This is a genomic window from Bacillus sp. FSL K6-2944, assembly GCF_038005385.1.
GTDB lineage: Bacteria > Bacillota > Bacilli > Bacillales > Bacillaceae_G > Bacillus_A > Bacillus_A cereus.
The window spans coordinates 2,015,869-2,073,539 of record NZ_JBBOTE010000001.1; the positions used below are offsets into that span (position 1 = coordinate 2,015,869).

Sequence of the window (57,671 nt, forward strand, 5' to 3'; positions counted from 1 at the left end):
ACAAACAAATCGCCGAAGATAAAATCGCTGAAATTAAAGAGCATAAAAAACAAGTAGAAGATAAAGTTGCTGAAGTAAAAGAGCATAAACAAAATATCGATAACAAAGTGAATGAGATTAAAGAACATAAACAAACTGTCGATGAAAAAGTGAATGAAATGAAGCAACATAAAGAGAACATTGATCAAAAGGTTAATGAACTTAAGGAAGTTAAAAAACAAGTAGATGAAAAATTAGCTGAGTTAAAGAAAGCGAAACAAACTGCTGAAGACAAACTCGCTGAACTAAAAGAAAACAAGCCGAATACTGGTAACACGTTAGAGGAACTTAAGAAAATTAAAGGCAATTTAGACAGTCTTTCCGCTAACTTAGAACTAGCTAAACAAGATGTAAAAAACAAACTAGCTGAATTACAAAAGGCTAGAGAAGATTTACTAAATAAAATTAACGAAATTAAACAATCGAAACAAACTGTTTCAGACGATTTAACAAAGAAAAAACAAGACTTAGATATTAAAATCAACGACTTTAAGCATACTGAGAAAAAAATTGACGACAAATTAGCTGAGTTACATACAACGAAGCAAAATGTTGATAACAAGATTAATGAAGTATCACAGTCTAAACAAACGCAAGCAGATAATGGTACTAAAAACAATAACGCTAAAGAACTTCCTAACGCTGGTAGCGAGCAATCAAACAATATGGCTCTAGGAATGCTATCTGTATTAGGCGGGATTTTATTAATAACACGCAATAAAATTAAAACGTTATTCTCAAAATAAAGCCATTATACTTATTAAAAACAATGATACAAAGGCCAACCGCATATACGGTTGGCCTTTTTCTTTATATTAACTGTCCATCTCGAAGCGTCAATATACGATCACATACATCAAGCATTCTTTCATCATGTGTAATCATAATTGCTGCTTTTTGGCTCTCTTTCACTTCACGTTTCATCATTTCAACAACTTCACGTGCGCGTTTTGAGTCTAAGCTTGCCGTTGGCTCATCCGCTAATATTAAATCTGGGTTGTTCATGAACGCACGAGCAATTGCTACCCTTTGTTTTTCCCCACCAGATAGTTGATTTGGATAATGATTTTTTCTTTCTCCTAATCCAAATGCCGCTAATAAATGATCCGCACGCTTTTCTGATTCTTGTTTACTTTCTTTTTTTAACTTAGCAATGTAAAGTAATTGTTCTTTCACATTTAAATATGGAACAAGGTTTGCAAACTGGAAAATGAAACCGATTTTTTTCAAACGAATATCTGTCATTTCCTTTTCTGATAACTGTGTAATATTTTGCTCACGAATGTAAATATCTCCTTTTGACGGTGATAATAAAGCACCCGCGATCGATAATAACGTACTTTTCCCTGATCCAGAAGGACCGACGATTCCGATAAATTCTCCAGCTTTCACATCAAGTGATATCGGATGAAGGGCTGTTACTTCCGTATTTCCTTCTCCGTACACTTTACTTACTTTGTCTAATTTTAATAATGAAGTCATTACATCCCGCCTCCAATTGCTTCTAATGCATCAACTTTTAATACTTGGTATAACGAAATAAGTGTTCCTAAAATACTAATTACGATAAAGATTGCTGTGTATTGTGCAATCATCGGTGTTGTTAATAAGAACGGCATACCTGCTGGTAAAATTTGTTCTAATCCTTGTACAAGAACGATACTAATTACCATCGCAACGACTGATAAGAATAACGCCTGTACGACTAAACTATTTGCTAAATACGAGTTCTTCGTACCAATTGCTTTTAATACACCTAATTGCTGTGTTTTTTGCAGTGTAATGACGTAGAAGAATACACCAATTAGTAATGCAGCGATTACAAGTAAGAACGCAATAATCATCGTTAACGTTCCTTGCTCTTCTTTAAATCCTGGAATACTTTGTAGCACTTCTTTTTTGTCAATTACGTGTGCATTTTTTACTTCTTTATCTGTATTAAGTGCAATTGCACTATAATCTTTTTGGTTTGGTTGTGAAATAGATCCCCATACGTCTTCATTTACATAAACGACTGGTGTATGGCTAAACATTTGATCTTTCGTAAATCCGACGATTGTAAATTCTTTCTTTGAAACAGGATCGATAATTGTATCTCCAATATCGATTCCCTTCTCTTTAATCGATTCATCAGCAACCATCTCGTTGTTTGCTGTACCTAATTTCTCCCCTTTTACAATGTTCGGTTCTAAAAATGAATCTCGTTCGCTTGAGAAAATAGCGATATCAACCTTTTTCGAGCTATCTTTCTTTTCATACGTTGAAACTTTCACCCGAAACGGAACTGCCTCTTTCTCGCCTACTTGACTTACTACGTTATCTACATCGTCTTTCTTAATTTGTGAACGAAGTAATTTATTTTCCGCATCATCTGCTAAAACGAACTTATTTGCCTCCATATTTTGAATCGATGAAGCATTATCATATGATAATCCATTTGCTAATCCTGAAATAACAAGGACTAAAAATGATAATAACACCATAATCAATCCGATTAATCCGTATCTTAATTTTGATTGTTTTAATTCACGCAGAGCTAAAAACATTTCGCTCGCTCCTTCCTCTTTCTTTCTATGCACTTATCATAAAAAAGAAATATGAACGGAATATGAACAGAAGATTACAGAGATTAAGATTTAATTTTCAGAAAGTATTGAAAATAATTGAAATCCTTGATACAATTCAGTCAAATAATCTTGACCGAGTAATTTCATTTAAGGAGTTGATCATTTTGAAGCCCGTATTAACACTAACTACTTATAGCCAACTAAAAGCATTAAGCGATCCACTACGTTCCGAAATGATGATACGTCTATGCGAACGTCCTTATACTGGACAATTACTATCTGAGAAATTCGGCATTTCAAGGGCGAAAATTCATTATCATTTAAAAGAATTAGAAAAGAATGGTCTTATAGAGATCGTTTATACAGAAGAAAAGAATGGGATTGTTCAAAAGTTTTATCAATCTGTCGCTAAAGGCTTCACCCCTGCTGCAGATCTATTACCTCATTTAGAAATATTAAGCGAATCAGGTCGCCAAATCTTTTTACAAATGATAGAAAGAACGAAAAGCCAAATTCTCGCTGCACCAGAAGAAGCTTTTACATTACGAAATGCAAGTGAAGATCCAGCTAAGTGGAATTACGTTTCATCCTGCTGGGAATTTGATGCTACGCCAGAACAATTTCAAGTGTGGGTGAAAAAGTTTCATCAATTGATGGCTGAATTAAACGAAATTACAAAAGGTGCAGATAAAGATCCGAATAGTAAACCTTATTATATTTCTACTACTGCACTTCAAATCGCTGAGAGAACAATGCAGCAATTTATTAAAGAAGAAGAAAAATCGTAATACGATTTTTTTTACTGATACGGTCAAATTTATTTTACCGAATAAATTTATTATAAAGGAGTAGATAAAGTGGACATATTAAAAAACCGGAATTTCCTCTTATTATTTTTAGGGAGAATTTTTACAAACATAGGAGATAGTTTGTATTATGTAGCCGCGATGTGGCTCGTATATAAGCTAAGTGGTAATCCTTTTTATTCTGGATTAGCTGGTTTTCTTACATTATTACCTTCTGCACTTCAATTTCTTACTGGTCCATTCGTTGATAGATGGTCCATTAAAAACACCCTCGTCATTACACAAGTTCTGCAATGCATTCTTATTTTAATCATTCCTATTACACACTACTTCGATCTATTAACAGTCCAACTACTACTCATCATTATGCCTATCGTAGCCTTTATTGAACAATTCGCCTATCCCGCACAATCGAAAGCTTTACCACTTCTACTGCATAAAACACAATTATTAAAAGGAAACTCTCTCTTCTCATTTGCGTATCAAGGCATTGATTTAATTTGTACGACGCTTTCTGGAATATTAGTAGCACTATTTGGCGCGATCACTTTATATGTAATTGACTCTTTCACATTCGCGATTACTGCCCTTTTGTTCTTTTCATTGAAAATACCAAAGCAAACCGAAACGGGCACATCACTTTCAACTAAACAATATTTCTCTGATTTAAAAGAAGGTTTTTCAATTGTCTTCCGTTCCTTAATGGGCGTATTCTTAATCGGTTCCGTTGTCGCTAATTTTTCAATCGGTATGACGATGGCAATACTCCCTTCTTTCGCTGATTCTTTAGGCGGTGTAAAATTATATGGTTTCTTTTTAGCCGCTATATCCGCCGGTTGTTTAATTGGAGCACTATTCAGTTCATGGGTTGGTAAACATAATGTTGGCCGTGTCTCCATTATTAGCTTTGCAACTGGCGCTTTCTTTTGGTTTCTCTCTACAGTTGTACCGTTTCAATGGTTATCCATTTTTTTATTCGGCTTAGCTTGGATACCAATTGGTGCGACCAACATATTATTTGCGACTATTGGTCAAATTGTAATTCCAAATCAATATCTTGGGCGTATCAATTCAGTCACACGAAGCATGGGCACAATTGCTATGCCACTCGGCTCTTTAATTGGCGGATACACTGCGAATGTATATAGTAGCCAACTTATTTTCGCGCTTGCTAGCATTGGGATTTTATTCATTTCCCTCGTATGGCTACTTCATCCGAAATTACGGGCTTTTCCAAAAGCTGATGAAATTACAGCGGATACTTTTGAGCTTCGGTTTAAGGAAGAACGCGGGAAAGGTGCGGCTTTATAGCAACCAAACATAACCCCGTTCTAAATTGGGGACGGGGTTAAAAATATAACAATAAAGTCGTTTGAATATCTAAAATTTATTCAACAATAGCACCAACTAAAAGGTGCCGTTAACGCTTTGATGGCCATGCCCCCTGCATTTTCCTTAATTGAATAATTTGGCCTGTATGATAAGCATCATGAAGCATGATGTCCAGTAATTTACCTTCAAGTGAATTTTGTTCAAGCTCTCTTTCAGAAATTGCACTTAATACCTGTCTTAAATTACGCTGAGCATTTTCAGAGCGTTCAACGACTTCCTTCCATTCCGTATCATTATTAGATTGCTTAGTAAGATAAAAGGTGTCATTACCGTCAAGATTATATGTCCATTCACGTCCTTCCAAGTTTGCAGCAAGTCTTTCTTTGTAATAAGTGAGATGATTAACATTCTCCCAAATGGTATTCGTTGTCTCTCCAGCTGGTTTCCACATAGCCTGTTCAGCTGTAAGTCCTTCTATAGCATGTTTAAACGGTGCATACCAACTCTCTTTATCGAATGTTGAATCTAGTTTATTTAATAACAAGTCAATTCGTTTCAAAGTAATTTCCTCCCTACACAGTTCAAGTTTTAATACACTTCCTCTAACTCTGTAGAGATTCTACATTTTTAAATAAACTTCCTCCTAATCCCACTCCATAAACTCATCCGATTATGCAATTAAAATGACTCATATTTTTTCATTTTACACGTATACTAGCGACAAAAAAAGAAGAGGCTGTTCCCAAACAGCCTCTTTCATCTATTTAGGAAGTTCAACCCGAACAGTCGTCCCTTCCCCTTTCGTGCTATATACCGAAACGGTCCCTTTATGCAGTTCAACAATCTTCTGCACGATTGATAACCCTAAACCGCTACCTTCTACGTTTCGTGCTCTCGCTGTATCCACCTTATAAAAACGATCAAAAATACGATCCATTTCTTCTTTTTCCATACCGATTCCGTTGTCTGATATAGAAATTATAACGCTAGACTCTAACTCTTCCACGAAAAACTCAATCGTTCCACCATCGTTTGAAAACTTAATGCTATTCGTGAAAATGTTACTCCATACTTGATGAAGTAAGTTTTCATCACCTTGAATTGTAATGTCTGGCACATCAAATTCAACGGCGATATCTTTTTCCCGCCATTTCCATTCAAGCATAAAAATGACGTCTTTAATTTGTTTTTGTAAGGAAAAGTCTTTTATTTGTAAAACCTTTTCCTCCTTATCTAATGAAGCGAGCGTAAGTAACTGTTTACATAAACTAGACATTCGCTTACTTTCGCCTTCAATAATTTGTAAGTAATGATTTCTTTCTTCCTCACTCATCTTTTCTGTTTGCAACGTTTTTGAAAAACCTTGTATGGAAGAAAGCGGCGACTGGAATTCATGTGAAACGTTCGAAACAAATTCTTGTCTCATTTCATCTAGTTCTTTAATGCTCTTCGTCATCTTTTGGAAGCTTGTAGATAACGTTCCTATTTCATCTTTTCGTTTTACGTCTAATTCAATTTCATATTCCCCACTCGCAATTTTTTGCGTAGCCTTCGTAAATTTACGAATTGGGCGAACGATGTAACCTGCTGCAATCACTATAAAGATAATGCTTAATAGTACGATAAACCCAAGTAATACCGCTAAGAAAATTCGCATCTCGCCAAATTGGTTCTGAATGTCGGGACGAATAAATAAAGCGTACTGTTTATCACCGTGCTTTACCGGTACACCGACACTATTTATTAATTCATTATCGAAAAAACCGGTAATAAAGAGACGCGTTGGATACGTAGAAACACCATTAAACGTTTCCCCTTGCAATACTTTATGAACAGTAGCATCGCTAATAGACGTCTTACGAAACGCATTGCCGATACGCTTTCCATTCTTTTGATCATCTACAATATAAATTTCATACCCTAACTTCGCAATAGATTGTAAGTATGCCTCTTGATTTTCTTCACTTTGCTTTTCATATAATGACTTAACTTCTTCCGCATACTTTAAAATCTTTTCACTATTATACGGTTTTAACTTCACTTGATAATATACGTTCGTTAATAAAAAGCCGATAATACTACTAAGTAGCATAATACCGACCGTCATAAATACAAATCTAGAATATAGTGATTTCATTTTATTTCAGCTCCAACTTATATCCGAGTCCGCGTACTGTCGTAATTTGAAAATCATCCGTTCGTTTTGAGAAACGATCTCGGAGCCTTTTCACATGAACATCAACTGTTCGTTCATCCCCTTCAAAATCCATTCCCCATACTAGTTCAATTAACTCTTCTCTTGAAAATGTTCTTCCAGGATAACTAGCAAGTTGTGATAATAGCTCAAATTCCTTTAAAGGAAGCAAAATTGTTTGACCGTTACACTTTACTTCCACACCTTTTCGATCAATTGTCGTTCCGTGCAACGTAATAATATCTGCACTCAGCATTTGATAACGACGTAATAAAGCTTTCATACGGAAAATGACTTCAGCTGGCTCAAATGGTTTTACGATATAATCGTCTGTACCAGAAATGAATCCTTTTTCTTTATCCACTAACTGGTCTTTCGCAGTTAATAAAATAACAGGAATATCATGATACTTCCGAATTTCTTCACATAACGTATAACCATCAACAAACGGCATCATAATGTCTACAATCGCAAGATGAATGTTTTCCTTCTCTAATACGTCTTGCGCTACCTTTCCATCTTCCGCCTCAAAAACTTTAAACCCCTCTTTTTGTAAATGATAATGCAATAACTCTCTAATATGTTTATCGTCATCAGCTAATAAAATATGTATCATCTTCATTAAACCCTCTCTCGTTCATCCTTCTACATCACTACATTAAGAAACAATTGGATTTTTTGCAAGAAAAAGAAAAAGAATCTATTTTGAAAAAAGATTATTCAAAATAGATTCTCACGTTTTAGTATTAAGATTATTTTAATCAAAAACAATTTTTAAGCCTTCGAAATATCAACGAATCCTTCTCCGAATACGTCACGAACATCGTGTATAGCGATGAAGGCAGCCGGATCCGTAGTTTGAACAATCCGCTTTAGCTTCACTACTTCTTGCTTATTAATAACAACATAAAGAATGTCCTTCGGAGTTTTCGTGTAATAGCCATGACCTGAATACACAGTAACCCCTCTACCCATTAAAGTCGTCACCTTCCCGGCAATTTCATCTGGTTTATCAGAAATAATTGTAATGGCCTTTTTCGGATTTAAGCCTTCAATTACAAATTCCATTACTTTCGTTCCTACATATAACATAATAATTGTCAGCATCAGTTTTTCTGCACCAATGATGAAATAAGATGAAAACGCAACGATTAAATCGAAGAACAGTAGACCATAGCTAATACTCCAGCCTAAGTATTTATGTGTCATCCTCGCTAAAATCGTAGTACCTGCAGTTGTTCCACCAACGCGAATGATAAGACCAATACCACACCCGATAAATATTCCACCGAAAATGGCATTTACGAGCATTTCATCAGAAGCAATCGTCCAGCCTTCTGTTAAATGAAGAAATAGCGAGTTAGTCACTACAGCGATAATCGTATAAATCGTTGTAATCTTATTTAAAAATTTATAGCCGACTATTAACAAAATCGCATTTAAAATTAAATTGACTAAACCTGGTGACCATTCAAATAAATAGTACGTAATAATCGTGATACCTGTTACCCCGCCCTCACCAAACTCGTTCGGAATAACAAATAAATTGACACCTAACGCAAAAAGAAATGCACCGATAATAATAAAAATAATGTCTGTCGTTCTTTTTTTCATACAGTACCTCACTTCTTATGTAAATATTTATTCTGCCATAAACTCTCACTATTATATCGTGGAATATTCAAATCGAACAGTGGTTTGTTTTTATTTTAATATAAGATAAAAAATCAACATTATTTATTATGTACTGCAAATAAAGTTTTAATTTCACCCGTAATTTACTCTTAAAAAGAAATGCTGAACATTGACTTGCACAAATTTCAAATAAAAAAGTACCCATCTAATTGTCATACGCAATGAGAATTAGATGGGTACTGCATGATACATTTAGTTTTTACATATATTGTTTGGAGAAAATTGCAAATAACGACCTATACTCGCCTTATTAAGACCAAATCCATACATCATCATTATTTTCAGTGTTCGTCTTTGCTTCATGAACTTTTTCAATATGGTCAACTGTGTTCCAGTTAATAGAACTTCCGCCCCACCCTACATACTTCATATCAATTTTCACTTTCTCACCCACATTAAATACTTGTCCCTTTGTTAAGAAAACATCAATAATATCTTTCTTCCCATTTAACGATGGATACTCAACTACAACATATTTAGTAGCACCATCTCCCTCATCTTCCATCGTTCCTACTTTTGATACTTCTCCAATTACATAATTAGGTGAGCCATCTTCTTTCATGTGCATACCTAACTTGTTTGTTGTATTTTCAACTGCAGTTGCAACCATATATTCTGTAAAATTACGCATCATAGATCCAGTAGCTTTTACTTCATCTCCTACTTTCACGTTTGAAAGTGAATCAATATACACACTAACAGGTTCCTCATATTGCTTAGATTTTACAACAATCACACCGTTATCTACTTCTACTACTCGTCCTTCTAACGTCGAGAAATTCGATTCAATAGAAGCTGCACTCGCTTTTGTTAGTTCTAATCCTGGTAAATTTGTTCCTGATAATGCTGCGATTCCTAAAGCACCTGCTAAAATTATTTTTTTCATACCCATATGTAACATCTCCATTCATGATGATTTTATTTTTTTGATTGGTATCGACCAACCTGTAATCATTATAGTTACAGGTTATAAAAATAACAACCGTTTTCCTCATGCAATGATGCATACTTTGATTTTCAAATATAAATCGGTTATTCCTATATTCAACACTAAGACTGAATTCTTGAATCCCAGCAGGTAAACGGATTGATGATGAAGAAACTAATGTCATACATCATGTTTTTCAATGATACAGTTTGTATAATCGTAGTCCATTACATTCTGTAGCAGCGGAGTTAACATGTTAATAAAACCAAAGAGGTTACAAGCAGGAGACACCGTGACAACAGTAAGTCCTTCATGGGGAGGCGCAGGTGATTCTGAGATAAGATAACGATATGACAGGGCTCAAATAAATAAAAACACTCCTATAAGATATGACTGTGAATTAGTACTTTTTAAATGATATGGAGATTACTTATCTAATGATAAAGGGGGATTTACGTGTATGGAAGTAACATTTACAGTAAGTAAATGGGATGAAAAACTAATTGATGATACTAGAAAAGATTTCCCTATTAATATTGCCCATGTTGAATATGATATTGATGGAGAATTAAAAGGAAAAGCTTTTGTTGAATACTTATTATATTATCTAGACTCAAATATAAATGATGGTCACTTGGCTACGGCTAAAATTTCTGGATTTTTACACTTTGAAGGAATTTATAAGGGGCAACAAGGGACATTCACAGCTATAGAGCAAGGAATATTTGATAAAGGAAATTTAGATTCCCCAGGAACAATTATTAAAGCTACCGGTAACTTAGAAAATCTGAGAGGGTCCTATAATTATCAGTTTACAGGTCAAACTAGTAAACTAATTTTAGAGTTTGAATTTTAGCAAAATACCTTACATTTTAGCAGAAAGGACATTTCTTGTAATACTCGGAATGTCCTTTTTGTTGACGAGCTAGTACGTTATAATCTCCGCCAATTTTTGTAGGTAGTGTTGATGTTAATAGGCCTTGTACAACAAATCTCCCCTGCTCATCTTTAGATACTTCTGTAAATAAAACAACATCCTCTCTCGTAAAAGTTCTTTCAAAGGTAATTTTTTCGCCTACTTGCAATTTCATCGATCCCCCTCCTCAAAAACACTTGTAAAATAAGAAAAACCGAAACTCAAATCATTTCGGTTTTTCAAAACTATAGAAGTCAATATTTACTTTAAAGAATGAACAAACAACCCACTACGCAGTTTCGGTTCAAACCACGTTGATTTTGGCGGCATGACTTCACCGGCATCTGCGATTGCTAATAAATCTTCCATAGATGTCGGATATAATGCGAATGCTGCTTTGTATTCGCCGCTGTTCACAAGGCGTTCTAGTTCTTCTAATCCGCGGATTCCTCCGACAAAATCGATACGTGAATCAGAACGCGGATCATGTATTTCAAGTACTTGGCTTAATAAATGATCTTGCAGGATAGATACATCTAAACCTCTAACAAGATCATTCGCATCAAACGTTTCTTCTTTCACAGTAAGCTTATACCACTTCTTATTTACATACATACCAAATGATTTGGGCTCATTTGGTTTATACGGAGAAACAGTTGCTTCTTCTACATAAAAGTACTGCGTAATTTGATTTAAAAACTGTTCCTCTGATAAGCCATTTAAATCTTTCACAACTCGGTTATAGTCCCAAATCGATAATTCATCATGAGGGAATAGAACCGATAAGAAGAAATTAAATTCCTCTTCTCCTGTGTAATTTGGATATTGTTCTCTTCGCATAAGTCCTACTTTTGCAGCTGATGCAGAACGGTGATGCCCATCTGCAATATAAAGATTAGGAATATCTTCAAATGCGTTTACTAAAGTCGTAATTACATCTTCATCTGCAATCTTCCACGCAACATGCTTAACACCGTCTTCTGCTGTAAATGTATAAATTGGCGCATGTTCTTCTTTCCAGCTTCTAATTAAATGCTTTACTTCATCTTTTGTACGGTACGTTAAAAAGATTGGGCCTGTATTGGCGTCACACACATCTACGTGGCGAATACGATCTAGCTCTTTTTCATGACGTGTTCTTTCATGTTTTTTAATTGTATCATCTTCATACTCATCAATAGATGTACAAACGACAAGGCCTGACTGCGTTCTTCCTTGCATCGTCAGTTCATAAATATATAGCGCTGGCTCTTCATCTTGTATGAACACTTCTTCTCGTATAAATTGCTTTAAATTGTCTCCCGCTTTTTCATACACGCGATCATCATACGGTGAAAGCGCCGGGTCTAAATCAATTTCTGCTTTATCAACATGCAAGAAAGAATATGGATTCCCTTTTACAACTTCCCTTGCCTCTTCACTATTTAATACGTCATACGGTAAAGCTGCCACTTGTGCCGCTTTTTCCTCTACTGGACGAATGGCCCGAAACGGTCGTATTTTTGCCACATTCCTCTCTCCTTTACACAATCATTCGAACGGCTACAACACCTGTAATTTTGCTTATATTTTCTACAATATTCTCTTTTATTATATCATCAATTCCGTTATCGATATCAATCATTGTGTATGCCCAAGAATGTTTACTACGATTAATCATATCGGCAATATTAATATGATGTTCCGCTAAGCATCCTGTAATTTGCCCTACCATATTCGGGACGTTTTGATGCATAATTGTAATTCGTTTCTTTCCGATATACGGCAATTCTACGTTTGGATAATTTACTGAATTACGAATATTTCCTGTCTCTAAATATTCACGTAATTGACGTGCTGCCATTACTGCACAATTTTCTTCTGATTCAGACGTAGATGCACCAAGGTGAGGCGTCGCTGTTACATTTTTCATCTTTATTACATTTTCATTCGGGAAGTCCGTTACGTAATGTGTAATAATATCTTCTTCTAATGCTTTTTGAAGAACCTTTTCATCTACAAGTTCTCCTCTAGAGAAATTAAATAGACGCATCCCTCTTTTCATCTTCTCTACAGCGTGTTCCCCAATAATCCCCTTCGTTTGATTCGTAAGAGGAATATGCAATGTAATATAATCACATGTTGCAAAAATTTCATCAAGGCTAAATGCTCTTTGCACATGTGTAGAAAGACGCCAAGCTGTTTCAACTGAAATGTAAGGGTCATATCCGATAACATCCATCCCTAACGCTAACGCATCGTTCGCAACTAAAGCACCGATTGCGCCAAGTCCGATAACACCTAGACGTTTCCCTGCAATTTCTGATCCAACAAATTGTTTTTTTCCTGATTCAACAAGCTGTGGTACTTCTTCACCCTCTAAGTTTTTCGTCCAACTTACACCATTAATAATGTTACGTGAAGACATAATAAGACTGGCAATAATAAGTTCCTTTACAGCGTTTGCATTTGCCCCCGGCGTGTTAAATACTACAATTCCTTTTTCTGTACATCGCTCGACAGGAATATTATTTACACCAGCGCCAGCTCTTGCAATCGCCTTTAAGTCTTTTGAAAACTCTTCTTGATGTAAAGAGTAGCTACGAAGCAAAATTCCATCTGGATGATTGATTCTATCTCCTACTTCATAACGTTCTTCAGTAAAAACTTGCAAACCTTTTTCTGCAATTTGATTTAACGTTTGAACACGAAACATATCCCCATCTCCCTATCTATTCTCAAGCTCAAATTCCTTCATATAATTTACTAATTGCTGTACGCCTTGTACTGGCATCGCATTGTAAATACTAGCGCGCATACCACCGACTGATCGATGCCCTTTTAACGTAACAAGTCCTCGTTCTTTCGCTTTTTGTAAAAACTCATTGTTCAGCTCTTCTGACGGTGTTGTAAACGGAATGTTCATAAGTGATCGATACGTAGGATCAACTGGTGAAGTAAACAATTTTGATTCATCTAAGAAATTATAAAGAAGTGAAGATTTCATTCTATTTTGTTCTTCAATCGCAGATACTCCGCCATGCTCTTTCAACCACTCTAGTACAAGTTTCGTTACGTAAATACTAAAGGACGGCGGTGTATTATATAAGGAGTTATTTTTACTGTAAGTTTCATAATTTAACATTGTCGGACAAGAGCGATCTGCTCCCCCAATTAAATCTCTTTTTATAATAGCAATCGTTAAGCCCGCAGGTCCTAAATTCTTTTGCGCCCCCGCATATATAAGACCAAACTTCGAAACATCATATCGCTCTGATAAAATATTTGAGGACATATCCGCAACGAGCGGCACTCTTTCTACATGTGGAATGTCCACATATTTTGTCCCTTCAATTGTATTATTCGTTGTAATATGTACATAATCTAGTTTTTCATCGCTTAGTAAACCGTCCAGTTTAGGAATCGTAGTAAACTTCTCTTGCTCGGAAGAAGCAATCACTTGTACTTCCCCAACTTTTTCGGCTTCTTGCAGTGCCTTTTTAGACCATGAGCCAGTTAGTACGTATCCAGCTTTTTTATACGTATTCATTAAGTTCAGTGGTATCATAGAGAATTGTAATGACGCACCGCCTTGTAAAAATAAAACTTCATACTCATCAGGGATGCTCATTAATTCACGAAGTAAGTTACTCGCTTCCTCTATAATACTTTGAAAATAAGAAGATCGATGACTCATTTCCATAATTGACATGCCTGTCCCGTTATAATTTAAAAGCTCCTTTTGCACTTTCTCTAAAACTGGCAAAGGGAGTATTGATGGTCCTGCTGAAAAATTATAGACTCTCTCCATTACCTTCATAACCTCCCTATTTTTCATTTGGATATTTTTAAACTTTCTGAATTATAACCTAAAATATAATATACGGTCAATTTGTTTTCTATTATTAGGGCGCAAGACGCGATGGAATCGCTTGCAAGTGCAGACTTTTTTATGGTCATATAAAAAAGTGTTAAGTACATAATCGTACTTAACACTCTAATAATAAAAGAATAATAGCTAGTCGTTCGTAAAGAACCGATCAAAAATTTGATAAATAGCAGAGAGACCAATGAGCCAATAAATAGTGTCCACAAGCGCCGGCATAGAACCAAACCATTTCTCAACTACATTGTAATCTAACGCTACAAATAACCAATTCAAACCGCCAAGAATCACCAAAATTACTGTAAGGTAAGACAAAAATTTCATTATGATTGCCCCCTAGGTGATAAGATGGTGAAAGGCCTTTCACTAAAAATATATGTAGTAAACTTTAAAACTTACCTATTTTATAAAATTTATTTTCTGTACCACCCGTTAATAACTGCCTCTGCTTCTTTACTATGTATTTGATACGCATGTGTACTATCATTAGAGCCAATAAACCAAATTGAAAAACCTTTAAAATATGGTTTCGGTTCTAATACATCGCGGTAAGCACGCCATCCATTTAATTGCACATCCTTCGAAAACACATTTGAAACATCTGGATTCCATGGATTTTGTAATCCAAGTTCACGTGCTGGAACGTTAAATCCACCGAAGTAAACTGGCTTTCCTGTTGCATTATGTAATTGTTCCAATTGCTGAACAACATTTTGCCCACGATTATATACTGTTGTCGCAAATAAACTTTGCTTCACTTCTTCATATGTTGGATTTCTTTTTCCTGAAACTTCAAACCAACTGTCTATGCTAACAATATCCACCTTTTTTAAATACGGGCGATTGATTTTCTCTTTAAACTTCGCTTCATAAGAAGGGTCCCAGCTTGCTGTTAACCACCAGTTCATTTGATACAAAACATTTCCTTTATACTGATTACGAACAAAATCAATTGTATCGCTCCAGTATCCTTCTGCATACTCCATATTCACGAAATTAGAAGCAATCTTTAGTCCATACACATTGTATTTACTTGTAATGGAATTAAAAATATCTTGCAGAATAACCGTCTTCCAATTCCAGAAGAAATCATTAATGTTACTTGGGTTCCATTCTGTCTCTCCAACATTCCCCTGCTGAATATACGGGAACGGTTCCACTATAACTTGAATATTACGCTTTAATAATTCTTGAATTAAAATAATAGCTTGTTGCTTTTGCGCTTGATTAATTACCATGTTAGTAGAAGTCACATTTGGGATATCTACTTGAATCGGTACATTTACTGTATTTAAATTTAAGCGCTCCACATCCGCTAATACTTTCGCTACATTTCCAACTTCCCATACTGTTACGTTTCCTGATTTGATTTTTCCAGATTGAACAGTATTTACATCTGCCTGTACATTTCCTTGAAAACAAAAAGAAAACAACATAAGAAACACTCCTAAAAAGCTTATTAAACTCTTATTTTTCTTCACAACTTTCCCCCTATAATTTTTGGCTTTCTTGATTATTTTATACAACGTTTCATATATATTCCACAAAAAATCCAATAAATTTTTATTGATAAAAATGCTATTCATCCTTTATTCACATCTTACTCATACTAAGCTCCTAAAAATAGTAAGATAAATAAAAAAGGAACGGATTTCCGCTCCTTTTTTATCTTTTTACAATTATCAATCCATTTCCCTTTTAGGCTCTACCAACATGATATGGGATTCCTTTTCAGTGAAAGGTTTATGCTCAACGCCTCTCGGGACAATAAACATCTCGCCTTTAGAAATTTTCACCTGTCCATCACGAAAATCGATGAACATCTCCCCTTCAAGCACAATAAATAGCTTATCTGTATTAGGATGCTCATGCCATATAAAATCTCCATTAGCTTTAAAAAGCTGAATTTGATCGTCATTCATTTCACCAATCACTTGTGGATACCAATAATCGTTAATTTTAGATAACTCGTCATTTAGTTTAATAGGTTGGTAATGGATAATAATCCCTCCTCACTTTCAAATTCCACTATATTACAGTAATATAAGTAAAAAAGTCGTTATTACGCTTAAAAAGAAAATGCTCCGGCCAGAACTTTTCATTCAGATAGTACAAAGGAGTGATTTCAATGAAAGTACTTTCAATCCAATGTTTCCTTTAACTCTCCATAAGTATAGAACAGTGATTTTCAAATAAGAATGGACCCATGTTGACATTAGTATGGATTATTGATGAACTTCTCGCGATATTTAGTAGGCGAAATGCCAACTCGCTTCTTGAAAACTCTACTAAAATAAAAAGGGTCTGCGATTCCAACAGCCTGCGCAATTTGTTGTACAGGCACATCACTTGTACATAACATTTTTTGAGCCATCTTTATACGATAGTTCAATAAATATTCTGCTGCCCCCATACCTGCATGCTTTCTAAACACGTAAGAAAGACGATTTCGATTAACATTATTTTGTTCTGTAAGTGTATGAATTGTAATATCTTTATAATAGTATTTACGAACGTAACTAGATATTCGTTCGAATAAAGTATGCGACTCATAATTGCTTTCTCTATTGAAAACACTTAATAAAGCTTCATTCAACGCTTCGCGAAACAGCATTTCGGTCTGAAACATCGAAATGCCTCCACGCTGATTATATACATCCCAAAGACGCATAAGTAATTCGACAAGACGAGGAGATTGTCCTGTTAATAATTCAAAATGCTGATGAGTAAAGCCAGAGTCTTCTCGTTCTGAATTGCTTATCCGATATAAAACAAGAATATATTCCCAGTTTATTTCACCAAGCATTTTATGGGCTAATGTCATTTTTGCACCCCCATGTATAACTTTTCCTGGGGAAAGAGTATACGGCGTACCATTAAATTGAAATTGCGTCTTCCCTGTAATTGGAAATACAAATCCTGGGAAAGAATCTGTAGACTCAGCAAAAGGCACACCTGGATTTTTAGCATAACGATATACTCCTTCTACTGGGAAAGGAGTATTGGCAAGATACTCTGCTAACTCATTCACGTCTAACTTCACAATACACGCCTCATTTCAATAATAGTTTTCTTGTAATTCGCGAGATTAATTGGTGTACATTCTGGGAAACGCTAAACTAAAAATAGTACATACAACTTAACAAAATCTGATTATTAACCTATAAATATATTGTTTTTCATTTATTGACCAAAGTATCCTCCCTATATTATTGATAATGATTTTCATTGTAGTTTGATAAAAAAACATTTGTCAAGTTGGCTGGCCTAGAAAAATGATGAAACAAGGGGGATAGAGGAACAGTTCTGTTGCAAATAATACCTAGTCTTTGTTAACTAATTCCCCTCAAAACTGGAATGATCATGTTAATAGTTGTAATGACTTTATTAGTTACAGCACTTACAGCATGTGGAAATAATCGTAATCCTGAAGAAGTTGCTACAGCGTATTTCGAAGATGGAAACAGCCTACTATCAAATTAAATGATAGTAGGCTGGCTGTTAAAATTATTTAAGAACTGGGTTATGTTCTAAATGATAAGCTTTCATTATCAAAAAGAGTATTACTAGTTCCCTCCACAAACAAAAACACCCTATCACTTCGGTTCTAAATTTAGCACCTTCCCCTCTATCCCCTCCGTATTCAATGTAGTCGTATGATACGTGCCATTTACCCAATCATCTATTTGATCATGATACCAATCGCTTCTAAAATGGCCCGACTGTCCTGGCCCTACGATATGATAACCGTTTGACATATCTTTCGTATCAATAATGAATCTCCAAGACGCCCCGTGATTTACAATGCCGTTTTCGCCGTAACTCGCTGCTTGCACGGTAACTTGGCTCCCACCAATCGGAACTGGTTTCTTACGATTAAAAGCGAGTAATGCTAACATACTCGATGATTTCGAAATTGGATGTGTAAAAGCGAGTTGATGGTAATCGCCCCACCTCCACTCTCCAATATCGGGTCCATATTCCTTCTGCAATTTCTTCATTACATTCTCGTACGATGTATGCACAACTTTTGTGAAACCTCCGTACTTCGTAAACCAAACGCTATTTTCTCCCGCTACTTCTTTTCGAATCAATTCATCAACAACTTGTGACTTCCCTTCAAATAACTCCATTACATCTTTCGGTATTTCTTTTGAAAATAACGTATTTGAAATCTCTTTCATTAACAAATGGAATATTAATGGTGCTGCTTCATCTTTACTATCGTAAAAATTCCACTTTGTTAATTGGTCTACGCCTTCTTTCTCTACCTCATTTAAAGATGCTTTATTTAACTCTTTTAAAAATATAGGAGTAAACTCTTTCCCATATAAATTCTTTTGATCCATCTGTAACTCTTCTAAATCTTTCACCGTATACTTTTCCTTCTCTTGCAAAAATTCTTGAATACGCATTTGCCTATATGGCTGCGCCCACGTATTGCTAATATGATACGGATAATCATCATCAACAATTTTATTATTCGCAGTTGAAATAAACCCTTGTTTTGGATTAATTACTTTTGGAAGTTGATCAAACGGGATATACCCTTCCCATTCATATTCATCTGTCCATCCTGGAACAGGTAAGCTACCATCACCTTTTTTACGCACTGGTATATTTCCATTCGCTTTATAAGCAATTGTGCCGTCGTTTGATGCAAACACAAAGTTTTGGGTTGGTGTATGAAAATCTTGAAGAGCGGTTTCAAACTCATTCCAGTCTTTTGCTTTGTTCATATTTAATACAGCTTTTAACTCAGCTGACGGTTCTAAAGCTGTCCACTTTAAAGAGAATACTGTTTTCGTTTTCTCCTTCCCCTTATCCGCAAACTCTGAAATTACTGGTCCATGCCTCGTAATCGTAACGTTATAAGGAATTGTCTTCCCGCCTTTTACTTTAATAGACTCGTCTACAACGGTAGCTTTCTCCCATTTATCGTTATACAGAAATTCATTTTCATTATTAGGATTTCTCTTCTCAATATATAAATCTTGCACATCAGGCCCTGTATTCGTAACACCCCACGCTATTTTGTCATTGTGTCCTAATATAACACCTGGTACTCCAGCGAAAATAACGCCACTCACATTTAAACCTTTCATTTCAAGTCTCGTTTGATACCAAATAGAAGGCGTCGCAAGAGATAAATGAGGATCATCTGCTAAAATTGGCTTACCTGACGCACTCTTCTCACCGCTCACAACCCAGTTATTACTACCGTTAAACTCCGGCGGAATTATCGTTTTTGAAAAACTTTGTGCTACGTCCACATTTGTATTTTTCAGTTCAGCTAGCAATCTAGGAGCATCTTTCGGATATGCAGGAAATAGCTCATTCGCTTGCTCTTTCGGAAGATTTTTCAGCGCCCAATATCGAAATGCCTGTCCGTGCCAATGTCCTCCTAAGTCAAACGCCATATACTTCCCAATCGTTAAAGTATCAACAATTGACCACTCAGCAGGTTCATAACCTAATATAGTAAACTCAACTGGTAATTTCTTTTCCTTTTTCGCCTCACGTATAAAAGCGTTCACCCCATCAGCAAATGACTGCAGGGCATCTTTCGCTTCTCCATTATATTGACTAACTGAAGCTTCGGCCGCTCGCCGTAAACCGAGTGTTCGAAACAATTTATCTCGGTCAACAGCTGCTTCCCCAACAACTTCACTTAACATACCAGAAGCTTGTCTTCTACTTAAGTCCATTTGAAACAAACGATCTTGCGCTTGCACATATCCTTGTGAAAAATATAAATCATGTGCAGTTTCCGATCTAATATGCGGTACACCTTTACTATCACGCTTCACCGTAACAGCCTGTTGTAAATCCTCTAGCTTTATCGTTCCATCTATCTTTGGCATAGATTTCAGCGTATATATGTTCAAAAAAATCGCAGCGGAAATAACTAACAAAAGAACGATACTACTAGCCCAAATAAAAATTCTTTTTCCCCTTTTTCGTTTCTTCTTTATAACGACTTCCATATAACCACCCCTTTCTCACACTATTCGCTTCTATAGTAAAAGAACCTTTTAGACTAGAAAAAATCCTTATCCAAACTATGGATCATACGAACCAAATACTTCTCTCCTATGCATTCCTTCACTAAAATCTACTCGTCCTTTCTTACACCAATTCCTCAAAATCCCCTTCACATAAGCTAACGTTTTCTTATTATTTTCAAACGCAATTTTAAGTGCCTCTAACACTTTCTCTCCAGAAAGTCTTTGTATCCAATTCTTCAATTCCTTCACAATATATGGGGATAAACTACTAATATTTTGTTCATAAAACTTATAAACTTCACTATTTGGAACGTCCTCTTCTATGGTTTCCACCTCTATCTCTTCCGTTTCTTCTTTCTCTTCAATAACTACTTGTGAACTACTATTATCCTCTTCTTTTGGCATACCAAAATGCTGCAGTACTAATGGAATCTTGTATTCTTTTTCAAGGCATTTACGTAAAAATATATGTATGAACTCATTACTTTTTATAGTCTTTAACTCACGTAATACGCACTTCTCCACATTCGTATTTGAAATAGGGTTATAGTGTAACCAATTTATTATGAATACCTCTTTCGTTTCCGTATCATATAGAATCTTTCCATACTCAACAAACCTGTTTAGCAACTTCTCAACAGTCTCCATACTATAACCTGTTTCAAGCTCTGCCACACGCTTCGGTAATATGTAGATACCACATTGCTTCGTTTTCGTACCAGTTAACAAATATATGTAAAAATAACGCTCCTCTGGCGTTAAATCTAATATGAATTCATCTTGCCAAAAGTTCACCTGCACATTACGGTATACCGCCATATGTTTCCCTCCACTCTTTGCTAGTAAATAGGAAAATTTTAATCCTTCATTATAAAGATAGGAATGCGGGAATGGTTTTGGCATTCGAATTACAATTTTTTTACTACTACAACGCCGGTTTCATTTTTTCGCGCTTGTTTTGTTCTTGTAGTTGTTTTTGTTTTTGCTTTTGTTTTTTCTTAGTGATTTATTACTTGGTAGGGGCTTATGAGGGGCTTGGAAGGGCATTCTACATTACAATCTATCAAATACAATTGTTCTTCCTACTAAATAGGAGCTATTCCAAATTATTATTTTGGATAGCTCCTTTCAAATTCTTCTTATTTTTTACTTCTACCAATGTCAGCTTCTACATACAATTTCTTCTGCTATTTGCGGGCAGTAAAACTCTCATTTCAAAATTTGGTGAATAAACTGCTTGATTGCAATGCGAGTGGCCCTCACTGATTAAAGTTTCATTTTATTTTTGCATTGAATCTAACATCTTCACAATAAAGGCAGCCGCCTGACCACGAGTTGCTGTGCCTCGAGGATCAAACTCATTATTTCCAATACCATTAACTACCTTTAAACTGTATAATCGTTGAACCGATTCTTTGTATGTTATTAAATGCTTATCTGTAAATGGTAATGCTACTAACTCACCTGTAATTCCTTTATATCGTAATGCTTTGTCAATCATAATAGATACTTCTTCACGAGTAATTGGTGCGTTAGGATCAAAAATCCCTTCACCACGACCATTAATAATTCCTGCACTTGCACAACGTTTAATACCGTCATGAAGTGATGGATGTGCCTCATTAATATCTACAAATGACTTATTTCCCTCTGGTAGTTTAAGAGCATTCGAGATTAATTTCGCAAACTCCGCTCTCGTTACATTTCGATATGGAGCAAATACACCATTGCCTTCGCCTTGCATAATACCTAGACTGTTTAATTTACGAATATGCCCTTCAAACCATCCACCTGTAATATCATCTTTTGTTTTTTGTACTTCTTCCTTAGGCTTTTGTACTTCTTCCTTTGGTACATTGTAGTTAATTTTAATCCAACTTGGGTCATAGAAAATCCATTCTCCATTACCTACTTTATACCAACCATTTTTAACCGCTAATACTTTGTAACGATCTCCGTTTGAAGCTTTACGTACAACACGATGTTCAATGCCCGCATCACTACGTACATTGATGCCACTACCATTTACCACTAGTTCCATGCTAGGTTCAGCTGGATTATTTTCATTTGGATTAAATGAGTCATTTTTATCTTGTAAAGGCGTATCAATCTGCGCATTTATATTTGCATACCACTGAATTCCTTGTACGAAACCAGCCCAATTACCTCGTGAAATTAAAATGTCAGGACATTTTTTCCCACTCCATTGTTGATGCTTGTATATATGATCTGCACCAATTCCTTCTTTGTTCATTAAATAACCTGCAAGTCGTTTTGCATTTTCTAACGCTTTATTGTAATCACCGTCTTGGTTAACCGCAATCTCGATACCGATAGACTCCCTGTTTCCTGAACCATCTCCATCTCCTGCATGCCAACCATTTTCGTTTGTTGGTAAGTGTTGATAAATTTGTTTATCATCTACAGTAAAATGCCATGAAGCTGTTCGGAAAGTGCCTTCAGTTGCTTGCTTGTATAAATATTTCGCATGATTTTCAGCATTAGCACCAGCGGCTGTATTTGCGGTCTCATGGATTGTAATGTAACGTGCTTTCATCGGATTCGCAGGACGAATATCAGGATTTCCTGCTGGAACAATCCACTCCACAAATGGAACTCCTGCAAGTGTTCCATATTTCTTCGTACTCTGTGCACTATATTGAATACCTCTTGGCTTTGCAACAGGTTTCATTTGACGATCAGATCCATCATTTCGACCATCTACAGATTCAAATGCCTTTTCAATGTTTGAAATAGCTTCCTTTTCTGCTACTTGTCCCTTCTTAGTATCCTGCATTTTGTTTAATTCTTCTGTTTCATCATGTTTATGCTTATATTCTTCTAAAAGCATTTTTTCATTTTCAGATACTTCTGCTTCGTTAATTTGTACATGATCAGGAACTTCCAACTTGAAATTAGAATAATTTAATCCGCTCGTTCCGTGTTCTCCTTGGGCAATATTAAGTTGATCAGTTTGAGATTTGTTGATCTCTTCTGCTGATGCTGATAAAGGTACGCTCCCTAAAATCACTAGACTTGTTGATAGTGCGATTACTTGTTGTTTGATTGTCTTATTCATTATTATAATAGATACATACACATTCCCGCCGTGTATGTATCTCAACCTCCCTTTATTGTCACATTAATTTTTTAAAATATGAATCTACTATGTACTTTTAATGCATTTTCTTTTTATTCGTATATTTAAATTATCATATTTTATACCCATTAAGAAAATATTTATATGTCATCCCTACAGATGAATTTCATCTAACATACTTTTTATAAAATTCATCAACAAACATTATTTTACAACTAATTACAAATACCGTCAAAATAATCAATTTAAACTTAGACAAATAACTGGCATACAATTTCATAATAAGAGATCCTATACTATCGAAATACATCTATTACAAATTCCCTTTAACGTTTTCAACAATCTCATTTATCGTATTCCGATCAAACTTATCACTAATTTCATATGACTCACGATCTCCTACGAATTGCACGCCTACGATATCATTGCGATCCTTACCGTATTGCACTTCAATAATAGATCCTCGCTCTATTTGTTTCCAAATGAGACCTGCTTCATCTTTATTATCTAAAATAATGCAGTCTTCAATATTTTCATCAATCCCAATTAATTTATTATCATCCATATATCCAATCTCGTATTGTTGCCGTTCTTTCGCTTTGCCACTTACTAATATACCTTTGCTACCATATGAGTAATCCATATAGTCCTTTTTCTCCGTTTGTACCGCTTTCGGCTTTTGTGCTTCAGTTTTTTCAGCAGTCCCACAACCTGTAATAAGACTGATTGGGATAACCACTATTAATACTAATCTAGTAAATTTCTTTATCATTTGTAACCAACCTCATATATTTAATGCAAAACTCCATTTATTACTCTATTAAAGAATAACATGATATTAAGTAAACAGAACGAAAGATAACATATTCTTTACATACCCACTCTTTAATGAAGGACTAGGCCATTTAAACCTAGTCCTACATAACTTTAACTTTGCTTCACATACTTAATTGTATGAAATGACGTCTCATTAAATAATTGCAAGTTTTCCCCATCATAATCTTGAACTTTATATGCTATTTTCTTTTTTTGAATTGTATCTTCTACACCGTCTACTAAACGTTTATTGAGATGTAAATAGATTGTAAAAGCTTCCTTATCATATTCCCAAGTGCCTTCAATATAATTCTTTTTATTTGGATACTCACCTTTACCATACGTTTCAAATGTCTTATCACCTTTTAGAATAAGTGACATAATGAAACCGTCTGTTCCTTTGAATCCCCAATTACCGATTAATTCCGTACCATCTTTCACATTCTTCATAACGTTATCCGTATTAATTCCAGCTTTCTTATCTAACTCTTTCAAATCTTTCACAGATACTGTACCGTCACCGATTTTAATATCCCCTTCAAGATCTTTGAATGCCTTAAGCCAGTAAATATCTCCTTCTTTCACTAACTTTTCGGATTTCTCCATTAACTCTTTATCAGTCTTATCGCCTTTTTCTCTTTTTTCTTTTCGGGTGAATACTTCATTTATTAAAGAAAAAGACTCTCTAAAATAACCAATTGCTTTTTCAAAATCCTTTTGTTGATTTACATACTCTGCAGGGGGATCTATCGACTCAAATTTATCTAACACTTTATTTAATTCTTTCACACTATCTACTATATCTGATTTCTTTTTCTTACCGTCAAAAACCTCTCTTGTAATATTGTTATGCTCCGCAAACAACTTATCAAACTCTACCCCTAATTTATACACTTTATTAGGATAGTCTTCCTTTGAAACTTTTTCTTTCTTACTATTAGACTTCGATTCTTTTACTTTAGACTCTTCCGTTTTCTCCTGTTTAGAAGTGTTCGTTTTCTCAGAAACTCCACAACCAAATAACAACATGACCGGAACTGCTACCCCTAGTAGTTTCTTTGCATTCATGACTGATTTCTCCTTCTACTTGAATAGATTACTCTTACTATACCCATCCTCTTTTTTTATCTTGTAATTAAAGTTACAACTGCAATAACTCCTAAAATTGGTCCCCAATATTCCATTTTTATAAAAAATAGCGAGTGTTTTTTGTTAAACATAACTTTTTCACCAGTTTCGGCATCTATATAAACTTTACCATCTGGCTTATTAATATATTTACCTAAATACCAAGACATAACCCCTGATATAATAAACATTACCGCCATTGGCCAACTATGGTCTTGAAAATATGTAGCGTCCCCCGTTATAGATCCAAAGATAGCCTTACCCAAAAGAGTATTAATAATTACAATAATTGCGACTAAAAAACCCCAACCAGACCAAATAATCATTTATTTCTCCTCCTAAAGCATACAACTTTGTGCTTTATGTTAATTTGAACTGCAAACGAAAACGTTTAAAAAACCGAATATTCAGACGTTAATAATTATATTTAGCTTACATTCGATTCTAACTTTAATGTTCTAAATGCAAATGAACCAGATATAATTTGTAAAATTGTCGGAATAAGTAAAAAGAATAATGACATAAATAACATAACTATAGGAATCACAATCATACAAACTCCATAAACTTTATTATTAACCTTGTTTACTAAACACGATAAAATGAACAACCCTATTTGAACCGTTAAAATAATAGAGTAATAAGCTAAAAGTTCGTAATCAACACCTTCCATAATATTAAACGCTACAACTATTAATATTATAGAAATAATAATTCCCAAAATGCCACCAATTAAACCTAATACAAATTCAGGCGTTCTTTTCAATTCAATCCCCCTTTTTTGAAAAACTAACAACTTGTATATTTTTCCCATTCACCATCATACCAAATATTTATTGGAAAAACTATACAAATCATTTTTATTCTACTGTACTTTACTTCTAACTATAGATAACTTGTAGCAGTTACAAAATTAAAACCTTCACAATTACTTACTGAATTGTCATATTGAAAATTATAAATTAAAACGATAGAATTATAGGATTTATTTAATTTAACTACTTCCTTAATTCGAGAAAGTATTTTATCATCATATGAACATCCCGTTAATAACATAGAAATGTCATCACTCGCTTCTTCTAACACTTCCTTTTCAATAAAATCTTCATCTACATCAATCATATCAATATTAAAATCAACAAAAAATCTTGCTGGTATAGAGTCTCCTTCTTCATCATACGTAACATCTATATATGTATCCAACTGATCTTGCGTTTGCATATTACCGAACCATATTGAAACCATTCCGTGTACTTCCATTAATAGCGTCCTCCATTATGAATATATATTCTCATTCAACTTACGCTTTAAAATTCATGATTTTTATAAAAACCATTTCTTCTTTCCTTTCAGTCAAATAGGATTATTCGGAAATTCATTGTCATACTTATGAATTAGCGCTTTATCATTTTCATCAATTGGTACTTCACCTAAGTATTTATGTTTCCAAATAATCATCTGATCACTAAAACTATATTCTGTATCGAACCAATTTGTATAATCGAAATGCATGTTAAATTCCCCACTATGTTCCAGAGACATTGTAAAAGAGTACCAAAGCTCTTGCTGATTATCTTTGAAAACATTTCTTAATTCCTTACTCAATTTATATAAAAAATCTTCTTTCCTTTCAAACTCCTCTTCATCAACTTCGTATTTAAAAGGAATTTCTACACTATACTTATAATTTTCTTTATTTCTGAAGTTGTTATAGAAAAAGTAAGTTCCCCCTCCATCTTCTGATATTTGTGCATAAAAATAAAATTTCTCCCATTCTTCTGGAATCATGGCATGAACCGTTTCCGCTATCTCTCTATATAATCGATTCAATTTTATTTCCAATTAAATTCCCCCTATTTAATTTTCATCACTTATTTTTTCTATATTATACCATTCTTTTAATTAGCTCTTTATTTCATCTACAATTCAAACCAAGTTTCGATACTTTTAGAAAGTAGACATACCTTTTGAATACAATTAGTATTAACATATGAAATACGAAAAGCTTAAAAAGGCTTTCACATGAAGAAAGGAAGTTGCAAAACTATGGATCTTAAAACAGTTATGCAAGAACTTGAAGCTCTAGGTAAGGAACGAACGAAAAAAATATACATATCTAACGGTGCGCATGAGCCAGTATTCGGAGTAGCTACAGGTGCCATGAAACCAATCGCTAAAAAAATAAAATTAAATCAAGAATTAGCTGAAGAACTTTATGCCACAGGCAACTACGATGCTATGTACTTTGCAGGTATTATTGCCGATCCAAAAGCTATGAGTGAGTCTGATTTTGATCGCTGGATAGACGGGGCATATTTTTATATGCTATCTGATTATGTGGTGGCAGTAACTTTATCGGAGTCAAATATCGCACAAGATGTTGCTGATAAATGGATTGCAAGTGGGGACGAGCTTAAAATGTCTGCCGGCTGGAGTTGCTACTGTTGGCTATTAGGAAATCGCAAAGACAATGAATTTTCCGAAAGTAAAATTTCCGATATGCTTGAAATGGTGAAAGATACAATTCATCATTCTCCAGAACGAACAAAATCCGCTATGAATAATTTCCTAAACACCGTGGCAATTTCATATGTACCACTACACGAAAAGGCAGTTGAGACTGCAAAAGAAGTTGGTATAGTTGAAATCAAACGTGATAAGAAAAAAAGCAGTTTGTTAAATGCTACAGAGAGTATTCAGAAAGAACTTGATAGAGGAAGACTTGGTTTTAAGCGTAAGTATGTAAGGTGTTAAAAAAGATTCGTATTAGGGTGTCAATCTGATAAAGATTGATACCTTTTTCATTCAGGTTATATATCCCCTCATTTACTTTTAACTTATATTAAAAAATAATATCCTGATAACCTACTTCCATTACCTTTTCATTTAATAATCGAACTCCTACACCATTTTCTATATCCCACGTACAATTAAATGTAATTCCAACCTCTCGCCCTTCCGTAATATCTGCATACGGAACAACAATACCCTCTAAACCGATCATCTCTAGTATTTGATCAGTTGTTTCAACTAATGGATAATTTTCTTGCACTCCAATATCATATCCCAATTCACATCTCCTTTGTTTGTAATAGCCTAATATAGACTGTAGTAAACTTGTTTGTACCTCTTCCCAATTTTTTATTAATGATTGATACGCTACATACTGCCCTTCATCAAACATCTCATCTTCTTCACCATCTATCATCAAATCAATCTCAGTTACATTGCCTATAAAAGTTATAAGCATACGCTTACCCCAAGCATAATTATATTCAATCTCTCCAAAAACTGAATCGTTCATTGTCATTTATCCGTCACTCCTCTCGCACTTATTACTAAGGTGGCCCTGCTTATTGTTAACTCCCATCAACACTTAACATTTGAAATATTCTTTCAAAAACATATAAAACGTTGGCCAACTCTCCTTTAATTCTCCATTTAAAAGTAATTCATCTCCACCTTCAAAATTTACTGAGTAAACTTTATCAGTTACACTATCAAGGACCAATGCAGCATTTGCTGTCATTTCCGTTAAAACTAAATACTTATTAGGAAATCCATGTTCCTTTCGAGCAATAATTGTGTAATATTCAATATTATTCTCTTCATCTATAATATCAAGTAATTCATAAGGAACGTGCTCGTCCCAAAAAGGTCCTGCAAATCGATAATAAAACTCTCTAAATGTATTAGACACTTCTACACCTAACCTATTTATTACTTCATTCACCTGACCTTTATCTTCCCGTTTATATATATCTTCTTCCAAGACTTCTTCTAAACGATTTGGCAAAGCATGCATTTGTATCCCTCCTTTACAAGGTTTATCCATGTGTTTATGAAATGAATTTGCAGCTCCCTGCAAACTACCTGTACGGCATAGAACCAATAAATGTAACCTCTAAACCATCAAACATATCCTCTCTTTTCACTTCATTATATTTAAAATCATAAAGAACAATAGCAAAGTTAATATCGTTCGCTAAACTATCTCCATTTACTAGCTTTTTTATTTTAGGAATAATTCGTTCACTATAAGAAAAATCATTTAAAATATGTTCAATTTCCCTTTTATTATTCTTATAAAAACAAATTTCAATATTATCTTCATCATAATAACCGAATTCAAAGCTCGTCCCAAACTTTGAATGAACTGAATCACCATCTATCGTGTAATCTATATCGACATACTCCTCAAGATTTTGGAGTGATTTAGAAATTCCAAACCAAACTGAAGCCATTCCACTATATTCCACTTTTCCACGCCCCTCTAGCCGGTCTATAATTCATATAAACATTCTTCACTTTACTATTTTTGTAATCTCAAACTAGAAATCAACTCATTTAAACTATTCGAAACCTCTATAAACAACCACGTTCGAAATCCTCGAATTCGTTCTTTCCACTTACATTATTTAAAACAAATAGTGAACCATTTCTTTCTACCACTATAGGAACCTTATCTTGTCCCTTAATAACTCGTGATTAAGTCTTCACCCTCATATCTAGGGTCTTTCTCCACTTTACCATCTTTTGTTTTGATGACTTTTAGTCTACCTAACCACTCTGCTCCGTTATATGTCTCTTCACTTACCCATACATTATGCTTTTTACCGTCTACCTCAACTACTAATGTTGGGTGTGTAAATATGAATTCCTCCTCTACATGCCTACCTACAATTTCTGCATGTAATGATGTACCTTCTTCAACTAGTTTACTATTCTGATACCCTTCGATAATAGATAATCCAATAAATACAAAGAATATCAGTTCAAATACGGTCACTTTCTTCTTTGTACTCCATTTATTCTTTTCTTTCACTTCTAATTATTCATATAAGCTCTCAATTTCCATACACCAAAAAGAACCCTTTTCCATACACTTATCATCAATTTTTTTCACTTCTTCCTTCAACCAACTTATTGTACAATCTGGTATATTATTATCGATAAAGGCATCCTCACCATTTATCATTTATCTCTACTGCCTTATCAATCATTTTTGAATATACTAATAAACATGCTGCAAATTGTTGTATAGAAGAATTCATAAACACTTCTTTATACGCATCACTATTATTTAGAAATACTATTTTTTCTTGTTTTTCAATTATACAAATTGGATCTCCAGAACTTGTTGTTCCTAAATACCAATATTTTCGAAACTCTTCTGGCATATGAAATACATTTATAATAGACCTTACGAAAGACTGAGATGAAGTAAATTCTAAATATGGTGGCGGTGTTTCTGGCAAGCCTCCTATAGACAAAAATCGTTTCACTTCAGCTGAAAAGTTTTTGTTTATTAATTCTTTTTCAGGAAATGTAATGAGTGGGCCATCTTTATTAACATCCCATTTCTCCCGAAAATCCTCTGGTAATATCATTTTTTCACCTTCTTGATGTGTTTATGTCTTTTAAGATTTAATTGGGCTACTAGATGTATTTTTATTTTTCCCACACTAAAAATACCATCTAGTATTATCTACACTTATTCACTAAAACTCCCTAGTTCTTCTGTCCAAAAACATCCTTCCGTTAAAGCAACTGCATCAATTTCTTGAAGTGCACTAGAAATCCACTCCACCAAATCTTCAGGTATATTTTTTTCAATATAAGCCTTTCTTCCATTGGCAGCCTTTACTTCTTTTATAAATTCCACATAGACAAGTAAAGATTCTGCAAACTTCTCTATCGTACTATTTATAAGAACGACTTTATTTTCATTGTCATAATCTATATATACGAGTTGTGATTTAGATTCATCAATACAGATTGGATTCCCACTACCAGTAAATCCAAAATATATAAACTTATCATACATCGTACCTAATTCATTTTGTATCTTGCTCAACCTTATCCCGCCACCGTTATCCGCAGATTCAAATGTAAGAAATGGAGGAGCAGACTCGGGAAAACCTGCTTTAATTAAGAAGTCTTTCGTTTCTTTCGAGAAGGAAAACGAGTGAATGATTTTTTCATTATAATGAATTAAACCGTATATTTCTTCATTCCAATTCACTAAAAAATCTTGTGGTGAGATCATTTTATCCTCCTGTATATCATACACTCTGTATTCGATTTTACTCGTATATTGCTTTCTTATACGACTACATGTCCATAAAAATACTTTTTACCAATCTTCCATTCTTTCTTTGTTAAAACATCGATATATGACATCAACTCTCTATTTTTTTCATTTGTTATTATCGTATCGTATTGAATAGGACATTTGATTCCACTCCAAATTGATAAAACGGAAGGTATAGTAACAACATTATAAGTAGTTCTATCTCTTAAAGAACTCATAACTTCCGAAACTAACTCCTTTGCCAAATCTCCAGGAAAAGATAGTCTATTACGATAATAGTATTCTTGCGTATCGTTATTTTCGATAAATTTAGAATAAGCTTCATTAAATTCTTCTAACGATACTTCATAATACTCGTCCTTAATTCCAAGCATCCATGAAAGTTCATTTCTTATAGCTTTTTCAACAAAGGTATCTTCCCACTCTTCTAGTAATGCTAAAAGATATGGTACTACATGATATGAAAGAGTTTCACTAGCACTTACTACAAAATTATGAACTCCATCCTCTGAAGCACTTGAAAGGAATTTCAAATTATTCGTTTCTAATAAATCATCATGAGTAGCTACTGAACAAAATAGTCTAGTGCATAAATGCAAAACAAGCTCATTTCGAGTACTATTCATAAGTTCAATTAGTAACCCCTTTACGGAGAAATCACCTAACTTTAACAATTCGTTAATTAAAATAAAGGATTCTGTCTCTGTTGCACTATCCCTTAAGTTAGACTTAAGAGTTTCAATTGTATGATTAGAAACTTTTCCATACCAAATATCTTTTTTTAAATGCTCTAAGTCCATCATTCTCTCTCCTTTTATTGCTGCTTACATTTATACGAACCATTTCATATGAATAATATTATTAATCATGTAACTTATTTAAAAACTCCGTAAAATTATTAGCAATATGGTATACATTTTCTCTTGCTCTTTCCTCTGCTTCCTCAGCCGTAATCCCTTCACTTTCCATCAATGTTTCCTTTTCCCATGCCCCCTCATGTTCCCAAAAGACGACAATTGGATCTTCTTTATGATTTTTATAATCAAAGCAGATTAAACTTCCTGCTGGGTCAAATGCGAATGGCACCAATTCATTTGGTAGAGTAGAAATATACTGGTTATATACTTTAACGATATATTCTCTACTATCTACATCATAAGAAAGTAAAGTTCCAAATGCCTTTGTTATCGTATCTATTTCAAATTTATAAGGTAATACAGCTGAACCATTATTATTTGTAGCACATTCTACATAGTCACTTGGAAATATATACCCTATCCCTTTTCCCACATTGTCTATATATTCTGCTGAAACTGTCTCATCCGGTACTGGCCATGTTAAATCATTTCTCATTTAACTTCACCTCCTAACAAATCACATCACGTTTATCCGAAATAACTAATTGCATCATCAACCAACCATGCCAGTCGTATGTCTTCTTTTCTAATCGTTTCATTGTTATGTAAGTCTTTTCTTTCCACGCAATCAAATCAATTGACGCAGTCCACAAAATGTTGTCACCGCCTTTTGATGCACCGATTCCTAATGCCCCTGTGACAGCTGCTATTTCAATCACATTTTCTGAGAATCTATTTTCAAATCTACTTATTTCACTTGATTTACTCAATTTCGAATACATTCCTTTCATAGCCCACAGGCATAAGTACTTTGTGAGTTTTCCTGTTTTATTATAATTGGTCATGGTAACGCCTATATAGAATTATAGCTATAATTCTATATAGGCTTTTTTTCACCTGGAATTTTAAATTTATTTACATCATATTCTTTAATTATATATACTTTTATAGCTTCAAAATCTTTACCAAAAGCAAGAAATGGATTTTTTAAGAAATATATTATTTCTTCGTCGTCATAAATTCGGGCTTTAATTATTTCTTTGTCCGAGTGAAACGATAAATTGACTCCTTTGTAAAAATATTCGTAGTATCCTTCTTCATCCTGCTCACTCTTATCTTCAAAAGGAACAGATTCAATATAATATATATTCCCATTTACATTTATTGATTTCATACAGCATGACTTCCTTTTCAAGAATATTCATAAGAAATTAAATAGTCTCTGTCAATCATACCAAAAATAAGGGATTTACTTTTAGAATTTATAAAAAATATATAGGATTAAATTTAAATCTTTATATTTTTTTTCATATTACTTCATTATCTCTGTACAATTGTGTAATGTGTCACAGAAGTAGACATATTGCAATGAGTCGCAGTGAAGTGGGATATCCCTTGAGAATATAAAATAAGAAGATTAATCTAGAAAGACTATCTAGTTCGATCTTCTTTTATTGAATTTTTAATTAATGCATTTTCACCCTTAAAATAATATAATCAACGGGTGGATTATTATTTACATCCTCAACACTGGGTCTAATTTTAAAGTCAAATTCATTTGTTATATTTTTCAATGAATAAAGGTTTGTTCTATCTACACTTGTACGGGGCAATATATCCGAAAACGTAAAACGCATGAAGAATATGTTGCGGAAATATTAGAAAAACGCAGGTACGATATGCCGCAGAGTTTTTAGAAGTTCATAGCGATAATATTGAAGTTATAGAAACATACAAAGGCGCTAGAAATACCACAGAACACAAATGTAACTCATATAAAAATATATGGGAGGCAGCACCAACAAAGATTTTAAAAGGAAAGGGAGAGAAACATTATGTCAAAGTTATTACGTGAATTATCTAAACCGGATAGTGAGGCTCTGCGTTCCGAAGCACTAGAACAGTTGAAAGTTACTTCAGGTAAAATTGTCGCTTGTGATCCTCTTATTTTTAATGAAAATCACTTCGAACAAACAATTCAGCCAGGTACATATCCAATTGTTGCTTGGTGGCATAAGGAAGATGGAGTCATTGCTGGTGCTGAATTGAAATTGTCGGAGTCAAAAGCGGTAGGATGGAAGATGGCAACAAAACCAGGACAAAATGTCAGTGAACTGGAAGACGGATATATTTTTGGTTACCCAGTTGATACAGGCTTAGGCTGCTTTGCAGATGTTGAAGCAATTGGTAAATTAGAAGAAATAGAAGACAGGTTACAACAAGAACTAGGAGAAGAATTTACTAGTTTGTATGATGATCTTATAGATGACATACTAACAGAACATAATGAAGATTGGGGAAATTGCGTGGTGTGTGAGGAAACAGGAAGTAATATCATTATATTCCGTTCAGGTTATGGAGATGGATTTTATCCTTCCTATTGGGGAATCGATGAAGCAGGAAAAATTGTTTCACTTGTTACTGATTTTCAAGTGCTACATGAGGAAAATTGAGGACAACATCAATAATGATATAAAAGTCAATATTTTTTTCTTTTACAGCGTCTAATATTTGCAAATAACTCGTGGGATAATCTCCTTATATACTACTGGTTCTAATAAATAGGGTTATATTCTTAAGTGAATATAACCCGTCATTAATTCTAGTTGTATATTAACAGTTTTTTATTTAAATAATTTATTAACTCTACTGATGTAGAGTTAACGTCAAGTAACCCCAAAACATACATAATGGTTGATTTTAGAGTTACTAGTGCACTGTTTTATCACGATACAGGTGAACTTCACATACTCTACGCTCCGAAATTACTTTTTCTATAATTTCCTGACGGTTATATTCTACCTTCACTGTTTCACAGTTCCTCCAATGAGTAGGAGCAAATTTTTCATTTGACTCCAATACATCTAAAAGACGATTTAATATCTCTTCTTCGTTAAATGCTACTGTAGGATACATTGCCATTGTAAAATTATTCGGTTTCATTTTAATCTCCACTTTATTAGGATCAAGGTTATGTAACTATTTTCATTTATCACTGCCAGATAAGTTTGAATCCTTTCCCACTATTAATCATGTAACTTATTTAAAAGCTCCGTAAAATTATTAGCAATATAGGTTTCATACATCCTCCCTCAAAAAAAATCCCCACACTTATGTAAAAATAATCTTTCAACACAAATATGAGGACTTACTTATTTCATTACTATACTTTATACATTTTATTCGTTAAAATCTTCTTCTTTCAATTTATATACTCTATCTCTTTTCTCATCATTTTTGACAAAAATAAGCTTTTCTTCTTTAACAAAATCTTCTAATAGTAAGCATACTTGCCCATATGCTTTAGGCTTATTCGTTGTGAATCTCTCATCTGATATTTTACCAGCTCGTATTAATTGTTCGCATAACTCAAGTGCACTTATTTCTTCAGAATTAATTAACTCTAAAATATCCTTTTGTAAGGGCGATAAAGGTACGGGGATCTCAGCTACCTCCACCTTTTCTAGTTTGTTTTCTTCTTCAAATAAATCTTCGAATGAAATTTGATTCATACTTCTTTTCCTTTCTAACGATTGATTTGTATACCATGAACTGAATCCTATAGCGTATTTATTATTATGTATTACTTGCCTTTTTTCATAAATCTCAAACTCATGTACATCGTTTCATATAGTATATTTCGATTATACCAAATATACGTTCTATTTTCTATTGTAGAATTCGTTATAATAGGAATAAAATTATATACCTCCTGTAAAAAAATAGAAATATTATCTATAAATTTCTATAATAAAATAGCAAGAGTAAAATTTTATTATAGAAAGGTTCTGGTAACATGTTAGGTATTAATGTCGAAAAAACAAAAGATGAACTAATTATTTCATGGCAATTCTCTAAAATTCATATTCCATTATGTGAAATCACTGAGGTAATGGAAGATAATACATATGCTGGTGTTGAAGAAAAAAGCGCAATCCGAATTGGAACAGCATATGGTACAACTGATCGTATTTTAATTAAGACAGTAAAGCAAAATTATTTACTATTCACTACTAATAAAGTATCCATTTTAAATAAAATAAAAGCTTAATTGTTTTTCTTCCTATATTTAAACGTTAAACACCTACATTCTATTATAGGAAACGCTACAAAAGGTTCGTTGATTACTCCTGCTCCTAATTCGGAAGCATATGGTGAAACTATATAACACAAACACCCTAGCTCTTCGCTAGGGTGTTCTTAGTTTTATCTATAATACAGTAGTTCTACAAGTCTTATTTATTTTTATGAACTTCTTGTAATTGACTAAGAACCTCATTGGCAGTCCTCTCAAATCTTTTAGGGTTATCAGCAATAATTTCATTAAGTAAATTAATTATCATTAGTTGTATATCATGATTCATTCCTACAAGTACTTTAGCATACTCACTTCTATATAAATCATTATTTAAAATTCTTATGTTTAGTAGCATTGCCCACTCTTTTGCACTCTCAACCATTTTTGGTAAAGCTTTAGGCATCTCCGTTAAATATTTTTCCATTTCAAAACTTTCAATAAAATGAACTAGACCAAACATAACCTCTTCCGCTTGTGTTTCATCCTCAAATACTATACACAACTCTTGAATAAGTTCCTTATCAGTACAATCTGCTAAGTTTTCTAATACACTGTCAAACTCTTCACATTCCGATTGATTTTTTAAAAATCTACAACTATATAATCTCTTAACCTCAGATTGATAGTCCATATAAATTTCTCCTTTTAAATGAATTGGATAATTAAATTAATATGATCCTAAGTTTTCAACCTTTATAATCCGCTTAACCCAAGAAAAGGAACAAACCTGAAACATTCATTATATGTAGGGGTTCCACGCTTTTCTATTACCTCAATATATGACCTCAAGTGTACATTTTTAAATATTCAGCAATTTTCCGTCCTCTTTCAGTAGCAAATTCATAAGCTCCCATATCTTTTATAATCTTTCATAGTATCCCCTGTATACTTTACAGTAATATCAATACCATTCTTTACAATATTAAAATGCCTATCATAAATTGCTGAGAATAGTGAATTTCTATTTGGATCACTAACATCTAATATTGCACCATTATCAAATAAGTACTCAACAATAGCCATCTCACCAAAAACTGCATCATTTATAATCATTTTTAACTCTCTCCATTTAATCTCTTGAATCAATATCGATTTCTCTATTCGTATGAAAGCTACCCTCTAACATTAACTGTTTTTTCCAGTCACTTCTATACTCAGTATAGTACTATCAATTGCTAATTTTTCAATGAGTTTTTTCGCCTTCCCGTATGGAAATCTCTCTACTAATATATAAGGAAAATTTTTTGAACCCTTTAACAAATCAATTGCGGAAATCTCAAGCCCTAATACGTTCTTTATTCTTATTAAATCTTTCAAACCTTCATTAGGAGTTTTCACTAAAACTATATTACAAATATCAGATGACTTATGTATTGTTTTCTGTTCTATTTCACTTACACAACCACTATTCACCCATTTTTTAAAATCAGCGGTAATTACAGTAGCATGGCTTGGATTCATGTCCCCAGAATCAATTACTACCACCTCTTTTTCCTCTGCATGTTGAGCCATTAAAAATACATTACCACCACCGTCATCACCAATTGAGACATACCCCCTCGCATACTCATCTACCTCCCAAACCTCGTTCCTCTCTGCAATATGCTCCGTACCATAAATAAGTAACCCACCACCGATTGAAAAGCCATTTGTACATCTCAATAATCCCTTATATACATTAAGTAATGTAACATTCATACGATTTTCTACTGCTTGAATTTCAATATCATTCGCTGCTGACTTTTCTATTAAATCTGGAATATTAAATAGATTAATCATTTAATAATTCCTCCTAAACGATCAAGATATTTAAACGTATCGCCTGTCATCTCTCTATAATCGTTTCACAATAGAGTTTATGAAATCCATAAAGTATGTCGGTATGTAAGCCTTCATTTTTCATTTGGTAAGTAGACAATCATTTTCCCTTTCATGTACTCACCTTTCCATCCACAAGGCCATCCTCCCATTTTATATACCTTAAATACCTTTTCATAAAAATTATCCACTTTTCCATTTACTAAACGATTTAGTGCACACATCTCAAGGTCTCTTTCTACTTCTTCAAGAATATTTATATGGTCAATAGAAATAAATTCCTGATAATAATTATAGTTATCAGAAAAAACTTCATATAACATCTCTTTTTTTGATTCCATAGTAGGATTATAAGTTCCTTCTAATAATTTTGCACTTTCATCCGATTTCATATCATCCCAAATGATTTGGGTAACATCCAAATCTTGAGACCAAGCCAATTCCTGTGCTTTATCAAAATCATGAGTCATTTCAATGTCATGTAATAATTCATGTAACTTTATATCATTCCTATCAAATAAGCTTCTCTTTTGTATATACTCGATAACTTCCTCAACTAACTTAGTATTTTCACCATACTTCATCCCTGTAGCCACCTTTCGCGTCCGTCGTCCTTCATTCCCCTTCTCCATACCGTATTCACTTATGGATATTCTTTTGGATTTCATTGATTTTTTGTAAGTATCTTTACTCATGCAGAGCTACCTCGAAACCCCAATGCCCTCGCTTTGAAATAAAGTCTAATCAAAAACAACTCTTAATCCTAAGTTTTACGATAAATAAAAAGAATCCATTTTGAAAAAAGATTGATCAAAATGGATTCTTCTTCAGCAGATTTTTGTTTGGGCTTTATAAAAAATCCAAGCATTTTCTGCCTGTATCGCTCCATTATCGTGCCTGGTTATTCTCTCTAAAGTGAAGAGGCACTATTAAACTTTCTTAATATACTCATACACTTCTTTAGGTTTTATATTAAGCATGTGGGCAATTTCCGTTATTTTCTTTCCTTCTTCCTTCATCTTTTTTACTTTTTTCTCCATTGTTTGCTCGTATTCTTCTGCAATATCAAATAACGGACTTAATAAAGAGTGCCATATTTCAAAATCAGTAAATTTATTTCTTTTCAAAAACTCATTTAACAATATATCCAATTCTTTAGTTAGTATCATTCTTTTACCTTCTAACACTTGTTTCTCAGTTAGAAAATCACCTATATCTTTCATAAAATTAATAAATGATTCCATGGAATCTGCAAGAAAATCGCCACCACTCCAACTATCCATTCCGTGCATGAGTGAAGATATAGGGTATCCTTCCTCACTTAAGTCAATAATAATTGGATCTCCACACATAGTTTCATATGCAATAACAATCCAATTTGCATCCCAAGTATCTTCCTCATCGGTTACAAGGGAGTTTCCATCGGTGTCAATGCTGTATCCTACTTGAAATTCATCTAATTGCTCAAAAGAACATACATCAAAATTTACATACTCTCTAATTTTTTTATATTCTAAGTTAATAAGTTCTAAACTTTTCTTTATCTCTACTTTTTGATGATAAGAATTAAATTGTATCATTGTCATTTTTACTACATCCCTATTCATACTTTATATGTATTCTTTTGTATCTGGTTGTTTACTAACAAACTAAGCCAAGAATATTAATAATAGATATTGTTATTTTTTCTTTGCTGTATTCCCTATAGTTATTAGAAAACAAATTACAATGAAACTATAACACCAAATTCTCTACATGTTCTCAAATGTCTAATAAGATATTCACACCAACATTATTTACTAATAACTCGGTTAAAGATGGTGCAATTTTAACTGCATCCTCCATGTCCAAATTTCCAAAACTGTTATAGTATATACCAAAACCATCTTTACCTTGTAGATAAATTAATGCACCCCCACCTTCATCATCACCAATTGCGAGTGAATGAAGAAGGTAATTCTGCACTTTATAAGCTTCATTCATTTCTATGCAGTCCGAAGCTCCCCATATCCTAATATACATTTGGTCATTAACATTAATTTCAACATTTGAAGCTAGCTGAAGCATTTCTATATATTCTGTAGGTACATCTATTACTGAGAAATACTGAAGCGCTTTAATTTCTTTTTCTTTCGAAGGAGGTTCTTTTGTATCAACAGTATACATAGCACTGATATTATGTAGTATGTTCATTTTAATTTTGACTTTCTATTAATCATGTAACTTACTTAAGAACTCTGTAAACGTATTAGCAACAAAAAATACATTTTCTCTTGCCAGTTCTTCTACTTGTGCTTCTGTTAAACCTTCTTGATGCATTAACATTTCTTTCTCGCCAGCATTCTCATGTTCCCAAAAAACTACAATTGGGTTTTCTGTATTATTTTTATAATCTAAACAAATTAAATTTCCAGCTGGATCAATTGCAATAGGGAATACTTTTTGCGGAAGCGTAGGTTTGTATATTTCATACTTTTTAACAATGTACTCACTACTTTCCTCATCAAAACTAAATAAACTACCAAAGCAACGCTCTACATTGCCTACATTAAATTCTTCTGGTAATACACTCGCACCTCCATTTATTTTTACACAATCAATATAATCTTGAGGTAACTGGAAGCCTAATTGTAATCCAATTTCTTTAATCTTAGTTTCTGATACTTCTGCATCAGCATATTCCCACTCTAAATCTTTTCTCATCTAATACCCTCTCCCCATAATTTATTTCCACCAAGATGGTTAACCCCATGAATATCTGTTAATACTAATTGCATCTTTCCAGGAACCTGATGATGGTGCCAAGTAAGCCCCTTTATTCTTGCTCTCCCCTTTTCAATCTGATTAAGCTGTTGTGGAGTAAAAAGTTCCCTTGATACTTTACCTTCTTCAATTGCCTTTTTTAATATCCTTGTACACTCTTTAAACTGATCTGTATCTTTCATAACATAATATTCTTCCTTTAATTTTAACGCAAATTTTAAGTTATCTCCTTTAAAAATAGGAAAACCTAACACATCATAGCCTACACCCTGCACATGTGTTCCTCCTGCCAATCCTTTATTAATTATATTATTTTTAGGTGAAGCGTTTAAAAAGTCATCAACATATCCTACTACTGATTTAAACTCTTCAACACTATCATACCCAAATTCTTTGATAGTAGTATCATCTACTTGTTTTAAGAAATCTTCAACACTATCATATCCCTTAGGCACAATTGATCTATTAATCAAATTTCCGTCTTTATCGTAATTATTTTTAATTACTTCGTCAATTTCAGATCTATGAACAGCGTTACCCGTACCCTTAACCCCTCCACTCTCCAAATTCGAGATCCTACTCTGAATACTCGCCTTTGAGGCGTCATGGGCTTCTTGGAATTTCCCGCTATAGTTTTGTTCCAGTTCTAGCGACACTTCCATCTAGCAGTATTTCTACACCTTTAGCGAATGGGGTTACGGAGTCCGCACCTTTTGCTAGTTTAATTTCAATTATATAATACTAGGAATTTATGTTAGCCTTAATTCATAAAAAATTACTTTTTATAAATTTAACCCAAGTTTCTCGTTACCACATTTCTATATTATAACATTAACTCAATCGTATCTTTTAAAGCTTCATTTACATTAATAGCCTTTTAAATAAAAAAACTGAAAGAGGATTAATCCACCTTCCAGTTTCTTCTTTCATTATTCTATCAGCCCCATAAATTGAGTAATTAAATAAACATGCTCGATAAGTTTGACTTTTTGTAAGTTTTCTACTTTTTCTGGTCCACCTAGTGCAAGTAAAGGTGTGTAACCAAAACATTCATCTATTTCAAGCTTTCCGTATTTATTTAATGCCTGCTGATAATGCTTCCAATCCAATACTTTCTCTAAAAAATAATCATCTTTCGTATTTTTAAAGAAAAACTTGAATTTTCCAGCTACTACATCTACCGTACCTTTTCGATACTTAAGTAATAATAAATAGTTATTTTCCCACACAAGAATATCTCCCATACCTGTTGTAAAAATTGGGATAGCTTCTTCATAACGGACATAACTTTCCTTTAATATATCTAAATATTTTTCTGGGTTTATTGCTCTTAAGTATCCATTTAACATACTCCCAAACCCATAGCATTTCCATAAATCTATTATTTGATCTGGAACTTTCCCTGTATACTTTTCAATGACCTCTGTTGATGGTTTTTCGAAAGATATAAAATCATTTATATTTTCCATAGTATCCCCCTACTCCGATTTCAATCTAACATTAAGATATGTCAATTTTTTTCTTCCTCTGATAAGGTGTCAGCAACTCGTCTAATTTCCTTATCCACATTACCAATCCTGCTTTTCCACTGCGAACCTATTGATGAATTAATTCTAGAATCACCCATGCCAGTTATTTTTAATGGATTTCCACCCGCAATTTGATCTGGGTCATGTAATGCAGCTTTATCCTTTATCCACTTTAAAGCTTGCTCTTCTGCTTCCCTAAATGAAAAACCTTCTTCCATAAATTCATCAATCTTATCTTGCACAGCTTGTTTTCGTGTTAATCTTTGAGCTGAATTTGCTTGTTTTGATCTCCCATATTTAAAAAATTGGTTCCGATTCTAAATAAACTCATAAACTGTCAATTTTCCCAGTCCATCTTCTTGGTTTTTTAATTGTCGTATAATCTCATCTTCATTATGTTTCCGATTATGTTTAAATTCGATTCCAATTTCGTCAGTACGCGAGCTATTATTACCCACTCCGCTAGTTTTATTACTTCCTTCTAATTTACTATGCCCATGAGCAAGTTGATAAGCGTCATCCTTAGTTACCGTACTTGCCTTTGAAAACTTTCCAGTTACTTCTCCAACAGTTGAAGGAAGCTTCACTCCTATTCCAGTATCCACCATCCTAACCGTTACTGGAATAGGAGTATTTTTCATAGCATCTAGTGCATTCTTTAAAGTCTTATTTTCCCTAGGCGATTGTACCACATTATTTCTACGCTAAAACACAAAAAAGCACTTGTTGCCTCAAATAGACAATCAAGTGCTTTAAGTTTCATCTGTTTTTAAGCAGCATAAATTTGTAAGTTTTGTAGTAACAGTATGACACCTTTTATATGTGGTAACAACTACTACGTTAAAACTTACGAGTTTGTACGAGTTCGTTAGTTTAATATATATTCCATGTGTTTATATTCAGCACCCAGTAAAATGTCATCTCGCCAAAGCTCGTACTTCTTTTTCTTTTCTATCATTGTACATAGTACTCCATGATGGTACAACCATCATGGAGTTTACTCTTCAAAATAGCCATTTCTTTTTCTACCCACTTCTCATATATGCTTATGCATGTTTACGTTAAACCACTATAAACTTTTATCATATATGGTATTGCACTCAATTTTTTGTATCTTCAAGATTTTTAAGATGCTTTTCTAAGTATTTTTTCCCTGAATTACTTTTAGGCATAAGACCAAGATGTTCATATTCCCAAATAATCATTCTCTCGTGGGAATTTTCATCTGAAAGGTCATCATAATTAAAGTCAATATTAAACTTTCCTGTATTATCAAAAATCATAGTGAAATTTGTCCAAGCTTCTTGATCATTATCAATAAACTCTTTCTTCATTCTCTTAATACAATCTAACAAACGATGCCACTTCTTAAAATATTCTTCTTCTGGGACATTAAAGAGTTCAAAAATACTATGACTGTAAATAGGAGTACTATTCTCTTCAGGGTAGTAATAAAAATATGATTCTTGAGCACCTTCCCCAACCTCACCATACAGGTAAACCTTAAACCACTTCTCTGGAATTGTATCAATTACAACCTCTGCTATTTCATTGTATAACTTGCTTAATTTTTCATCATTCATCTAATTTTCCTCCTGGTACATTATCAAAATTCTTTAATCTCCATCTATCTTCATCACCAATTTTATATCTAATAACAAAACTGTCTGGACGTTTTGAATTCCCGCTATAATTCGGCGTTATTTTCACCCTAACTTTATCACCATCATTAAGAGCATTAGCCCATTCATTCTCTAGTTTTTTCCATTCTCCTCTGTTTAAGTTACTATTCATTGGAACTAAATTATCCATATTACCAGAGCCTTTAAATATAGTTGCAATTAAATGTCCGCCGTCATCATCATCCAAACGGTCATTCCCACCTACCACTCTCTGAGCGTAGTTATTCCGCTTACCATCACCTAATTGAAGGCTACCCTCGCAACTTGCAACACGCCCTTGACTATCTGTTGTATATGTATATCCTTCTTTACTTGTATACTCAACATTTGGCTTTAATATCTTTTTACGTTTTTCCCTAGCATATTGTTCTCCATAGTTTACTTTTACAGGTCCTTCACCCGTACCCTTACTAGCAAGAGAAGCCTCTACACCCTTAATCTTATCATCTATAATCTTATTACTTTCTGCACTATGCTTATTCACCCATCTTTGGAAATCTGTACCACCTTGTTTAGATATTAGTAAGCCATTTCCGTCAACTTCAAAACTTGCTGATTTGGCTGTCCTATCATCTATGCTTTTGGCTATTTTTTCGCCAAGTTGATACATCTTTTCATTTCCGGATTTCTCCATTTTAAGGCTTGCTAGTTTCAAACGGTCAAGCATAATAGCTTTATTATCACGCAATGATTGTACCACATTTTTACTCAAATTTGGATTAAAACCAGGCATTCCTTCTTTGAATTTTAATAATTTTGCTAAATCAGCTAATTCACTCGTGCCTTTGAATGCTTTTACTCCTTTTCCTACCGCTCCCACAACTGGGATTGCATCTAATCCGCCAAAAATGATGTTTCCTACACGCTCTTCTTGGCTCAATTTCCGGTGTGTTCCCCAGTCTTCTCCGTCGATACCACTTTTTATTTGTACAGCGCCGTATACTACTGCGGCAGCGGCCCCGAGTGGTGGACAAAGGATTGTTGTGATGATGATTCCTACGCCTATTCCTATGTCTCGCACCATTTCTAGTTTTTTCTGTTCATCTTCTATCGATTTGTATTCAAATCCTCGTGTGGATGGGACTACTTTCTTGTATTCTTCATAATTTAATTTTGCATCTGGATTTTGTTTTTTTAGTTCTTCGTACTCCGCTCTCAGTACGTTATCAAATGCAGGTGAATCTTTAAAAATATCTTCTACTGTTATTTTATCTTTCTTCTTCTGTATTGTTTGTGGTACACTTCCGTAGCCCGCATGCGCACCTGGTAATACTGTCGTTGTTGTAGAGCCAATTCGGTTATTTGTTTCAAAACTGAGAATAGATGTATCTCTCATTTTTTGAGCGAATTTATCCATTTCTACTAAAAAAGGTTTATCTATATGTTCAGAGACTAATCGCCCTGCTTCTCCGCAATATTTTTGTAATGTCGTATAACTATCAAGTAATTCCCCGATTTTTTGCGATTGATCTTTAGGATTAAAATGTATACTACCATCCGAGTCTAAATCTCGTATTCTTCCATCAATTCTTTTTAATGATTCATTTGCTTCCCGTAATTTCATGAGTGCATCTTTTGTAATTCGATTCATACCATCCCCCATGTTTTGCCATGGTTCAGGTCTATATTTCACATCCATCTCGTTTTCATCCCCCCAGCCGTATGGTGATTTCTACAACTTACTTAATATTTCACGTAATTGTTCGTCCTTTTCAAGCATTTCTACACATACATTTCCTACAACTGTCGCTGACCTAGAATAGTGTTCAGCCAATTCTAGTGTTTTGTGTAATATATCAGGATATTTTTCAATTACTCTCATCGCTTCACCTTTTTGATAAAAATCACAGCTTAATAAACTCTCAATATTCGTTCCAATGACGTCTACATGGATTTTATATATATTTTCTAACTTCATTACTATATCAAGTAGTTCTTGAAAATTAACTAATACTTCTTCTCCACCACCAGAACCACTATCTCCCATTGATACTTGCATTATTGAATACCTCCTAACGAGAATTGTCTCGGGTCAATTAACTTTTTATATGGCATTTTTAACACGTCATACAATTTCTTATTAACCGCATAGAGGCTCACCCAGTCATATCGATTACGATCTACATCTATTTGAACGAAATCTTCTCCTTCAGTAAAATATAAGAAACATTCCCATTTTCCTCCTCTATTACTTCGAGGCCTCGTATACGTTTCTATCGCTATAACGTCTTTATTTGATAAATCTTTTTCCTCAAATGTTTGTTGTTCTGCCTCTGTCATTCTCTTTGAGAAAAATGTATCTTCTATTTCCCTCGGTTCTCTCAATAAGAAAGGAATGCGTGTTAATAATGAAAAATATACGTCTGGCTTTGGTATGTAGTCGATCTCGTATTTTTTATTTGGTTCTATTTCCGTTAATACAGCCACTCGGTCTTTATCCTCTTTTAAAAAGCCAATTAATACATTATTCATTCTCGTGTATTCATGACAATTTTCATATTCCTTTAATAGTTCAATTATTTGAAAAGCTGCAGGGGTAATTCCATTTTCACTTGTAAGTAGGCCTTTTTCTTTTAAACTCGTAGTTGCTTTCGTGACACATTCTGCATCAAGTAAAATAATTGCGTCACGGTTTGGCAATCCAAATATATCGGTAACCCCAGCTGCACCTGCGAGAACATATAATTCAGCAGGTGCAAAACTCATTTCTTTCCCCATTCTTTTATCCCTCGTTTCTCCATCACAGTTGTTTTATCGCCCTTACTTCCGATTTATCTCCGTACGTTTGAATGCTTTTATCTAACTCTTTCAAAGCTTTCGTATGCCCTTCAAATGCCTCTACCATTTCTGAATTATATTGAATGATCAAATCAAGATAACTTAAAAAAGCATCTCGCGTTTTTCCATTCCATTTCGCACCTGTGACATATGCTTTTAAGTCTTTCGCTTGGTTTAAAGAATCCTTCATACCATTTTCAATGTTTTGTGCGTAAGAAATGGCACTTGCAGTGTTACTTCCTATAATTTCAACCTCTTTACCACTCATGTTGGTTCCCTCCATTCTTTGTATGCTTAATGGATAAAGTTTTCAAATTCCTTTTTCTTTTCTTCAAAAGCCTTGGTCGCTGCAGCGTATGCTGACGCTTTCTCCGATTCTGCTTTCGCTTTATATTCCAAATACTTTGCATAAGCTGTACTTTTTGCAGATCCAATATCGCTTAATGCACTTTTAAAATAGGATAATACTGTATTTAAGTCTTCATCCTTTTCATGACGTTTTTGTTCAAATTCAACTGCTGGAATTTTATTAGCTTCTAAACCATTACTTTTACTCTCATACTCTCTCTTTGCTGATTCAGCCTCTTGAATGAATTGCTTTAACTCTCTTTCTTTATCTTTTAAATAATCATGTAAATCATCATACCGATCTCGTTTCCTCGCACTTTCTGTAAAACCAGACGCATTTAAAAAAGCATTGTACAATTCATCTAACATCTTTCTCCCCCTTTAGCACAATAACTATGTAGTTAAATTCGTATATTTAAACATGAATATTCATTGCATTAAGAATTAACAAATAATTATTTTTACATATTGCTATTTTATCAAAGGGATTTTAACATTTCCATATTTTATGAATGGCTTTCGCATTTTTCTTCAATAAAGTGAAACTTTAATCAATATGACTATGTATTTATGTGCAGAAATAATAAAAAACACTGCCAGGCGCAGTGTTTTTTATTACTACCTTTTATCCAATTCATTCATATTAAATCCTTGCTTGAGAGTAAGACCAGTTCTTTCTTATTTCATCAACAACTATTTCTGGATAATCCCAATGAAGCGTACGAGTAGGCTCCCGGACTCGTTATACTATTCCTTAGGATGTTTTATTTTTATATTCATTCCAATATTTTGGCTCAGTCGCTCTTAAAAGAACGATAGAAAAAGGATCTGATATGAATATCAGATCCTTAACTTTAATTTCTTAATACATACATCTTTTTACACGATAACTGGTTCATACGTGCTCAAATTATCATACTCAGTTTTTACAATACTAGGCGGAAGGTTAACACATCCTCAGATTCACCTTTTCCTGTAGCAGTGCATAATGTTTAATAAAATTACAGCATATTTTTACTTACCAGACTTAATTTTTTCGTTATATTCCTCTAAAGTTAACCCTTTTTCTTTTAGATAAACAGCAACTTCTTTTCCTACATAACGATAGTGCCATGGCTCATACTTAATGCCAGTAATATTCTCTTTATCTTTTGGATAGCGGAGAGTAAACCCATATTCTGCAGCATTCTTATCTAACCATTTGAATGCATCGGTAGTTTCAAATTTTGCATTTAAATCCTCTACAGTATTCTGCCATTCAACTGAAATAATGTCTAACGCTAATCCAGTATGATGTTCACTTGCACCAGGATACTGAAGATATTCCAATGCCTTAGCACTAGCCTCTTTATCCGACAAGCCTTGAGATTTATAGCTTTTAACTGAAGCATCATAATAAGTTTGTTGTAATTTTATAGCTCGATAACCTGATCTTAAATAAAGATTGATTCCCTCTTTTTTTGCAGCTGCTACCATATCCTGATAGGAAGTTGCAATTCTACTATCTATTTTCATATTTGGCTTCGCATTTTGGGTGATACTTGTTAATTCAATTCCTAGTTCCTTTGATAACATATGCTCTCTATTTACAAGGATAATTCTCCAATCATTAACATCAGAGATAGGTAAAACATCTTTTTTCTTCGCATGTATTTCATTTTTATTTTTATCGTTATTATTAGTAGTTGCCTGAGATGTTTGCTTTCCACTACAAGCAGCAAGACTCCATCCCATTGCTAATACCAATGCTAAAATTATAAATTTTTTAATTGTATCTCATTCCCTTTTTGTTTATTAGTCTTTATACCAATTTCCCAACACGTCTCTAGGAATCTCCTTGAAATCCTTCAAAGAAACGGGGCCGACAAATTTTTTAATTCCATGTTTTTTAGAATTTTCATCCGAATAATCTTTTAAAAATTGAATTTTAAATTGTTTCTTACCATCAGCATAGTCGGTTACTGTCGGTACGATTGCCGCTTGTCGTATACCAAAAGTTTTATCTTCATACTTAACAAATTGTACATAAGATAATCCTCCAACCAATGTTTCTAGTTTTTCTTGCGCAGAAATAAGATTTCCAAGAGAATAATAGATTAGCGTTTCATGTCCATCTTTATTTTGTTTCCACTCAATTGGTTGAATTACATGTGGATGATTTCCAATTACTACATCTACACCTAAATCTGTTAAATATTGAGCAACTTCTTTTTGTTGCTTTGAAGGTGTTGAGGTATATTCTACTCCCCAATGCACCATAACAATCACCATATCAGAGCTACTCTTCGCCTTTTCCACATCATTTTGTATCGCTTTTTTATCAATTAAATTTAAAGCCCAAGACTTATCAGCTGGAATTTTAATTCCATTCGTACCATATGTATAATTGAGTAACGCAAAACGAATACCATTTTTTGTAATCGTTTTTATTTCATTACGCTCGTTTTGACTCTCATTAATACCTACCGGGATAACATCCGGATATTTCTTCCAGTATTCTCTTGTATTCGCAACACCTTTAATACCCATATCCATAGCGTGATTTGTCGCTTGCGTCACTATATTGAATCCAGTGTCCACTAAAGATTGGCCTACTTCTTCAGGTGTATTGAAAGTCGGATATCCTTGTACTTTTAAATTATTTCCGGCAATCGGAGTCTCCTGGTTCACTATAGCAAGATCACTTGATTTAACAGCTTTTTTGATATTTTCATAAATATAATTATAATCATATGAACCGTCTTTTTGTTTGCCATCTTTAATTACTGCGTCATGATATAAATTATCACCCGTTGCTATTAAATTCACAACCGATTGTACTTTTTTATCTTCCGTAAAATTAGGAGACTGTTGGATAGGACTTTTCTCTACCCAATTCGGTGCTTTTAATGATGTATCTATATTGGATTCAGCCGGTGGTAATGAAGCTTTAGATGTCTTAACATCTGTATTACCACAAGCGGTTAAAAGCACTAAAAAAATAAGACATACTAAAAAAAACTTTTTACTTTTCTGTAAAGTATCTAACATGTGATCCTCTTTTCTGTTTTATTCCTTATAACCAGTTCTAACAAATCATTCTTTAAAACAACGTATTTTGGTTTTACCCTTAATTATGGAAGGACACTCTGTTACACCTGCTTCGGAATATACTAATAATTGTTTTCCGCTTTCTAGCAATCTATCGATTCCATCAGAAGTGATAGGTTACTAGAAAAAGATGATCCATCAGGATGTCGACTAGTTTGATATACCTATTCCAATTGCAATAACTTGTTTAATATTTAAACAAGATAGGAGAATCGTTCATATAGCCTCTTCTCTCGCTTTATGTTTAAAGTGCCTCCAAAAAAGGGATCGTTGCTGTACCCCTTTGCATAGTGCGAAATTTTTGTAACTAATTTCTTTCATTCAAGCGACAAACATTATACCGATAACAATAAGTAAGACCCAAGAACTTATTTTACCAATATACGAAAAAAGTAGCAATCTTTTGTCCCATATAAAGAAGCCCATTAGGAGAAATGAACGAGAGATTCATTCTATTCAATTCCTTCATTGATTAATAAAAAAACAAGCCACCCAACTATTGGATGGCTCTATACTATAAAGAGAATTTGTTATTGGATTACTTCAATTTCCCTTCAAAAACAATCTTCCTACCGCACGGCTCAACTACTGTTTTGCCGTCTTTCTTTACTTCATGAAAGATTGGCTCTTCCATACGACGAGACGGAGCGTAGCCTTCTTGTTCCATACGTGCTAAGCAGTCTGTAATTGTTTCATTTTCAAGTACTTCAAATTTCTTTTTATTAGGTTGTTTTGTCATGCCCTAACCTACTTTCTATTTTTCTTGATGCAAATTGATTTTTCATGTAGACCATATATAACATTGCGAGAATTCCCATTATAATCATAACCGCAATAAAAAAGCTTGTATACTGTATTTTTTCTATAAATACGCCGCCTAATACAGGTCCCATAATACTTCCTAAACTAAAAGCGATTCCGGATAATATATTACCTGCCGGTAGTAAATGTCTCGGTAATAAATCAGTCATAAATCCAAGCCCTAAAGAGAAGCACGATCCAATAACCATACCCGCTAAAAGCATGCAGGCAAAGACGATCCAGTAATATTGATCAAATACGGCGGCAAGTAGAAAAATGCCCGTACTTATGCTAAACGTCCACGTTAATATACGGTCCCTTCCGTATTTGTCACTTAATATACCGAGCGGAATTTGTGTAATAATACCCCCAACTGCAAATGCTGGTAACAAGAAGGATACATCTGAAACAGACCACCCTTTACGAAGTGCGTATACTGGTAAGTTACTGTTTAACATCGCTTCAAGTACGCCATATGCAAGTGGACCTAGCAATGCAATCCATCCTAATCCAACAACTTGTTTATAACGAGAAAATGATGATTCACTCTTCACTTCTCTTTCATCTTGCGCTGGGAATGCATTTTTTGTTGGAAGTAGTAAAAGCCAACCTATTAGACAAAGTATAGTAGATATAATAAATGGTGTTGCAAGACCGTACTGCACAGTGCTTGCTAAATACGGACCAACGGCAAAACCAATTCCAAAGAATACACCGTATATCGATACTTGTCTCCCTATTTTACTTGGGTCTGATGTTGTCGTGATCCATGTTTGTGTTCCGACATGAAGCATATGATCTCCAACTCCAACTAGAAATCTAAGGATAAACCATACCCAAAATGAAAATGTTTGTGTAAAAAAGAATAATGAAATAATAACGAGAAACCCACCTATAACAATAATCGGCTTCATTCCAAACCTTTGCATCGGTTTTTCAAGAAACGGCGAAATAACTAATATCCCAATGTACAATGCCGTCGCATGAATACCATTAATACTTGAACTAACCCCTTCTTGTTCAAAAATCATTGCAATGGCCGGTAAGAGCATTCCTTGTGACAAACCCGAGATTGCTACAATCCCAACCATAATCCAAAAAGTAAAACGCATTGACATCCTCTGTCCCTCTCCTTCTCACGCTTCCACTTTTCATTATAAACTGTTTCTTCAAATGCGTGTACGAATATTCGCAATAAAAAACAAGCTAAAAGAATGAACCTTTTAGCTTGTTATCTTATCCTTCCCAAACTTGCGCTTTCACATTGTAATGAAAGTGTTTAAAATATGGATTTTCATAAAATGAAGGTCCATATAAGTAATGTTGCATATGAGCTGTTAGTGGCTGCTGCATTTGTAAAGGAACTACAGCTGGTGAAACTTGCATATACATCGGATCTATCATTATTTTTGTATAGATATGATGATTATATGGCGAATAAGCGATTAAGGATGGTTTATGCATTGATAATCTCCCCTTATACATACAAATGTTATAGTATATGCAACACTTCTCATTTCGGGGATTATTTCTGTTCTAACCAATCCTCTACATGTTTTATAAATACATCTAAACAATCAATAAACGGCGAGTGTCCGCAATCTTCTAATACCTTCAACTCTGCATTTGGCAAATGTTTCGCTAATTCCTCACCGACTACTTGCGGTACGACATAATCTCTATCACCTTGTATGACGAGTGTTGGCGCTTTAATACGATGAATTTGTTTACTTCCCTCTACAACCCCATTATGTTCATCTGAAATATTAAATGTAATGAGCGCATAATTCACATCTACGAAATTACGTTGCGTTAACATATCATCTAAATACTTTTCATAACGATCCGGTTCAGGTTGATTATGTGTATATATTAATAGATTCCATACTGTACGGTAATATAGTTTGTTCATATTTTTTATCGCATCTAATACTGGAGCGATTTGTACTGGATCTTGCGCAATTTCTTCTTTCGTCTTTACTAAACTTGATACAATCGGCTGCCCATTCGTATCTTTTTTAAAGATTGGGTATCCTTTCATTCCTACTGATTCTACTAAAATTAACTTTTCTACAAAAGTTGGGTGATTCGCTGTAAATTGCATCGCAACGCCACCACCCATTGACCAGCCCATTAATGAAAATTTCTCTAGCTTTAACTCGTCAATAAATAATTTTACATCGTCTGCAAAGTCTTGTAATGAATCTATCGACTGATTATACGTTGATTGTCCAAACCCTCTTAAATCAAGAGCGTAAATATGGTATTGATCTTGCAACTTTTCAATAACTAAATCCCAATGTTGTGACGATGTCATGTTCCCGTGAATGAGTACAAGAATATCTGTATTTCGCCTTCCAACTTCCTGATATGCAATCGTTTCTCCGTTCGATAGTGAAACAAACTCCATTGTTGCAGGCTTAATCATCACAAGTTCCCCCATTCTATTTAATAGAAAGAAAATTCTTTACTTAATTAAAGAATAGCACGTAGAATATACGTTCGCAACATAAAACCTATAAGAATTTTTTACATAAATCAACATGTCTATTACTAGACAATTATTATAAAAAAGTATATAGTTAGCTAGGTAACTAATTTGAAAGGATCAAAATACATGGACGAAAAACAACATTTTTTTCACATCGTCAGCCAGACTTCTCGAAAGTTTACGAAGAAATTTAATGAACGTGTATCTCCAACAGGGTTATTTAGTGCGCAATGGGCTGTTATTTTCCGCATTAATCAAACTGGTTCTTGTACGCAAACAGAATTGTGCCAGTATTTAAATGTTGAATCACCAACGATGACTCGTACGTTAACACGTATGGAAACGATGGGATGGATTATTCGTACAGAAGGTAAAGATCGCCGCGAGAAGCTCATTTCTTTATCCGAAACAGCGATAAAGATGATTCCAGTATGGCAAGAAGAAGTTGATACTTTCGAAGAAAAAACGCTAGAAGGTATTAATGAAGATGATTTACATCAAGCATTTCAAGTGTTACAACAAATTATTAAAAATTTAGATTAAATTGGAGGGATGACGATGCAAAGTGAGAAACTTTGGACGAAGGATTTCCTCGGAACTTGTTTTAGTAGTCTATTTCTCTTCTTAACATTTTACATGCTTATGACTACTCTGCCTGTCTATGTTATAGACGGCCTAAAAGGAAAACCTGAGGAAATTGGTTTAGTTGCAACTGTGTTTCTTATTTCTTCTGTTTTATGTAGACCATTCACAGGAAAATGGCTCGATGATTTAGGAAGAAAGAAAATATTATTTATTTCACTTTCATTATTTTTAGCCGCTACTGTTATGTATTTCGGTGCGCAAAGTTTATTCTTATTACTTGCCCTTCGCTTCTTGCACGGTATTGGGTTCGGGATGGCAACGACAGCTACTGGTACGATTGTAACTGATGTTGCGCCAGCTCATCGACGAGGCGAAGCGCTTGCATATTTCGGCGTATTTATGAGTCTGCCGATGGTAATTGGTCCTTTTTTAGGTTTAACAATTATTTCTCATTTTTCGTTTACTGTATTATTTATCGTTTGTTCCGTATTTTCATTACTTGCATTTTTATTAGGACTACTTGTAGATATTCCGCACGAAGCACCTGTTAGCAAACAAAAACGTGAAAAAATGAAATGGAAAGACTTAATCGAACCATCTTCTATTCCGATTGCACTTACAGGATTTGTTTTAGCCTTTTCTTATAGTGGTATTTTATCCTTTATTCCTATTTATGCGAAAGAACTCGGTTTAAGTGAAATTGCAAGTTACTTCTTTATTTTATACGCACTTGTTGTTGTCATTTCTCGTCCATTTACAGGAAAGATTTTTGATCGCTTCGGTGAAAATGTACTCGTTTACCCTGCTATCATTATTTTCACAATCGGAATGTTCATATTAAGCCAAGCACAAACTTCATTTTGGTTCCTTGGCGCAGGTATGCTAATCGGTTTAGGTTACGGGACATTAATTCCGAGTTTCCAAACGATTGCGATTTCTGCCGCTCCAAACCATAGACGTGGTTCTGCGACAGCTACGTATTTCTCATTCTTTGATAGTGGTATTGGTTTTGGTTCTTTCATTTTAGGTATTGTCGCAGCGAAATCCAGTTATCATAATATGTATTTTATCGCAGCTATTATCGTTGCGTTCACTTTACTTTTATATTATGGATTACACGGACGAAAACAAAAATTCAAGAAACAACCTACAGACGGAAAAATTTCCGCTTAGCGTTAATAAGGAAAGTAAACTTCCCCGTTTACTTTCCTTATTTTGTATTTCTTTCAAGACGAGCGTATACTTATAGTAGAAATAAAAAGGAGGGCCATATATGAAACTAAAAAAATCTCCCCTACTCTTACTTATACTAACATTCATATTTGTAATTACAGGGCTTGGGTTTACTTACTTCAAACAAAATAAAACGACCCCATCAAAACATAATGTGACAAAAGAAAACTGGTTAAATGACCCTTACTTGCGTTGGTCGTACACACACATGAAAGAATTCACTTTAGTTAATGACGTAAAAAACAATCCTGACCAAATTGCTCACTTCCCTTCCGCATTGCAAAACTTAGACGATTTTGCTGTGGAGCGTAGATTCGGAAATACAACTCCTCTAAAAAAACTTTTAGACGATAACAAAACAGATGCTTTTGTCGTTGTACATAATGAACAACTTGTTTATGAACGATATTTCAATGGGTATAAACAGAATGAACCTCATGGTATGGCATCATTAGCAAAAGTCTTTACCGGGGCGATTATACAATCTCTCGCTGAAGAAAAACGTATTGACTTAGAAGAAACAGCTGACACTTACATAAAAGAATTAAAAAACACACCGTTCGGTAATGCCACACTTCAGCAATTAATGGACATGCAAGTTTCAGCTGAATATCCTACTCATGGATATGAGCAACCTGGGCTAGAAAATCAAGATGCACAATTATATTTAGCTAGCAATATTTTACCCCGCGGCAAAAATTACGACGGTCCGATGAAAATTTATGATATGTTACGGGAAGCCGAAGAAACTGCACCGCCTGGTTCTTCCTTTTCTTACAATAACGGATCAACAGAAACGCTCGCTTGGATTATTAGAACTATTACTGGTAAATCACTAGCTGAAAATGTAAGCGAACGAATTTGGTCTCAAATTGGTATGGAAGAAAACGCGTATTACGTTACAGATGAAACAAAAGTAGAACAAGCTAGTGCTGGATTAAATGCAACTGCTAGAGATATGGCGAGATTCGGGCAATTACTATTAAACAATGGGGAATATAACGGAAAACACATTCTCCCTTCTTCTATTACAGAAAGTGTAAAAAATGTCCGAGAAGGTGAACTTGCAATTGGCCCTGGAGCTTCCATTTCTTATCATAATCAATGGTGGATTCCGCACAATGAACAAGGTGCTTTTGAAGTGTTAGGTAGTTACGGACAAACACTTTACATCGATCCGAAAGCAAATATGGTAATCGTTCATTTCTCTTCTAACGCAACGCCAAGTAATGAAATACATTCGACTTACTCAAATATGTATATTGATATTGCACATCATTTAGAAAAGCTTCCACAGTAGTGGAAGCTTTTTCATTACAGTACATTATTTACACTACTATACCAATTATCTTTTCGTTATTAGAAAAGATTGAAAAAACAATTACCTAAAATACACCTATCGAAAATTTTATAAGCAGGTTACAATTTTAATTGAGCGTTTAACTAATACACCCACATCTTTTGGAGAATGTATTAAAACACTTCCCTTACAAAGATTGTCTGTTCATATTGGTCGAAAATTTCTTCTATAGATGAAAATAAAGTTTCTTCCGGGATGATGAACTTTATTTTTTGACCAGTTTGCAACAGTTGCTTTGAAGCCAGCTAGTAACCTTTCTCTATACTATCCCTATAAGTGCTACCCCATTTCCAACCGTTTTTCTTCTAGTATATTAAAAGCAGAATTTGATACGAGGCTCTATATCAATCTATCAATAAATTACCACTCTGTAAATATCTGAATTTTCTTTACGTTGAAGGTTATCTCCTAAACAACCTCGAATAATTGTAATACATATACATAAGGAGGTTGATCTATTTTGTTTCGTTCCTTTACAAATGGTTGCGTCGCCTTAGTGCAACGCTTCTTGCCAGAACCGTTTATTTTATCATGTTTACTAACTGTTTTCGTTATCTTCTTTGGTATGTTTGCGACTCACCAAACACCTGTAGAAATGATTAATCACTGGGGTAATGGAATTTGGGGACTCCTCGCCTTTTCTATGCAAATGGCACTTGTACTCGTGACTGGATCTGCTTTAGCAAATGCTCCTCTTATTAAAAAAGGATTAACGAAAGCTGCCAGACTACCAAAAACAACTGGACAAGGCATTATTGCCATTTCAATTG

Annotated in this window: 61 protein-coding genes and 9 pseudogenes (2 of these 70 only partly in view); 11 read left to right on the top strand and 59 right to left on the bottom strand. The window is 34.0% G+C overall.

All coding sequences use genetic code 11. From position 1 onward, the window contains the following. Positions 1–785, top strand: the 3' portion of a protein-coding gene (locus MHH55_RS10130; protein WP_078186538.1) for an LPXTG cell wall anchor domain-containing protein. It extends 328 nt beyond the left edge of the window; 785 of the gene's 1,113 nt are visible here — the last part of the coding sequence; its start codon lies beyond the left edge, outside the window; the stop codon is at positions 783–785. A gap of 64 nt (positions 786–849) precedes the next feature. Here the strand turns inward: MHH55_RS10130 and MHH55_RS10135 are convergent, their stop codons facing one another. Both MHH55_RS10135 and MHH55_RS10140 read right to left on the bottom strand, forming a co-directional pair. Beyond that, complete coding sequence (locus tag MHH55_RS10135) at positions 850–1,521, bottom strand: ABC transporter ATP-binding protein (protein ID WP_000202597.1); 672 nt, start codon at positions 1,519–1,521, stop codon at positions 850–852. Further along, complete coding sequence (locus tag MHH55_RS10140; protein ID WP_078186537.1) at positions 1,521–2,585, bottom strand: ABC transporter permease; 1,065 nt, start codon at positions 2,583–2,585, stop codon at positions 1,521–1,523. The genes MHH55_RS10135 and MHH55_RS10140 overlap by 1 nt, the downstream gene beginning before the upstream one ends. Positions 2,586–2,770: 185 nt before the next feature. On the opposite strand from MHH55_RS10140, the gene MHH55_RS10145 reads away from it, so the two are divergent. Together MHH55_RS10145 and MHH55_RS10150 are read left to right on the top strand one after the other, a co-directional pair. Further along, positions 2,771–3,394 (top strand): ArsR/SmtB family transcription factor, encoded by a 624-nt coding sequence (locus MHH55_RS10145; RefSeq protein ID WP_063246255.1) that lies wholly within the window; start codon positions 2,771–2,773, stop codon positions 3,392–3,394. Positions 3,395–3,463: 69 nt separating this feature from the next. Further along, positions 3,464–4,723, top strand: coding sequence for an MFS transporter (locus MHH55_RS10150; protein ID WP_078186536.1), 1,260 nt, complete (start codon positions 3,464–3,466; stop codon positions 4,721–4,723). 109 nt (positions 4,724–4,832) lie between these two features. On the opposite strand, the gene MHH55_RS10155 is transcribed toward MHH55_RS10150, so the two are convergent. The 5 genes from MHH55_RS10155 to MHH55_RS10175 all read right to left on the bottom strand — a co-directional run bounded on the left by MHH55_RS10155 (position 4,833) and on the right by MHH55_RS10175 (position 9,525). Then, complete coding sequence (locus MHH55_RS10155; RefSeq protein ID WP_078186535.1) at positions 4,833–5,303, bottom strand: DinB family protein; 471 nt, start codon at positions 5,301–5,303, stop codon at positions 4,833–4,835. A 201-nt stretch (positions 5,304–5,504) separates the two neighbouring features. Then, on the bottom strand, positions 5,505–6,881 hold the full coding sequence (locus tag MHH55_RS10160; protein ID WP_078186534.1) for a sensor histidine kinase: 1,377 nt from the start codon (positions 6,879–6,881) through the stop codon (positions 5,505–5,507). Position 6,882: 1 nt separating this feature from the next. Then, positions 6,883–7,560, bottom strand: a complete 678-nt coding sequence (locus tag MHH55_RS10165; RefSeq protein ID WP_000781961.1) for a response regulator transcription factor — start codon at positions 7,558–7,560, stop codon at positions 6,883–6,885. 152 nt (positions 7,561–7,712) lie between these two features. Beyond that, the gene (locus MHH55_RS10170) at positions 7,713–8,552 is read right to left on the bottom strand and encodes a YitT family protein (protein ID WP_000747496.1); all 840 of its coding nucleotides are present in this window, start codon (positions 8,550–8,552) and stop codon (positions 7,713–7,715) included. 331 nt (positions 8,553–8,883) lie between these two features. After that, entirely contained in the window at positions 8,884–9,525 is a 642-nt protein-coding gene (locus tag MHH55_RS10175; RefSeq protein WP_078186533.1) for an ATP F0F1 synthase subunit alpha, read from the bottom strand. Between the two features lie 496 nt (positions 9,526–10,021). Here MHH55_RS10175 and MHH55_RS10180 point away from each other — a divergent pair, with 496 nt between their 5' ends. Then, positions 10,022–10,417, top strand: coding sequence for a DUF3224 domain-containing protein (locus MHH55_RS10180; RefSeq protein WP_000454079.1), 396 nt, complete (start codon positions 10,022–10,024; stop codon positions 10,415–10,417). Positions 10,418–10,478: 61 nt separating this feature from the next. Here MHH55_RS10180 and MHH55_RS10185 read toward each other — a convergent pair. The 17 genes and pseudogenes from MHH55_RS10185 to MHH55_RS10265 all read right to left on the bottom strand — a co-directional run. Further along, positions 10,479–10,652: pseudogene (locus tag MHH55_RS10185) on the bottom strand (dehydratase); the annotation flags it as partial. Between the two features lie 86 nt (positions 10,653–10,738). After that, entirely contained in the window at positions 10,739–11,986 is a 1,248-nt protein-coding gene (locus MHH55_RS10190) for a DUF1015 domain-containing protein (protein WP_078186531.1), read from the bottom strand. A gap of 13 nt (positions 11,987–11,999) precedes the next feature. Then, a complete protein-coding gene (locus MHH55_RS10195; RefSeq protein ID WP_000490228.1) occupies positions 12,000–13,172 on the bottom strand; it encodes a 3-phosphoglycerate dehydrogenase family protein in 1,173 nt (390 codons plus the stop codon). A gap of 12 nt (positions 13,173–13,184) precedes the next feature. Further along, complete coding sequence (serC, locus tag MHH55_RS10200) at positions 13,185–14,267, bottom strand: 3-phosphoserine/phosphohydroxythreonine transaminase (protein WP_078186530.1); 1,083 nt, start codon at positions 14,265–14,267, stop codon at positions 13,185–13,187. 207 nt (positions 14,268–14,474) lie between these two features. Then, the gene (locus MHH55_RS10205; protein WP_000670804.1) at positions 14,475–14,666 is read right to left on the bottom strand and encodes a DUF378 domain-containing protein; all 192 of its coding nucleotides are present in this window, start codon (positions 14,664–14,666) and stop codon (positions 14,475–14,477) included. 89 nt (positions 14,667–14,755) lie between these two features. Beyond that, positions 14,756–15,823: a glycoside hydrolase family 113 gene (locus MHH55_RS10210; RefSeq protein ID WP_000739788.1), complete on the bottom strand. Its 1,068-nt coding sequence runs from the start codon at positions 15,821–15,823 to the stop codon at positions 14,756–14,758. A 201-nt stretch (positions 15,824–16,024) separates the two neighbouring features. Then, positions 16,025–16,264, bottom strand: a complete 240-nt coding sequence (locus tag MHH55_RS10215; protein WP_000997182.1) for a cupin domain-containing protein — start codon at positions 16,262–16,264, stop codon at positions 16,025–16,027. Between the two features lie 293 nt (positions 16,265–16,557). Further along, on the bottom strand, positions 16,558–17,385 hold the full coding sequence (locus MHH55_RS10220) for a helix-turn-helix transcriptional regulator (RefSeq protein WP_078186529.1): 828 nt from the start codon (positions 17,383–17,385) through the stop codon (positions 16,558–16,560). A 553-nt stretch (positions 17,386–17,938) separates the two neighbouring features. Continuing rightward, positions 17,939–20,329 (bottom strand): penicillin acylase family protein, encoded by a 2,391-nt coding sequence (locus MHH55_RS10225; RefSeq protein WP_078186528.1) that lies wholly within the window; start codon positions 20,327–20,329, stop codon positions 17,939–17,941. A gap of 75 nt (positions 20,330–20,404) precedes the next feature. Continuing rightward, on the bottom strand, positions 20,405–21,253 hold the full coding sequence (locus MHH55_RS10230; RefSeq protein WP_139362429.1) for a DnaD domain protein: 849 nt from the start codon (positions 21,251–21,253) through the stop codon (positions 20,405–20,407). 376 nt (positions 21,254–21,629) lie between these two features. After that, the gene (locus MHH55_RS10235) at positions 21,630–23,429 is read right to left on the bottom strand and encodes an S-layer homology domain-containing protein (RefSeq protein WP_139362430.1); all 1,800 of its coding nucleotides are present in this window, start codon (positions 23,427–23,429) and stop codon (positions 21,630–21,632) included. Between the two features lie 334 nt (positions 23,430–23,763). Next, entirely contained in the window at positions 23,764–24,222 is a 459-nt protein-coding gene (locus tag MHH55_RS10240; RefSeq protein WP_000591637.1) for a hypothetical protein, read from the bottom strand. A gap of 155 nt (positions 24,223–24,377) precedes the next feature. After that, the gene (locus MHH55_RS10245; RefSeq protein ID WP_000992202.1) at positions 24,378–25,334 is read right to left on the bottom strand and encodes a DUF3994 domain-containing protein; all 957 of its coding nucleotides are present in this window, start codon (positions 25,332–25,334) and stop codon (positions 24,378–24,380) included. Between the two features lie 56 nt (positions 25,335–25,390). Then, positions 25,391–25,720 (bottom strand): hypothetical protein, encoded by a 330-nt coding sequence (locus MHH55_RS10250; RefSeq protein WP_000587854.1) that lies wholly within the window; start codon positions 25,718–25,720, stop codon positions 25,391–25,393. A gap of 101 nt (positions 25,721–25,821) precedes the next feature. Continuing rightward, the gene (locus MHH55_RS10255) at positions 25,822–26,160 is read right to left on the bottom strand and encodes a DUF4064 domain-containing protein (protein WP_000831724.1); all 339 of its coding nucleotides are present in this window, start codon (positions 26,158–26,160) and stop codon (positions 25,822–25,824) included. Positions 26,161–26,279: 119 nt separating this feature from the next. Further along, the gene (locus MHH55_RS10260) at positions 26,280–26,654 is read right to left on the bottom strand and encodes an immunity 22 family protein (RefSeq protein ID WP_000451794.1); all 375 of its coding nucleotides are present in this window, start codon (positions 26,652–26,654) and stop codon (positions 26,280–26,282) included. Between the two features lie 93 nt (positions 26,655–26,747). Further along, complete coding sequence (locus tag MHH55_RS10265; protein ID WP_000403547.1) at positions 26,748–27,236, bottom strand: antitoxin YezG family protein; 489 nt, start codon at positions 27,234–27,236, stop codon at positions 26,748–26,750. A 204-nt stretch (positions 27,237–27,440) separates the two neighbouring features. On the opposite strand from MHH55_RS10265, the gene MHH55_RS10270 reads away from it, so the two are divergent. After that, positions 27,441–28,148: a DNA alkylation repair protein gene (locus tag MHH55_RS10270; RefSeq protein WP_000364669.1), complete on the top strand. Its 708-nt coding sequence runs from the start codon at positions 27,441–27,443 to the stop codon at positions 28,146–28,148. Positions 28,149–28,236: 88 nt separating this feature from the next. Here the strand turns inward: MHH55_RS10270 and MHH55_RS10275 are convergent, their stop codons facing one another. The 11 genes and pseudogenes from MHH55_RS10275 to MHH55_RS10325 form a co-directional block, all read right to left on the bottom strand. Beyond that, positions 28,237–28,704: a DUF6985 domain-containing protein gene (locus MHH55_RS10275; RefSeq protein WP_074555345.1), complete on the bottom strand. Its 468-nt coding sequence runs from the start codon at positions 28,702–28,704 to the stop codon at positions 28,237–28,239. A 66-nt stretch (positions 28,705–28,770) separates the two neighbouring features. Continuing rightward, the gene (locus MHH55_RS10280; RefSeq protein ID WP_000543093.1) at positions 28,771–29,199 is read right to left on the bottom strand and encodes an SMI1/KNR4 family protein; all 429 of its coding nucleotides are present in this window, start codon (positions 29,197–29,199) and stop codon (positions 28,771–28,773) included. Positions 29,200–29,263: 64 nt separating this feature from the next. Then, positions 29,264–29,653, bottom strand: a complete 390-nt coding sequence (locus MHH55_RS10285; RefSeq protein ID WP_242245201.1) for an immunity 22 family protein — start codon at positions 29,651–29,653, stop codon at positions 29,264–29,266. Positions 29,654–29,706: 53 nt separating this feature from the next. Continuing rightward, positions 29,707–29,861: pseudogene (locus MHH55_RS10290) on the bottom strand (SecY-interacting protein Syd); the annotation flags it as partial. 7 nt (positions 29,862–29,868) lie between these two features. Then, positions 29,869–30,222 (bottom strand): annotated as a pseudogene (locus MHH55_RS10295) (hypothetical protein); the annotation flags it as partial. A 3-nt stretch (positions 30,223–30,225) separates the two neighbouring features. Continuing rightward, a pseudogene (locus tag MHH55_RS10300) lies at positions 30,226–30,784 on the bottom strand (SUKH-4 family immunity protein). A 104-nt stretch (positions 30,785–30,888) separates the two neighbouring features. Then, on the bottom strand, positions 30,889–31,443 hold the full coding sequence (locus MHH55_RS10305; RefSeq protein WP_048525241.1) for an SUKH-4 family immunity protein: 555 nt from the start codon (positions 31,441–31,443) through the stop codon (positions 30,889–30,891). A 56-nt stretch (positions 31,444–31,499) separates the two neighbouring features. Further along, positions 31,500–32,288 (bottom strand): Imm47 family immunity protein, encoded by a 789-nt coding sequence (imm47, locus tag MHH55_RS10310; protein ID WP_130055583.1) that lies wholly within the window; start codon positions 32,286–32,288, stop codon positions 31,500–31,502. Between the two features lie 61 nt (positions 32,289–32,349). Continuing rightward, positions 32,350–32,841, bottom strand: a complete 492-nt coding sequence (locus tag MHH55_RS10315) for an SMI1/KNR4 family protein (RefSeq protein WP_078186525.1) — start codon at positions 32,839–32,841, stop codon at positions 32,350–32,352. A 50-nt stretch (positions 32,842–32,891) separates the two neighbouring features. Further along, a pseudogene (locus tag MHH55_RS10320) lies at positions 32,892–33,136 on the bottom strand (DUF7021 domain-containing protein); the annotation flags it as partial. An 86-nt stretch (positions 33,137–33,222) separates the two neighbouring features. Continuing rightward, the gene (locus MHH55_RS10325) at positions 33,223–33,519 is read right to left on the bottom strand and encodes a hypothetical protein (RefSeq protein ID WP_002024464.1); all 297 of its coding nucleotides are present in this window, start codon (positions 33,517–33,519) and stop codon (positions 33,223–33,225) included. Between the two features lie 661 nt (positions 33,520–34,180). Here MHH55_RS10325 and MHH55_RS10330 point away from each other — a divergent pair. After that, the gene (locus MHH55_RS10330) at positions 34,181–34,798 is read left to right on the top strand and encodes a DUF4241 domain-containing protein (protein ID WP_074555360.1); all 618 of its coding nucleotides are present in this window, start codon (positions 34,181–34,183) and stop codon (positions 34,796–34,798) included. Between the two features lie 259 nt (positions 34,799–35,057). Here MHH55_RS10330 and MHH55_RS10335 read toward each other — a convergent pair. After that, positions 35,058–35,288 (bottom strand): annotated as a pseudogene (locus MHH55_RS10335) (hypothetical protein); the annotation flags it as partial. 236 nt (positions 35,289–35,524) lie between these two features. Further along, positions 35,525–35,857, bottom strand: a complete 333-nt coding sequence (locus tag MHH55_RS10340; protein WP_078186762.1) for a DUF3895 domain-containing protein — start codon at positions 35,855–35,857, stop codon at positions 35,525–35,527. Between the two features lie 284 nt (positions 35,858–36,141). On the opposite strand from MHH55_RS10340, the gene MHH55_RS10345 reads away from it, so the two are divergent. Further along, the gene (locus MHH55_RS10345) at positions 36,142–36,396 is read left to right on the top strand and encodes a SunI/YnzG family protein (protein WP_025708727.1); all 255 of its coding nucleotides are present in this window, start codon (positions 36,142–36,144) and stop codon (positions 36,394–36,396) included. Positions 36,397–36,580: 184 nt separating this feature from the next. Here MHH55_RS10345 and MHH55_RS10350 read toward each other — a convergent pair whose 3' ends face one another. The 22 genes and pseudogenes from MHH55_RS10350 to phaZ all read right to left on the bottom strand — a co-directional run bounded on the left by MHH55_RS10350 (position 36,581) and on the right by phaZ (position 53,660). Further along, complete coding sequence (locus tag MHH55_RS10350) at positions 36,581–37,054, bottom strand: Imm30 family immunity protein (protein WP_078186761.1); 474 nt, start codon at positions 37,052–37,054, stop codon at positions 36,581–36,583. Positions 37,055–37,208: 154 nt separating this feature from the next. Then, positions 37,209–37,461, bottom strand: a pseudogene (locus tag MHH55_RS10355) (ankyrin repeat domain-containing protein); the annotation flags it as partial. A gap of 87 nt (positions 37,462–37,548) precedes the next feature. After that, the gene (locus tag MHH55_RS10360; protein WP_078186760.1) at positions 37,549–38,202 is read right to left on the bottom strand and encodes an SMI1/KNR4 family protein; all 654 of its coding nucleotides are present in this window, start codon (positions 38,200–38,202) and stop codon (positions 37,549–37,551) included. Between the two features lie 113 nt (positions 38,203–38,315). After that, positions 38,316–38,825, bottom strand: a complete 510-nt coding sequence (locus MHH55_RS10365) for a cytoplasmic protein (RefSeq protein WP_098915041.1) — start codon at positions 38,823–38,825, stop codon at positions 38,316–38,318. A gap of 345 nt (positions 38,826–39,170) precedes the next feature. After that, positions 39,171–39,827: an SMI1/KNR4 family protein gene (locus tag MHH55_RS10370; RefSeq protein ID WP_078186759.1), complete on the bottom strand. Its 657-nt coding sequence runs from the start codon at positions 39,825–39,827 to the stop codon at positions 39,171–39,173. 175 nt (positions 39,828–40,002) lie between these two features. After that, positions 40,003–40,434, bottom strand: a complete 432-nt coding sequence (locus MHH55_RS10375) for an SMI1/KNR4 family protein (protein WP_078186758.1) — start codon at positions 40,432–40,434, stop codon at positions 40,003–40,005. Between the two features lie 18 nt (positions 40,435–40,452). Beyond that, positions 40,453–40,944: an SMI1/KNR4 family protein gene (locus MHH55_RS10380; protein WP_078186757.1), complete on the bottom strand. Its 492-nt coding sequence runs from the start codon at positions 40,942–40,944 to the stop codon at positions 40,453–40,455. Then, positions 40,941–41,730, bottom strand: a pseudogene (locus MHH55_RS10385) (HNH endonuclease). The gene MHH55_RS10380 and the pseudogene MHH55_RS10385 overlap by 4 nt, the downstream one beginning before the upstream one ends. Positions 41,731–41,933: 203 nt before the next feature. Further along, a complete protein-coding gene (locus MHH55_RS10390) occupies positions 41,934–42,473 on the bottom strand; it encodes a T6SS immunity protein Tdi1 domain-containing protein (protein ID WP_000427867.1) in 540 nt (179 codons plus the stop codon). 9 nt (positions 42,474–42,482) lie between these two features. After that, positions 42,483–43,228 (bottom strand): annotated as a pseudogene (locus MHH55_RS10395) (polymorphic toxin type 15 domain-containing protein); the annotation flags it as partial. 405 nt (positions 43,229–43,633) lie between these two features. After that, positions 43,634–44,116, bottom strand: coding sequence for an antitoxin YezG family protein (locus MHH55_RS10400; RefSeq protein ID WP_000997350.1), 483 nt, complete (start codon positions 44,114–44,116; stop codon positions 43,634–43,636). Further along, positions 44,109–45,854 (bottom strand): DNA/RNA non-specific endonuclease, encoded by a 1,746-nt coding sequence (locus tag MHH55_RS10405; protein WP_078186756.1) that lies wholly within the window; start codon positions 45,852–45,854, stop codon positions 44,109–44,111. The genes MHH55_RS10400 and MHH55_RS10405 overlap by 8 nt, the downstream gene beginning before the upstream one ends. 33 nt (positions 45,855–45,887) lie before the next feature. Then, positions 45,888–46,214, bottom strand: a complete 327-nt coding sequence (locus tag MHH55_RS10410) for a hypothetical protein (protein WP_001198201.1) — start codon at positions 46,212–46,214, stop codon at positions 45,888–45,890. Then, a complete protein-coding gene (locus MHH55_RS10415; RefSeq protein WP_000514121.1) occupies positions 46,214–46,933 on the bottom strand; it encodes a DUF5081 family protein in 720 nt (239 codons plus the stop codon). The genes MHH55_RS10410 and MHH55_RS10415 overlap by 1 nt, the downstream gene beginning before the upstream one ends. 22 nt (positions 46,934–46,955) lie before the next feature. Continuing rightward, positions 46,956–47,261: a WXG100 family type VII secretion target gene (locus MHH55_RS10420; protein WP_000014535.1), complete on the bottom strand. Its 306-nt coding sequence runs from the start codon at positions 47,259–47,261 to the stop codon at positions 46,956–46,958. 26 nt (positions 47,262–47,287) lie between these two features. Further along, entirely contained in the window at positions 47,288–47,710 is a 423-nt protein-coding gene (locus MHH55_RS10425; RefSeq protein WP_000883462.1) for a hypothetical protein, read from the bottom strand. A gap of 645 nt (positions 47,711–48,355) precedes the next feature. Further along, positions 48,356–49,087 (bottom strand): M15 family metallopeptidase, encoded by a 732-nt coding sequence (locus MHH55_RS10430; RefSeq protein WP_000241986.1) that lies wholly within the window; start codon positions 49,085–49,087, stop codon positions 48,356–48,358. A 48-nt stretch (positions 49,088–49,135) separates the two neighbouring features. Continuing rightward, on the bottom strand, positions 49,136–50,371 hold the full coding sequence (locus tag MHH55_RS10435) for a CapA family protein (RefSeq protein ID WP_000887591.1): 1,236 nt from the start codon (positions 50,369–50,371) through the stop codon (positions 49,136–49,138). 598 nt (positions 50,372–50,969) lie between these two features. Further along, a complete protein-coding gene (locus tag MHH55_RS10440) occupies positions 50,970–51,170 on the bottom strand; it encodes an NETI motif-containing protein (protein WP_000166303.1) in 201 nt (66 codons plus the stop codon). Continuing rightward, on the bottom strand, positions 51,154–52,350 hold the full coding sequence (locus MHH55_RS10445) for an MFS transporter (protein WP_000062798.1): 1,197 nt from the start codon (positions 52,348–52,350) through the stop codon (positions 51,154–51,156). The genes MHH55_RS10440 and MHH55_RS10445 overlap by 17 nt, the downstream gene beginning before the upstream one ends. Positions 52,351–52,468: 118 nt before the next feature. Continuing rightward, a complete protein-coding gene (locus tag MHH55_RS10450) occupies positions 52,469–52,696 on the bottom strand; it encodes a hypothetical protein (RefSeq protein WP_000549500.1) in 228 nt (75 codons plus the stop codon). Between the two features lie 61 nt (positions 52,697–52,757). After that, the gene (gene phaZ, locus MHH55_RS10455; RefSeq protein WP_000594877.1) at positions 52,758–53,660 is read right to left on the bottom strand and encodes an intracellular short-chain-length polyhydroxyalkanoate depolymerase; all 903 of its coding nucleotides are present in this window, start codon (positions 53,658–53,660) and stop codon (positions 52,758–52,760) included. A 189-nt stretch (positions 53,661–53,849) separates the two neighbouring features. Between phaZ and MHH55_RS10460 the strand changes: the two genes are divergently transcribed. From MHH55_RS10460 to MHH55_RS10475, 4 genes are all read left to right on the top strand, one after another. Beyond that, positions 53,850–54,266: a MarR family winged helix-turn-helix transcriptional regulator gene (locus tag MHH55_RS10460; RefSeq protein ID WP_000343680.1), complete on the top strand. Its 417-nt coding sequence runs from the start codon at positions 53,850–53,852 to the stop codon at positions 54,264–54,266. Between the two features lie 15 nt (positions 54,267–54,281). Next, positions 54,282–55,481: an MFS transporter gene (locus MHH55_RS10465; RefSeq protein ID WP_001190318.1), complete on the top strand. Its 1,200-nt coding sequence runs from the start codon at positions 54,282–54,284 to the stop codon at positions 55,479–55,481. Positions 55,482–55,581: 100 nt separating this feature from the next. Then, entirely contained in the window at positions 55,582–56,841 is a 1,260-nt protein-coding gene (locus tag MHH55_RS10470; RefSeq protein ID WP_078186755.1) for a serine hydrolase domain-containing protein, read from the top strand. A 520-nt stretch (positions 56,842–57,361) separates the two neighbouring features. After that, positions 57,362–57,671 carry the 5' portion of a short-chain fatty acid transporter gene (locus MHH55_RS10475; protein ID WP_000490030.1) on the top strand. Its footprint extends 1,037 nt past the window's final position, so 310 of the gene's 1,347 nt are visible here — the first part of the coding sequence; the start codon lies at positions 57,362–57,364; its stop codon lies beyond the right edge, outside the window.

What these genes read in the sequence shown, in the direction of transcription:
- MHH55_RS10445 (WP_000062798.1), bottom strand. Translation starts at nt 52,350, where the DNA reads ATGTCAATGCGTTTTACTTTTTGGATTATGGTTGGGATTGTAGCAATC.
- MHH55_RS10415 (WP_000514121.1), bottom strand. Translation starts at nt 46,933, where the DNA reads ATGGGGAAAGAAATGAGTTTTGCACCTGCTGAATTATATGTTCTCGCA.
- MHH55_RS10360 (WP_078186760.1), bottom strand. Translation starts at nt 38,202, where the DNA reads ATGATTAATCTATTTAATATTCCAGATTTAATAGAAAAGTCAGCAGCG.
- MHH55_RS10440 (WP_000166303.1), bottom strand. Translation starts at nt 51,170, where the DNA reads ATGACAAAACAACCTAATAAAAAGAAATTTGAAGTACTTGAAAATGAA.
- MHH55_RS10195 (WP_000490228.1), bottom strand. Translation starts at nt 13,172, where the DNA reads ATGTTTCGTGTTCAAACGTTAAATCAAATTGCAGAAAAAGGTTTGCAA.
- MHH55_RS10435 (WP_000887591.1), bottom strand. Translation starts at nt 50,371, where the DNA reads ATGTTAGATACTTTACAGAAAAGTAAAAAGTTTTTTTTAGTATGTCTT.
- MHH55_RS10340 (WP_078186762.1), bottom strand. Translation starts at nt 35,857, where the DNA reads ATGAATCAAATTTCATTCGAAGATTTATTTGAAGAAGAAAACAAACTA.
- MHH55_RS10270 (WP_000364669.1), top strand. Translation starts at nt 27,441, where the DNA reads ATGGATCTTAAAACAGTTATGCAAGAACTTGAAGCTCTAGGTAAGGAA.
- MHH55_RS10140 (WP_078186537.1), bottom strand. Translation starts at nt 2,585, where the DNA reads ATGTTTTTAGCTCTGCGTGAATTAAAACAATCAAAATTAAGATACGGA.
- MHH55_RS10205 (WP_000670804.1), bottom strand. Translation starts at nt 14,666, where the DNA reads ATGAAATTTTTGTCTTACCTTACAGTAATTTTGGTGATTCTTGGCGGT.
- MHH55_RS10305 (WP_048525241.1), bottom strand. Translation starts at nt 31,443, where the DNA reads ATGATCTCACCACAAGATTTTTTAGTGAATTGGAATGAAGAAATATAC.
- MHH55_RS10280 (WP_000543093.1), bottom strand. Translation starts at nt 29,199, where the DNA reads ATGCATGCTTTGCCAAATCGTTTAGAAGAAGTCTTGGAAGAAGATATA.
- MHH55_RS10250 (WP_000587854.1), bottom strand. Translation starts at nt 25,720, where the DNA reads ATGATTATTTGGTCTGGTTGGGGTTTTTTAGTCGCAATTATTGTAATT.
- MHH55_RS10135 (WP_000202597.1), bottom strand. Translation starts at nt 1,521, where the DNA reads ATGACTTCATTATTAAAATTAGACAAAGTAAGTAAAGTGTACGGAGAA.
- MHH55_RS10245 (WP_000992202.1), bottom strand. Translation starts at nt 25,334, where the DNA reads ATGAATGCAAAGAAACTACTAGGGGTAGCAGTTCCGGTCATGTTGTTA.
- MHH55_RS10425 (WP_000883462.1), bottom strand. Translation starts at nt 47,710, where the DNA reads ATGTTAGATGAATTGTACAATGCTTTTTTAAATGCGTCTGGTTTTACA.
- MHH55_RS10405 (WP_078186756.1), bottom strand. Translation starts at nt 45,854, where the DNA reads ATGGATGTGAAATATAGACCTGAACCATGGCAAAACATGGGGGATGGT.
- MHH55_RS10240 (WP_000591637.1), bottom strand. Translation starts at nt 24,222, where the DNA reads ATGATAAAGAAATTTACTAGATTAGTATTAATAGTGGTTATCCCAATC.
- MHH55_RS10460 (WP_000343680.1), top strand. Translation starts at nt 53,850, where the DNA reads ATGGACGAAAAACAACATTTTTTTCACATCGTCAGCCAGACTTCTCGA.
- MHH55_RS10275 (WP_074555345.1), bottom strand. Translation starts at nt 28,704, where the DNA reads ATGACAATGAACGATTCAGTTTTTGGAGAGATTGAATATAATTATGCT.
- serC (WP_078186530.1), bottom strand. Translation starts at nt 14,267, where the DNA reads ATGGAGAGAGTCTATAATTTTTCAGCAGGACCATCAATACTCCCTTTG.
- MHH55_RS10230 (WP_139362429.1), bottom strand. Translation starts at nt 21,253, where the DNA reads ATGCCAAAACCATTCCCGCATTCCTATCTTTATAATGAAGGATTAAAA.
- MHH55_RS10400 (WP_000997350.1), bottom strand. Translation starts at nt 44,116, where the DNA reads ATGAATGATGAAAAATTAAGCAAGTTATACAATGAAATAGCAGAGGTT.
- MHH55_RS10225 (WP_078186528.1), bottom strand. Translation starts at nt 20,329, where the DNA reads ATGGAAGTCGTTATAAAGAAGAAACGAAAAAGGGGAAAAAGAATTTTT.
- MHH55_RS10350 (WP_078186761.1), bottom strand. Translation starts at nt 37,054, where the DNA reads ATGGACTATCAATCTGAGGTTAAGAGATTATATAGTTGTAGATTTTTA.
- MHH55_RS10345 (WP_025708727.1), top strand. Translation starts at nt 36,142, where the DNA reads ATGTTAGGTATTAATGTCGAAAAAACAAAAGATGAACTAATTATTTCA.
- MHH55_RS10365 (WP_098915041.1), bottom strand. Translation starts at nt 38,825, where the DNA reads ATGAAGTATGGTGAAAATACTAAGTTAGTTGAGGAAGTTATCGAGTAT.
- MHH55_RS10315 (WP_078186525.1), bottom strand. Translation starts at nt 32,841, where the DNA reads ATGAGAAATGATTTAACATGGCCAGTACCGGATGAGACAGTTTCAGCA.
- MHH55_RS10160 (WP_078186534.1), bottom strand. Translation starts at nt 6,881, where the DNA reads ATGAAATCACTATATTCTAGATTTGTATTTATGACGGTCGGTATTATG.
- MHH55_RS10170 (WP_000747496.1), bottom strand. Translation starts at nt 8,552, where the DNA reads ATGAAAAAAAGAACGACAGACATTATTTTTATTATTATCGGTGCATTT.
- MHH55_RS10370 (WP_078186759.1), bottom strand. Translation starts at nt 39,827, where the DNA reads ATGACAATGATACAATTTAATTCTTATCATCAAAAAGTAGAGATAAAG.
- MHH55_RS10165 (WP_000781961.1), bottom strand. Translation starts at nt 7,560, where the DNA reads ATGAAGATGATACATATTTTATTAGCTGATGACGATAAACATATTAGA.
- MHH55_RS10470 (WP_078186755.1), top strand. Translation starts at nt 55,582, where the DNA reads ATGAAACTAAAAAAATCTCCCCTACTCTTACTTATACTAACATTCATA.
- MHH55_RS10235 (WP_139362430.1), bottom strand. Translation starts at nt 23,429, where the DNA reads ATGAATAAGACAATCAAACAACAAGTAATCGCACTATCAACAAGTCTA.
- MHH55_RS10450 (WP_000549500.1), bottom strand. Translation starts at nt 52,696, where the DNA reads ATGCATAAACCATCCTTAATCGCTTATTCGCCATATAATCATCATATC.
- MHH55_RS10380 (WP_078186757.1), bottom strand. Translation starts at nt 40,944, where the DNA reads ATGAGAAAAGATTTAGAGTGGGAATATGCTGATGCAGAAGTATCAGAA.
- MHH55_RS10260 (WP_000451794.1), bottom strand. Translation starts at nt 26,654, where the DNA reads ATGGAAGTACACGGAATGGTTTCAATATGGTTCGGTAATATGCAAACG.
- MHH55_RS10180 (WP_000454079.1), top strand. Translation starts at nt 10,022, where the DNA reads ATGGAAGTAACATTTACAGTAAGTAAATGGGATGAAAAACTAATTGAT.
- MHH55_RS10330 (WP_074555360.1), top strand. Translation starts at nt 34,181, where the DNA reads ATGTCAAAGTTATTACGTGAATTATCTAAACCGGATAGTGAGGCTCTG.
- MHH55_RS10410 (WP_001198201.1), bottom strand. Translation starts at nt 46,214, where the DNA reads ATGCAAGTATCAATGGGAGATAGTGGTTCTGGTGGTGGAGAAGAAGTA.
- MHH55_RS10375 (WP_078186758.1), bottom strand. Translation starts at nt 40,434, where the DNA reads ATGAACATACTACATAATATCAGTGCTATGTATACTGTTGATACAAAA.
- imm47 (WP_130055583.1), bottom strand. Translation starts at nt 32,288, where the DNA reads ATGGACTTAGAGCATTTAAAAAAAGATATTTGGTATGGAAAAGTTTCT.
- MHH55_RS10390 (WP_000427867.1), bottom strand. Translation starts at nt 42,473, where the DNA reads ATGGAAAATATAAATGATTTTATATCTTTCGAAAAACCATCAACAGAG.
- MHH55_RS10215 (WP_000997182.1), bottom strand. Translation starts at nt 16,264, where the DNA reads ATGAATGACGATCAAATTCAGCTTTTTAAAGCTAATGGAGATTTTATA.
- MHH55_RS10465 (WP_001190318.1), top strand. Translation starts at nt 54,282, where the DNA reads ATGCAAAGTGAGAAACTTTGGACGAAGGATTTCCTCGGAACTTGTTTT.
- MHH55_RS10420 (WP_000014535.1), bottom strand. Translation starts at nt 47,261, where the DNA reads ATGAGTGGTAAAGAGGTTGAAATTATAGGAAGTAACACTGCAAGTGCC.
- MHH55_RS10175 (WP_078186533.1), bottom strand. Translation starts at nt 9,525, where the DNA reads ATGGGTATGAAAAAAATAATTTTAGCAGGTGCTTTAGGAATCGCAGCA.
- MHH55_RS10325 (WP_002024464.1), bottom strand. Translation starts at nt 33,519, where the DNA reads ATGAAATCAATAAATGTAAATGGGAATATATATTATATTGAATCTGTT.
- phaZ (WP_000594877.1), bottom strand. Translation starts at nt 53,660, where the DNA reads ATGATTAAGCCTGCAACAATGGAGTTTGTTTCACTATCGAACGGAGAA.